Origin of the sequence: Streptomyces abyssomicinicus (genome assembly GCF_008974245.1) — a bacterium.
GTDB lineage: Bacteria > Actinomycetota > Actinomycetes > Streptomycetales > Streptomycetaceae > Streptomyces > Streptomyces abyssomicinicus.
On sequence record NZ_BBZI01000008.1, the window covers coordinates 420,741 to 476,297 of the forward strand.

Consider the following 55,557-nt stretch of genomic DNA (forward strand, 5'->3'; position numbering starts at 1 on the left):
GGTGACGATCCGGCCGGGCACCCGGGGGGTCGACGGGTCGGGCGAGAACAGTTCGGTGTCGGCGCCGATGTGCACGACGTGCACCCGCTCGGGGCGGACGCCGAGGTGGTCGACGATCTCCTGCCGGGAGGTGCCGGAGACGGTGAGCACGGAGGGCAGGCGGCGGGCGACCCGCTTCTGCATCCGGGTGAAGGCGTACCAGCGGCGCACCGACAGGCGGCGTTTCCAGTCGTCGGCGGCGTCGAGCTCGAGCTGCCGGTCGACGGTGATGGGGTGGTGGACGGTGGTCACCAGGGGCGCGCCGAGGTCGCCGAGCTGGCCGTAGCCGAGGGTCTGGTTGTCGTGGACGACGTCGAAGTCGCCGCGGCGGGCGCGCAGCAGGCGGCGGGCGCGCAGCGAGAAGGTGAGCGGCTCGGGGAAGCCGCCGGTCCACATGGTGGAGACCTCGAGGGTGTCGATCCAGTCCCGGTACTCCTCGCGGCGCGGGGTGCGGAACGGGTCGGGCTGGCGGTACAGGTCGAGGCTGGGCAGCTCGGTCAGGGAGAGCCCGGCGAGGTCCTCGCCCTCGTCGAGGACCGGGTACGGCTGGGAGCCGATCACCTCCACGGTGTGGCCGAGCCGGGCCAGTTCGCGGGACAGGTGGCGCACGTAGACACCCTGTCCGCCGCAGAACGGGTTGCCCTTGTAGGTGAGGAGCGCGATGCGCAGAGCCGGCTGACCGTCGGCGGCCATGGCCTCAGCGGTCACTCTCGGCCCCCTTCTCCTGAACTGTCCCGCGAGGTTACGTCGCGGCGGCTACCAGCAACAAGTCTCGGACGATCACCGGCGATCACTGTTGATCACGCAACGGCGGTCCGAATCTACCCGCTGGTAGCGGCACTGTGGGAAGTCTGCCAGGTGATGCTCGCCACGGCATCGGCGGCCCGACGTCCCTGCTGACGTGGGGAGATGTCCGGATCCCGACGTGCCCGAGCGGCCGCCGGCGGACTCAGGCCGGCTGGAGCCCGGCCACTTCCCGGACGGTGGCCCCGGCCTGGCCGAGGAGGGCGATCTCACGCTCCGTCATGGCCGGGTCGGCCGCCCGCAGCCGGAGCGCCTCGCCGAGCTCCTCCGCGGTCGGACGTGCGGCGGCGGGGTCGCCGAGCAGCGTCGCCAGCACTTCCCGTGCCGGTCCGGCGTGCTGGGTGTTCGCGGCGCCGGCCTGGGCGACGATCACCGCGGTCATCGCCCGGTCGAGTCCGGGGCGCCCCTCGCCGGCGTTCGCCCAGTCGATGACCCGGGGGCCCGCGGAGGTGAGGATGACGTTCTCGGGGTGCAGGTCCAGGTGGAGGATGCGCTCCTCCGGGTCCGCCGACCGCCTGGCCGGCACCGCGTGCAGCCGGGCGAGCAGCAGGGAGAGCATCGCGCCCGCCTCCCGGGGCGTGATCAGTCCGGCGAACAGCGCGCCCGCCATCGTGGGACCGTCGAGCCGTTCCAGGACCAGGTCGGTGCCGCAGGGCGTCTCACCCTCCGCCGCCGGACGGACCAGCGGCACGGGGAAGCCGCACCCGTGGAGGTAGGTCATCAGATTCCGCTCGGCCTCCGTGTCGCCGACGGCGGCGTCGCGGTACCTGCGCAGGACCCACCGCTCGTCGACCACGTACACGTCGGCAGTGCGGCCGACCCCGATCAGCACCATTCGCGAAATCCTGCCGGACCGTCCGGCCCGGGTCGAGGGCCTCTTGGCCCTGTTTGCCCTCGCCATGGCCGGATATGTGCCCCCGTTGCCGCCGCGTCCGCCGCCCGGCCGTGGACGGGCGGCCGAGGCGGTCCCGGCCGCCGCGGTACCGCGCCCCCTCCGGCGTCCGGGCGTGCCGGTAGAGTGGCCCGGTCGTCATCACACCCGTTCGGGGGGAAGCCGGTGCAAATCCGGCGCTGACCCGCAACCGTGAGCCGCCGTCCACCGGTGGCGAGCCGGAATGCCCCGGGCGAACGTGACCGGCTCATGGCCACCGGCTCCCGCCGGGGGCCGGCACCGTCGAGGTATACGGAGCCGAGCCGCCGGGCCCGCACTGTGCGCCCGTCGCCGCCTGGCTCCCCACAGGGAGAGGCACCCCGCCAACCATGAACGTTCGCCGCGCCGCAGCGGTCCTCGCCGCTGCCGCCGTACTCGGCGCCGGATCCGCCCCGGCCGCCCTCGCGGACGACGCGACGCCCGCCGCGTCGCCGTCCGCGCCCCCGGAGATACCCGCCGGCCTCCACGGCGCCGCCGACCCCACCTACGACGGCGTCTGGCGCCAGTCGCTGGCCCTGCTGGCCCAGGACACCGCCGGGGTGACGCCCTCCGGACAGGCCGTGCGGTGGCTGACCGGGCAGCAGTGCGCGGACGGCTCGTTCGCCGCGTTCCGCCCCGACCCGGCGAAGGACTGCGACGCCGGCACCATGGTGGACAGCAACAGCACCGCCGCCGCCGTGCAGGCGCTGGCCGCGCTCGGCGGGCACGACGCGGCCGTCGGCAAGGCCGTCGACTGGCTGGTCTCCGTGCAGAACAAGGACGGCGGCTGGGGCTACAGCCCCGGCACCCCCTCCGACGCCAACTCGACGTCCGTGGTGATCGGCGCGCTGGCCGCCGCGGGCGAGAAGCCGGCCGAGACGGTGAAGGGCGGGAAGTCGCCGCTCGACGCGCTGCTGACCTTCGCCCTGCCCTGCGAGGGCGAGGACGCGGGCGCGTTCGCCTACCAGCCCGACAAGTCGGGCGAGCTGCTCGCCAACGCGGACGCCACCGCCGCGGCCGTGCTGGGCTCCCTGGGCGCCGGTCTCGGCGGCAAGGACGCCGAGGCGGCCGGTTCCCCGGCGGAGTGCGGCACGGCGGACACCCCCGGGCAGGCCGCCCAGAACGGCGCCGCCTACCTGGCCGGCCCGCTGCAGAAGGACGGTCACCTGACCTCCGCGCTGCCCGGCGCCGACCCGAGGCCCGACCTCGGCAACACCGCCGACGCCGTGATCGCGCTGGCCTCCGCCGGCCACGCCGACCAGGCGCGGAAGGCCTTCGGCCACCTCCGTGACAACGGCCTCGCCTGGGCGGAGCAGACCGGCCCGGCCGCCTACGCCCAGCTGGTCCTGGCCGCCGAGGCGCTGGGGACCGACCCGCGCGACTTCGGCGGCGAGGACCTGGTGAAGCTGCTGAACTCAACCGGCCCGGCCCCGGAGGCGGACGCGGCGCACGGAGACGACGCCGCCGAGGGCGGCGAGGAGAAGGCCGACGGGTCCGGGATCTCCCCCGCCGTGTGGTGGGCCGGCGGCGGCGTGCTGGCGCTGATCGTGGTCGTCGCGGTCCTGCTGACCGTCCGGAAGCGCCGGCCGTGAGGGGTCCGCGCGCGTTCACGTCGGCCGTCCTGGCGCTGCTGACCGTGTCCCTGCTGCTGCAGGGCGCGGGCTCGGCCGGGGCGGCCGGGTACCGCTACTGGTCGTACTGGGAGCTCGACGGGCGGACGTGGGTGTACGCCACCCAGGGCCCGGCGTCGCTGCGCCCGGAGGACGGCGCCGTGCACGGCTTCCGGTTCTCGGTGAGCGAGAACTCCGCCGACTCCGCCACCCCGCGGACCGCGGAGCCGTTCGCGGAGATCTGCGACGGCACCCCGGAGCGGGACGGCCGCAAGCGGATCGCGCTCGTCGTCGACTTCGGCACCGCCGGGGACGCGCCGGAGGGCGAGACCCCGCCGGAGGGCCGCACGTTCTGCGCGAGCGTCGCCGAGGACGCCTCCGCGGCGGACGCGCTCGCCGCCGTGGCCGCCCCGCTGCGCTACGACAGCGGGGCGCTGCTGTGCGCCATCGAGGGCTATCCGCGCGCCGGCTGCGGCGAGCAGGTGTCCGCCGCGGACCCGTCCGGCGGCGGCGCCTCGGACGGCGGTTCCTCCGGCGGTGACGCGGGCGGCGACGCTGCGGGTGCGGACGCCGCCGGGAAGGGCTCCGCCGACGCCTCGTCGTCGGGCCCCTCCCTCGGCGTGTGGGCGGGCGCGGGCGCGGTGCTGCTGCTGGGCGGCGCCGCCGTCCTCCAGGCGCGGCGACGCCGGGGATGACGGGACGGCGACCAGGATGACCGTGACCACGCCGGCCGTGACCGCCGGCCGGGACGCCGCCAGGGCGCGCGCCTCGGCGCTGCACCCCGGCGCCTGGTGGGTGTGGGCGCTGGCGCTGGGCGTCGCCGCGTCGCGTACCCGCAACCCGCTGCTGCTGGCGCTGCTGATCGGCGTCAGCGCCTACGTGGTCATGGCCTGCCGTACGAACGCGCCCTGGGCGCGTTCGTACGGCGCCTTCGTCAAGCTGGGCCTGCTGGTGCTGGGGATCCGGCTGGTCTTCTCGCTGGTGTTCGGCACCGCGATCCCCGGCACGCTGCTGCTGTTCCGCCTCCCGGAGGTGCCGCTGCCGGACTGGGCGCGGGGCATCCGCCTGGGCGGCCCGGTGTACCTCGAGGAAGTGCTGTTCTCCCTCTACGACGGCCTGCGCCTGGCCACCCTGCTGGTCTGCGTGGGCGCGGCGAACGCGCTGGCCAACCCGTCGCGGCTGCTGAAGGCGCTGCCGGCCGCGCTGTACGAGGTGGGCGTGGCCGTCGTCGTCGCGATGACCTTCGCGCCCCACCTGATCGCCGACGTGCTGCGGCTGCGCGCGGCCCGGCGGCTGCGCGGGCGGCCGGACCGGGGGGTGCGCGGGCTGCTCCAGGTGGGGCTGCCGGTGCTGGAGGGCGCGCTGGACCGTTCGGTGGCGCTGGCCGCCGCGATGGACGCGCGCGGCTACGGCCGCACCGCCGCCGTCCCCGCCGCCGTGCGGCGCACCACGGCGGCTCTCACGCTGGGCGGGCTGCTCGGCATCGCGGCCGGCTCCTACGGTCTGCTGAGCGCGGTCGGCGGGGTGTACGGGCTGCCGCTGCTGCTGGCCGGGATCGTGGCCGCGCTGGCCGGGATGTGGCTGGGCGGCCGGCGGACCCCACGCACCCGCTACCGGCCCGAGCGGTGGGGGGTCCGCGCCTGGCTGGTGGCCGGCTCCGGTGTCGCGGTGGCCGTGCTGACGGTCGTCGCCGCGGCGTACGACCCGGCGGCGCTGGACCCGCCGGTGACCCCGCCGGCCGCCCCCGTGCTGCCGCTGTGGCCCGCCGCGGCGATGCTGCTCGGGCTGCTGCCGGCCTTCCTCGCCCCCCACGTCCCCGAACCGACCGGCAAGGACCGACGACCGTGATCCGCTTCGAACAGGTCTCCGTGACGTACGACGGCACGGCCGAACCCGCCGTGCGGGGGCTCGACTTCGAGATCCCCGAGGGCGAACTCGCCCTGCTGGTAGGCCCGTCGGGCGTCGGCAAGTCGACGGTGCTGGGCGCGGTGAACGGGTTGGTGCCGCACTTCACCGGTGGCACCCTGCGCGGCCGGGTGACGGTGGCGGGCCGTGACACCCGCACCCACAAGCCGCGTGAACTGGCCGACGTGGTGGGCACGGTGGGCCAGGACCCGACCGCGCACTTCGTCACCGACACGGTGGAGGACGAACTCGCCTACGGCATGGAGTCGCTGGGCCTCGCCCCGGACGTGATGCGCCGCCGCGTCGAGGAGACGCTGGACCTGCTGGGCCTGGCCGACCTGCGGGAGCGGCCCATCGCCACGCTCTCCGGCGGGCAGCGCCAGCGGGTCGCCATCGGGTCCGTGCTCACCCCGCACCCCCGGGTGCTGGTGCTGGACGAGCCGACCTCCGCGCTGGACCCGGCGGCCGCGGAGGAGGTCCTGTCGGTGCTCCAGCGGCTGGTGCACGACCTGGGCACCACGGTGCTGATGGCCGAGCACCGGCTGGAGCGTGTCGTGCACTACGCGGATCGGGTGCTGCTGCTGCCGGGCCCCGGCGAGACGCCGGTCGTGGGCGCCCCGGCGGAGGTGATGGTCTCCTCCCCCGTGTTCCCGCCGGTCGTCGAGCTGGGCCGCCTGGCCGGCTGGTCCCCGCTTCCGCTGACCGTCCGCGACGCCCGCCGCCGCGCCGGCACGCTGCGGGAACGGCTCACCGGCGCCGACGACACGCCGGCCCCGGCCCCGGCCCCGGCCGCCGCCCTGACCGTCCCGGCGCTGCGCGCCCCCGCGGCGGAGCGCCGCCGCTGGTGGCCCGGCCGCCGCCGCGCCTCGGCCGCCGCGACCGGAGGCGCCGGGGCCGGGGGCGAGGGCGGGAGCACCGAGGCCGCCGGCGCCGGGGCCGGGAGCGGGATCGCCGAGGCCGCCGGAGTCACGACGGCCGTTGGGTCCACGGGGACCGCAGGGGCCGCGGCGGCCGGTTCGGCGCCCGCGCCCGCCGTGGTGGACCGGCTGGTGGTGCGCCGGGGCCCGGTCGAGGCACTGCGGTCGGTGTCGCTCACCGTCTCGCCCGGCGAGACCGTCGCCCTGATGGGCCGCAACGGCGCGGGCAAGTCCACCCTGCTGTCCGCGCTGGTCGGCCTGGTGGAGCCCGCCTCCGGCTCGGTGCTCGCCTGCGGCGCCGTCCCGCACCGCACCCGGCCGCGCGACCTGGTCCGCCGGGTCGGGCTGGTCCCGCAGGAGCCCCGCGACCTGCTGTACGCGGAGACGGTGGCCGCCGAGTGCGCCGCCGCCGACCGCGACGCGGGGGCCGGGCCCGGCACCTGCCGCGCCCTGGTGACGGAGCTGCTGCCCGGCATCGCGGACTCCACCCATCCCCGCGACCTCTCCGAGGGCCAGCGCCTCACCCTCGCCCTGGCGGTGGTGCTGACCGCGCGCCCGCCGCTGCTGCTGCTCGACGAGCCGACCCGCGGCCTGGACTACGCGGCCAAGACGCGCCTGGTCGGCCACCTGCGCCGGCTGGCCGAGGAGGGTCACGCCGTCGTCCTCGCCACCCACGACGTGGAACTGGCGGCCGAGCTGACCCACCGGGTGGTGATGCTCGCCGACGGCGAGGTGGTCGCCGACGGCCCGACCGCCGAGGTGGTGCTGGCGCTGCCCGCCTACGCGCCGCAGGTGACCAAGGTGCTCGCCCCGCAGCGCTGGCTGACCGTGCGGCAGGTCCGGGAGGCCCTGGCATGACCCCGACCCCCGCGCCCCCGTCCGGGGCCCGCGCCGTCCGGCTCGGCGCCCGCTCCACGCTGACGCTGCTGCTGGTCGGCGTGGTCGGCCTGGCGGGCTTCGTGTGGCCGCTGCTGGCGCCGCCGGAGTCCTCGGTGGCCGCCCACCAGGAGGACGCTCCCTGGCTGTTCGCCGGGCTGCTGCTGCTCCTGGTCGCGGTCACCGCGGCCACCATCGCCGAGTCCGGGCTCGGGGCCAAGGCCGTCGCCATGCTGGGCGTGCTCGCCGCGGCGGGCGCCGCGCTGCGGCCGATCGGGGCGGGCACGGCGGGACTGGAGCCGACGTTCTTCCTGATGGTGCTCGCCGGCCGCGTCCTCGGCCCGGGCTTCGGCTTCGTCCTGGGCTCGGTGACCCTGTTCGCGTCCGCCCTGCTGACCGGCGGGGTGGGCCCCTGGCTGCCCTTCCAGATGCTTGCCCTGGGCTGGTTCACCCTGGGCGCGGGACTCCTCCCCCGCCGCCCCGCCGGCCGTGCGGAGATCTGGATGCTCGCCGGGTACGGGTTCGTGGCGGCCTTCGGTTACGGAACCCTGATGAACCTCCAGGGGTGGCCCTTCCTGACCGGTTCGATCGCCTCGGCCATCGCCCCCGACCCCGGCGCGCCCCTCGCGGACAACCTGGCCCGTTTCGTCGCCTACTGCCTGACCACGTCCATGGGCTGGGACCTCGGCCGCGCCCTGCTCACCACGGTCCTCACCCTGTCCGTCGGCCCGGCCGTCCTGCGCGCCCTGCGCCGGGCCACCCGGCAGGCGGCGTTCGAGGCCCCGGTCTCCTTCGAGGCCCCGGTCTCCTTCGAGGCCCCGGTCTCCTTCGAGGCTCCGGCCCCGTCCGGGACCCCGGCGCCACCCGGGACCTCGGCACCGTCCGGCACCTCGGCCGCTCCGGCACCGCCCGGAAACCCGGCACCGCCCGGGAAGCCCTGACCCCCGCGCACCGGCAGGGCCCGGCCCCCTCGACCGGGGAGCCGGGCCCTTCGCGTGCCGCCGCGCGTCAGGCGACGAAGTCCGCGATGTCGCCGAGCACGCCCGTGTCGGCGAGGAACCCGATGTGCGTGGTGCACAGCACCGCGTTGTTGTCGGCGCCGTCCAGCCGGGTGCTGGTGTAGGGAAGGATGATCCCGTCGCAGGCCGAGTACCAGGTGGCGTACTCGGTGGTGCCCGGCGTCTCGTCGCCCGAGGTGATCTGGGAGATGAACGAGGAGCCGGGGTACATCTGCTGGCAGGTCACGTAGACCAGACAGGCCCCGGCGTAGGTGGTGCCGTGGTTGGCGCCGGCGATCGAGGCCAGGTGGCTGACGTTGCTGTGGCCGCCGAGCACCTTCAGGTAGTACTGGCTGACCAGGCCCCCCATCGAGTGGTTGACGATGGCGACCTTGCTCGCGCCGGTCCGCGACTTGACGTTCTGGACGAACGACGCGAGGCCCTGGGCGTTCTGGACGTTGTTCCCGTACGAGTTGTACTCGTAGGCGAACAGCCGGTCGGCGGACCAGCCCTTGGCGCGGAAGACCGACATGGCGGTGGTCCAGTTGGACGCGCTGCCGGTGTAGCCGTGCACGAAGACCACCGGGGTGCTGGTGCTCATCGGCGCGGCCTCGGCCGCCGTGCCCGCCGTGCTCGCGGGGGTCGCCGCGGTGGCGGGGCCGGAGACGGTGAGGGCGATGGCGCAGGCGGCGAGGACGCCGAGAAGACGGCGCAGGGGGCGACGCATGGGTTCCTCCGAGGGTGAGGCGGGGGGCGGACGCCGTCAGGGTCCCGTCGCCCGCCGGGCGCCCGCATCGGCGAAACGACCGGTGCCCGCGGGAGCCCCTGCCCCGGCCGTCGGCCTCACAGGTCCTTGGCGAACCAGTGCTCGGCGTACACGCCGTCGTTGTGCGGGGGTGTCTCCCGGTACCCGAGGCGCGCGTACAGCGCCCTGGCCTCGACCAGATCGCTCCGGGTGTCCAGGATCATCCGCCGGGCGCCGAGCTCCCGCGCCGCCTCCTCGGCCGCCGCGACCAGCAGCGCGGCGCCGCCCCTGCCCCGGTGGGCGGGCAGCAGGAACACCCGGGTGAGTTCGGCGGCCCCGTCCCCCGCGAGGCGCACCCCCGCCGTCCCGGCCGGCGCGCCGTCGTACCGTGCGACCAGCAGCGCGCCGCCGGGCGGCCGCAGTCCGTGCCCGCTCCCGGCGGCGGCGATCTCCCGCTCCAGTTCCTCCGGGTCGGTCCGCCGCCCTTCGTGGAGCAGGTACCAGCGGTCGCTGACCTCGGTGTAGTACTCCCGCCACAGCGCCACGGCGTCGGCGGAGGTCACCTCCTCGGGCGCGACCGACCATGCGGCGGCGGGGCGAAGCGTCATGCCGGGGATTCTCACCGCGCGGCACCGGCCCGCCAAACCGTTTTCCTCCTGTAACAGTCGGGTCCGTTCGGGCCCCCGGACCGCCGGCCGCTTCGTAGCATTCCGGTCATGCGACGAATTCCCCGTGTTTTCCTGGGTGTTGCCGCCGCCGCGCTGCTGGTCGCCGGCTGTGGACCCGACGACGGGGCGGCCACCGGCCCCGGTCCGGAGGGCGGCGCGGGCTCCGCCTCCGGCGCCGCGCCAAAGTCCTCGGCGGCGAAGGCCGCTCCGCTGGCCGTGGCCGTCACCGGCCCTCAGAAGGGGGTCGCCGAGAGCGGCGCGGACATGGAGGAGCCCCCCGGAAAGCCGGACGGCGGGGCGGACTTCACCACCCAGGTCGAGTACGCGCTCCAGGGGGACCTGCTGAGCGACGCCAGGGTGGCGGGCAGGACCACCGCGGTCTGCCCCCACGGCGTCACCCGGGAGGCGAAGGCGACCAGCGCGTGCACGGTGACGTACGAGGGGGTCGAGATCCCCTACACCGTCACCATCGGCGAGACCTACGAGCCGGACGACATCCTCACCCCGTACCGCGCCGAGCCGCGGAAGCGGCTGCTGGTCGCCCGGCGCGTCCACCACGAGTTCTGGGAGCGGTTCGGCGGCGACGCCGGCACCGAGCTGTCCTGCGACGAGATCCCCGTCGCCGCCGCGGTCGACGGGTCCGCGCCCACCGGGTACACCTGCCAGACCGTCCGGGACGGCGGCGCCGCCACCCGGTACACGGTGGCCGCGGATTCCGACGGACCCCTGTTCGACCGCGTCCAGGACTGACCGGCACGGCGGCGGCGCGTGCTCACGGTGACGGACACGGGCGGCGGGCCGGGGTCATAATCCCCGGGGAAGGGGACCCGCGGGTTCCCTCCGCCCCGTCCGGCCGGCCCCAGGGAAAGGACCAGTCCGATGAGCGAACCCTCAGGCGGGAATCCCGCGGTCTGGAACGACGTCGACGACTATCTGTCCGCCCTGCTCGCCCCGGAGGACGAGGCGCTGACGGCGGCCCTGCGCGACGCGGAGGAGGCTGGCCTGCCGCCGATCGGCGTGTCGGCGACCGCGGGCAAGCTGCTGCGCCTGCTGGCCGAGACGCGGGGCGCCCGGAACATCCTGGAGATCGGCACGCTGGCCGGGTACAGCACCATCTGGCTGGCCCGCGCCCTGCCCGCGGACGGCCGCCTGGTCACTCTGGAGTACGAGGAGCGGCACGCCGCGATCGCCCGCCGCAACCTCGCCCGGGCGGGGCTGGACCGGATCGTGGAGGTGCGGGTGGGCCCGGCGCTGGAGTCGCTGCCGAAGCTGGCCGACGAGCACCCGCCCCCCTTCGACCTGGTGTTCATCGACGCCGACAAGGCCAACAACGCGCACTACGTGGAGTGGGCGCTGCGGCTGACTTCGGCGGGCAGCCTGATCGTCGTGGACAACGTGGTGCGCGGCGGCCGGGTCACCGACGCCGGCAGCGACGCCCCGGACGTCCGCGGCACCCGTGCCGCGCTGGAACTGATCGCCTCGCACCCGAGGCTCGCCGGCACCGCGCTGCAGACGGTGGGGGTCAAGGGGCACGACGGGTTCGCGCTGGCACGGGTGCTGGCGTAACGGCGCCCCGCCGGCCCCGGGGGGGGTCAGGCCTCGTGGTAGAAGCCCACGTTGACGCTGCGGGGCGAGGTGCGGTCCTGGACGACGATCTCGCCGGAGCCGCCGGGCGGCAGGGTGACCGTGCCGCCGTAGGCCAGCGGGTGGGTGGCGCCGCCCATCAGGATGCGGACCTCGGAGGAGGGGTCCGGCTGGGAGCCGCGCAGCCAGGTCAGGTGCCAGACGCCGTCCGAGCCGTACTGGAACTCCAGGTGGACCCGGGAGACGAACAGCCAGTCCGACGGCGTGCCGAGCCGGCACACCGCCTTGTCGCGGCCGACCCGCAGCACCGAGCCGGGGGCGCTGGGCGCGTCGGCCATCTGCATGCCGGCCGTGGCGCCCTCGTCCGTGCCGGAGACGGCGGCCATGGTCAGTTCGAGCACTGCGCTCAGCTCCTCGTGGTGCGTACCGGGCGGACCGGTGCCGATGATAGATCGGCCTGATGCCGCTCGTCCGCCGGACCTCCGGTCCGGGACAATGGACGCATGACCGAACGGAAGCCTCCGGGCGTGCGCTTCGAGTCCTGGGTGGACCGCCAGATCCGTGAGGCGGAGGCCCGGGGCGAGTTCGCCGATCTGCCGGGCGCGGGCAAGCCCCTGCCGGACCTCGGCGCCGCGCACGACGACCTGTGGTGGGTGAAGCGCAAGATGGCCCGCGAGGGCCTGTCCGTGCTGCCTCCGGCGCTTGCCCTGCGCAAAGAGGCCGAGGACGCCCACGAGGCGGCACTGGCCGCCCCGACGGAACGGGCCGCGCGCAAGATCCTCGAGGACGTGAACGTCAAGATCCGCGACATGATGTACAAGCCGCCGCCGGGCCCGCCGCTGGGCCGCAAGCCCTTCGACGTGGAGGGCGTGCTGGCCGAGCGGCGGGCCCGGCGGGACTGAGCTTCTCCGTTCCTCTGTTCCGGAACTCTCTGGGCGTGTCAGAGCCGCAGCAGCCGCTCGGTGAGCTCGCGGTAGTCGCGCAGGATCAGCCGGAGCTGCTCGGTGTCGGCGGACGGGTCGGCGGTCTCGTCGCCGAGGGACTGCCAGGCGGTGCGCAGCGTGCGGCGCCGGGCGGTCAGGCAGGAGCTGAGGCGTTCGGACACCTCGTCCAGGATCTTCTCGGCCTCGGCCACCGAACCGCGGGGCTCGTCGACGAAGCCGCCCATGGCGTGGTGCAGGCGCTGGGCCTGCTTCTCGGTGTCCTCGTGCGGCAGCAGCCGGTGCAGCGTCTCGCCGGGGCCGTCGTCGGCGTGGCGGGCGCCGGTGTGGTGCGTCCCGGTGCCGTGGGTGCCGGTGCCGTGGGTGCCGGTGCCGTGGGTGCCGGTGCCGTTGGTGCCGGTGCCGTAGGTGTCGCGGCCGTGGGTGCCGTGGTCGTCCCCCGTGCCGGTGACGCCTCCGAACGGGCCGCCTGTCACGTTGCCCACGCCGGTCGTGCTCTGCGTGGCCTGCGGGCCGGGCGTGGCCCGCGGGCTGTGCGCGCCCGTGTCCTCCGGTGCGCCGGCGGCACCGTCGTACGGCGTGGAGTGCGCGGGGACGCCGTCGTGGGCGCCGCCGCCCTGGAGGCCCGTGCCCTGCGTGCCGGAGGTGCCGTGGCCGTCCGCGGAGCCGTGGGTGTCCTGGAACACCTGGCCGTCCCGGATCCCCTGGCCGGCGGACCGGTCGCGCTGGTCCTGGAGGTCGTGGCTGTCCGCGCCCGGCGGGACGCCGGGGTCGCTCAGCGGGCGGACCGGGGTGACGGCGGCGTCCGGCGAACCGCCGGGGCCCCACCCTCCGGTGCCCGTGCCGTCGTCGGTGTGCCCGACCGGCGCGTGGTCCGCGTGCCCCACGTGTCCGACGTGGTCCGGGTGACCGGTGTGGTCCGTGTGTCCGGTGTGGTCCGGGTGGCCCGTGTGGCCGGTGCGGTCCGTTCCCCGGTCGGTGGTGTGGTCGGTCAGGCGGTCCTTGATGCGGTCTGTCATGCGGTCGCTCATGCGTCAGCTCCCCTTCGCGTGGTTCCGGGTGAGGGCGCCCGGCAGGTGGGACCGGGTCAGGTCGCCGGTGGCGCCGTGGCCGCCGTGCCGCTCGCCGTGCCCGCGGGCGTCGTGGGCGCCCTGCGTGGCGGGGCCCGTGCGGTGGGTGCGGTTCTCGTGGATCAGTGCGTCGAAGAGCGCGCGGCCCTCCACCAAGGCCTCGCGCAGTTCCTCGGTGGCCGAGCTGCTCTCCGCGGCCCCTCCGGCGGCGGCCAGCGCCGCACGGTGGATCCGCCGGTAGCCGTTCACGTGGTGCGGGTGGTGGACGGAGAGCGCGGAGACCTGCTCCTCGTACTCGTTGCCGGCCGGGAAGCCCCGGGACGCGGCGAGTTCGGCGAGGAGGCGGTCGGCCTCGGCCACCGACTCCCGCGGCGACTCGACGAAACGCTCCTGGGCGGCCGCCCAGCTCGTCTCGTACCGCTGCCGCTCGGCGGGCTCCAGCGGTCGCGTGCTCAGCCGGCCGTGGCGCTCGACCCGGGCGGAGAGTTCCCGCTCGGCGGCACCGGTGTCACCGTCGTACCGGGCGACGGTTCGTTCGTACTCCGGCCCGAAGCGCTTGCGCAGGTTGCGGCCGCCGTTGGCGCCTCGGGACTTGGCGATGAAGGCCGCGATCAGGACGACGGCGGCCACGATGACGATCAGAGCGATGATCACGCCTTGGGACATGGAAGCCTTCCGGGTTCGCTCCCGGCCCGCTCTCGTCGCGGACCGCTTCGTCCCGTTCGTCTTGCCTCGGCCGCATCGCTCAAACGGCGCATTCACGGCAGGGGAGGCGGGACGCACCGCCTCCGGAGCGCCCGCACGCCTCTCAGGCGGCCCGCCAGTACCGGTGGGAGGTGGAACCGCCGGCCTGCCGGGGCCGCTCGGCGTCCGAACCGGACAGTTCGTCGTTCAGCTCCTTGACCAGCTGGATCAGGTCGCGGGGCCGGTCGGGGCCCCACCAGTCGCCGAGCAGTTCGCCGAGCGATTCGTCACGCGCCTGGGAGAGCCGTTCGGCGACCTCGTGGCCGGCGGGGGTGAGTTCCAGGTCCAGCCCGCGACGCACCGCGAGCCCCCGCTCCTCCACCTGACGTCCCGCCTCCATGATCTTTTCCAGCGGCACCCTGCTGTACTCGGCCAGCACCGCCGGCTCGGTCCAGCCGTACCGGCGGGTCCGCAGCAGCAGCCAGCCGGCCGCGGGCAGCAGGTCGTAACCGGCCCGTTCGGTGATCCGCCGGTAGACCTCGCGCCGCCCCTCCCGGCTGGCGAGCACCGAGAGCGCCCGCGCCGCCTCGTCGTGCGAGGAGCGCTCCACGGGGTTGCTGGCCAATGTCTGCGTGCCGTCCGGGGTGGTCACCGATCCGCGCAGGGTGTCCTCGCGCAGCGCCAGGGCGAGCAGGAAGGCCAGGGCGGCCACGGGGGCGGCGTAGAGGAACACGTCGGTGATGGCGTCGGAGTACGCGCCCAGGGCGCGGGCCCGCAGGGCGGCGGGCAGCGCGGTGATGACGCGGGAGTCGGACTGCAGGCCGTCCACCGTCACCCCGGGCGGCAGCCGGACGCCGCTGAAGGCGTCGGCCAGCTTGTCGCCCAGGCGCCCCGCGAAGACCGTGCCGAAGACCGCCACGCCGAACGAGGCGCCGATGGAGCGGAAGAAGGTGGCGCCGGAGGTGGCGACGCCGAGGTCCTGGTAGGAGACCGCGTTCTGCACGATCAGCACCAGCACCTGGATGACCAGCCCGAGGCCGGTTCCGAAGACGAAGAAGTACACGCCCATCACCCAGGTGGGACTGGTCGCGTCCAGCTGGTGCAGCAGCACCAGGCCGATCGCGGTGATCAGGGTGCCAGCGACCGGGAACACCTTCCACCGCCCGGTGCGGCTGACCACCTGCCCGGAGGCCGTGGAGGCGAGCAGCAGACCCGCCACCATGGGCAGCATGTACACGCCCGACATGGTCGGCGAGACGCCGTGCACCACCTGAAGGAAGGTCGGCAGGTAGGTCATCGCGCCGAACATCGCGAAGCCGACGATGAAACTGATCACGGCGGTGAGGCTGAAGGTGCGGACGGCGAACAGCTTCATCGGCAGCACCGGCTCGGCGGCACGCCGCTCGACCGCCACGAACGCCACCGCCAGCACCACTCCGAGCACCGCCAGGGACACGACCTGCCAGGACCCCCAGGCCCAGGTGGTGCCGCCGAGCGAGGTCACCAGGACCAGGCAGGTGGCGACCGAGGCGATCAGCAGGGTTCCCAGGTAGTCGATGCGGTGCTTCTCGCGCCGGCGCGGGATGTGCATCACGGCGGCGATCACGGCCAGCGCGACGACACCCAGCGGCAGGTTCACGTAGAAGACCCAGCGCCAGCTCAGGTGCTGGGTGAACAGTCCGCCGAGCAGCGGGCCGAGCACGCTGGTGGCACCGAAGACGGCGCCGAACAGGCCCTGGTAGCGGCCCCGGTCGCGGGGCGGCACCAGGTCACCGACGATCGCCATCGTCAGCACCATCAGCCCGCCGCCGCCCAGGCCCTGGAGGGCCCGGAAGGCGATCAGCTGCGGCATGTTCTGCGCCATGCCGCAGAGCGCCGAGCCGATCAGGAAGATCACGATGGCGGTCTCGAAGAGCCGCTTGCGCCCGTACTGGTCGCCGAGCTTGCCCCAGAGCGGGGTGGCCGCGGTGGCGGCGAGCATGTAGGCGGTGACCACCCAGGACAGGTGCTCCAGGCCGCCGAGTTCGCTGACGATGGTGGGCAGCGCGGTCGAGACGATGGTCTGGTCGAGGGCGGCCAGCAGCATCCCCAGCAGCAGCGCGCCGATCGAGACCAGCACGTTGGGTGCCACGTGGGTGGGTTCGTCGGCCACGCCGCCCCGGGCGCCGGGACCGTGACCGCCGTGCCCGCCGTGCCCTCCGTGGCCGCCGTGGCCGCCGCCGTGCGGGGTTCGGGCGTCCGCCGGCCGGGCCTGGGTGCGCGCCGTGGCGTGGGCGGCGGCCGGGGCCTGCTGCCCGTGCGGTGGTCCGGCGCCCGCGCGCGGCCCCGGGGAACGGACGCCGTCCGTCCGGCCCTGTGCGTCGTCGGCCATGGGTCCTCCCGGCTCTCGACCTACACCTTCCATCGTTGCCGGAGTGACCCGTTATGGCCTGTTGAGTCCTCCGTGGCGGCCGTCAATCGGGGTGCCCCGTACGCGACGAGACCGAAAATCTGCATAATCACGGGGGATTCAAGGGGAGGGACCCGACGCGTGAACGAGAACCAGGGGAACGAGTGCCCCGGGTGCGGTGCGCCGCGCCAGGTGGACCACACCCCGTCGTGCGCCTGCGCACTGCTGGCCGCCGACGCGCTGCGTGACGCGCGCGAGCGGGAGGCCGCCGAGGCGGAGGACTTCGACCCGCTGCGGGTCCGGCCCTACGTGGGGCTGGCCGCTCCCGGGGACGCGGCGGGGGCCGGCGGGCAGCAGCCCCGGGTGATCGTGGGCGAGGTCGTCGCCGCGCGGGACGCGGAGGTGGCCCTCGCGGGCCCGCTGCCCCCCGAGCAGCCGGCGCCCGCGGCGCGGCACGCGCACCACGGGAACGGGTCGCCGGACGTCCGGGACGGCGCGGCGGGCGCGCACGGTGCGGACGGCCGGCACGGTGCGGACGGCCGGCACGGTGCGCATGGTGCGGACGGCTCGAGCGGCGCACCGTACGCGCACGGCGCGGCGTTCGCGGACCGGGCGCCCGGCGCGTTCGCCGGGGCGTACGCCTCCGGGGCCGAGGACGGCGGCGGGGCCGGTGGCCCCGTGGACGGCGTCGTGGACGGCGTCGAGGACACCGAGAGCCCTGGCGCCCCGGACGCCGGGTCGCGCGGGGCGCACCGCCGCCGCCGGACGCCCAAGCGCCGGGCCGCGCTGGTGACCGCCGGGTCGGTGGTCGGCGTGGGAGCGGTGATCGCGGGCGTGACCAGCGGACTGTTCGCGTACCAGACGCCGTCCCGGACGACCTCGATGCCGCAGCGGGCGAGCATCCCGGACGTGGACCCGGAGGTCGCCGCCAACGCCTCGACGAAGTCGTCGGCCGCCTCCTCCGCACCGTCGGAGAAGTCCGCGTCCCCGACGCCGAGCGCCTCGGCCGCCGCCTCCGCGTCGGCGTCCGCCGAGGCGTCGCGCACCGCGGCCCCTGAGCCGGAACGTTCCAGCACCTCGGCCGCCCAGCCTCCGGGCGGCGACGAGAGCGGCACCGGCCTGGCCGGCGGTTCCCTGGGCCCGGGGGCCACCGGTCCCGAGGTGGCGGAGCTCCAGCGCCGCCTGGCGGAGCTGTGGCTCTACAGCGGCGCCGCGGACGGCCGGTACGACGACCAGGTCCGCAACGGCGTCAGCGCCTTCCAGTACATCAACGGCATCGACGAGGACGAGTACGGCACCTACGGCCCGGCGACCCGGGCCGTCCTGGAGAACATCACCACCGGTGACGGAGAGCCCGGCGGCGATCGCGACGACCGGCGGGACGGGCAGGGCGACGGCCGGCACGGCCGGCGCTGACGCGTTGACCGGGCCCGGCCGGCGGGCGGAGAAGGCCGGACCCGGTTGCACAGGGCGCGGGACCCGCGGGTCGCGCGCCGTGGACGGACGGCGGCCGCACCCGGCGGCCGTCCGGTGTGGCGGGGCTCAGTCCCGCCGGGCCCGCACCAGCACCGAGCCGTCGGCGCCGGGTTCCACCCGGATCTGACGCAGGTCGCTCACCACCACGTCCGGTGCGTGCGCGTGGGCCCGCAGGCCCACACCGACCACCCGCATCCCGGCGGCCTTGCCGGCGGTGATCCCGGCCTCGGAGTCCTCGAACACGAGACAGTCCTCCGGGGCGATCCCCAGCTCGGCGGCCGCCTTCAGGAAGCCCTCCGGGTCCGGCTTGGAGTGGGCGACGTCCTCCGCGGTGACCCGCGTCTCCGGCACCGCCAGCCCGGCGGCGGCCATCCGCGCCGTGCACAGCTTCACGTCCGCGGAAGTGACCAGGGCGTGCGGGACCCCGCGCAGCGAGGCCAGGAACTCGGGCGCGCCGGGCACGGGCACCACGCCCTCGGTGTCGGCGGTCTCCTCCGCCAGCAACCACGCGTTGTCGGCGTGGTTCTCCGCCACGGGGCGGTCGGGCAGCAGCAGCGCCATCGTGGAGTGGCCCTGGCGGCCGTGGGCCACCTTGACCACGTGGTCGCCGTCGAGCCCCTGGGACGCGGCCCAGCGACGCCAGACGCGCTCCACGGCGGCATCGGAGTTGACGAGGGTTCCGTCCATGTCGAGCAACAGGGCGCGGACGGAGAATTCGACGGCGGCACCCATGGCCATACGGCACGGCTCCAGACGCAAGAGAAAGCAGACCAAGGTGGCCCCGCCCGCCGGTCAGGGGGTGACGAGCGGGAACCACTTTGTTCCTCAACGATACAAAACCCTTCGGCCTGCCGCCACCCGGGGGTCCACGATGTGGACACACAGCCATCCGAGGCGCGGCCCGCCGGGGCGCCACGGGGCGGTGGCGACTCCGCAGAGGCGGCCGGGACCGGGTCGCCGGGGCAGGGCCCGGGCTGGAACCGGGGCCGGGCCGAGCCGGGGCCGATCCCGGGCTGGGCCGGGGCCGATCCCGGGCCGAGCCGGGGCCGGCACTGGGGCCGGACCTGGGGCCGGGCCACGGCCGCCGACGGCACCGGGCGACACCCTCCGGCACCGTCGACACCATCGAGACCGGCCGACACCGGTCGGCACCGGCCGACAGCTATCGACACCGGTCGATTGGACGACACCCGGCCTCGGACGGCGCCCGACGCGTCAGCCGGCGATCGCCTCCCACAGGCTCCACAGGCCCAGCCCCGTCATCAGCACCGCAGCGATCTTGGTGATCAGCTCCAGCGGCACCTTCTTCATCAGCGCCTTGCCGCCCACGATGCCGAGTCCGGCCACCGCCCACAGCGCCAGCACGGCCCCGAGCCCCACCGACAGCGGGTCGTCGTACCGGGCGGCCAGGTTGGCCGTCATGATCTGCGTCAGGTCGCCGAACTCGGCGACCAGGATGAGCATGAAGCCGGCCCCCGAGACCTTCCAGAAGGACTGGTTCTCCGGCTTGCGGATCTCCTCCTCGTCCTCGCCCTTCTTCATCAGCAGCACCGCCGCACCGCCGAGGAAGAGCACACCGGTGATCGCGTGCACGATCTGCTGCGGCAGCAGCGTCAGCACGCTGCCCGCCGCGACGGCGAGCACCACGTGGACCAGGAAGGCCGCCGCGACCCCGGCGAAGACGTAGGAGGCGCGGTAGCGGGTCCCCAGCACCAGGCCGGCCAGCGCGGTCTTGTCGGGGAGCTCGGCGAGAAAGACGACGCCGAAGACGAGCGCCGTCACACCAATGCTGATCACATTTCCTCAATCGGTCGGGCCACCCCACCGAGAGATTGCGCGTCTGCGAACACCTCGGCACGGCAGCACACACGGATGTACACGGGTATGCACTGCTTGCCGAAGGTCTCGCCGGCCGTCCGGTTCACACCGGTACACGGCCTCCGGGCGCCGGCTCAGCGAGCTGAGCAGTATGTCGACGGTCCCGGCGTAGGGCTACTCCCCTTCCGCTTCCCCCATCGTACGTGAACCTCCGGTGCGAACATCCGGGCGAACCCGTCGCAACCTCCCGCGGCCTCTTGTCGTGGCATGTACGCGTCGCTAACTTCTCACCGGCTGCTCACTCGCCGGCAACGTCACGCGACGAGCATGCCGTCCGTCCGCGTTTCGCCTCCCACCATCGAGGGACCTCGCATGCCCAAGTTCTACGCGCGTCACGCCCGCCGGTTCGGCATAGTCTCGGCGCTGGCCGGGATCGTCGCCTCGCTGGGCCTCTTCGCCGCCCCGAGCGCGTCCGCCGCCCTCCCCACTCCGGTCAGCGCCGCCACCGCCCGCAGCTACCTCGCCACCCTGCCGGTCCAGACCGAGGTCCGCACCGGCTACAACCGCGACCTGTTCCCGCACTGGATCACCATCAGCGGCGCCTGCAACACCCGCGAGACCGTCCTCAAGCGCGACGGCTCGGGCGTCGTCACCGACTCGGCCTGCGCCGCCACCAGCGGCAGCTGGTACTCGCCCTTCGACGGCGCCACCTGGTCCGCCGCCTCGGACGTGGACATCGACCACCTGGTGCCGCTGGCCGAGGCCTGGGACTCCGGCGCCCGCAACTGGACCACCGCACAGCGCCAGGCCTTCGCCAACGACCTCACCCGGCCGCAGCTCCTGGCCGTCACCGACAACGTGAACCAGACGAAGGGCGACCAGGACCCCGGCACCTGGATGCCGTCCCGCACCGCTTACCGCTGCACTTACGTGCGTGCCTGGGTGCAGGTGAAGTACTACTACGGCCTCTCGGTGGACTCCGCCGAGAAGAGCGCCCTCACCAGCTACCTGTCGAGCTGCTGAACCGCCGAGCCGTATAGCAGCCGAGCCGTACAGCAGCCGAGCCGTTCGGCCGCCGCGTCCGCGGCGCTGGGCGCGGAGCCGGTCGGCGCGTCCTCCTCCGCCCGAGGTTGACGCGCCGCACCGTCTCCCGTCCGGCCCCGGCATCCCGGTCGTGGCCCCGCCGTCACTCTCCACGGTGACCTGGCGGGGCACGGCCGGGCCGGGGCTCCCGGGCCCGATCACACTGACCTCGATCGGACCCTCCCGAGGAGCCCCCATGCACCGACCCCCGCACGACACGCCGCCCGAGCCAGGCACCGAACCGCCCCTCGTACCGGGCCCCGAGGCAGGCCCCGGTACGTCCACCGAGGCGGGCCCCTGCGCCGCCCCGGGGGCGGCCGCCAAGTCGCCCCCCGAGGCCGGCCGCGGCTCGACTCCGGAGACACCCACCGAGGCGTCCGCCGAGGCGGTAGCACCGCCGGACGCCGCGGCCGCCCCGACGACCACCCCCGCGATCCCCACGACCGCCGCGGCACCCACGACCGCCGCGACCGCCCCGCCGATGGCCTCCGGAGAGCCGCCACCGCCGCACCCTCTGGCGCTCGCGGCCGACCAGGGCGTCGCGGCCGCCCACCGCCACGTCCTCGCCCTCTTCCGCGTCGTGACGGGGCTCCTCTTCGCCTGCCACGGAGCCGCCTCCCTCCTCGGCGCTCTGGGCGGCGCCCATGGCACCGGCGGGACCGTCCCGGCCGGTACCTGGCCCGGCTGGTACGCCGCCCTCATCCAGTTCGCCGGAGGCACCCTCGTCCTCCTCGGGCTCGGCACCCGCACCGCCGCCCTGATCTGCTCCGGCTCGATGGCCTACGCCTACTTCACCGTGCATCAGGCGCGTGACCTGTGGCCGCTGCAGAACGGCGGCGAACCGGCCGCCCTCTTCTGCTGGTCGTTCCTCCTCCTCGCCGTCACCGGTCCGGGCGCCCTCTCCCTGGGCGCCCTTCTCGCCCCTTCCTCCCGGCACCGACGGTCCGTCCGCCCCGGCCGGCCCCGTCGACCCGGCCGGCCCCGTCGGCCGGTTGCGCTCAGCGGGCCGTCGTCCACCCGAACGGAACCGTGAAGCAGCCGACCCGCGCGCCGGAGGAACCCGGCTCGTCGTGGATCACCACGGAAGCCGCCCCGCTCTTGCGGAAGCCCCAGTCGTGGTGGGCGGTCGCCTTCCCGGAGCCCTTCCGGTCGGCCGTGAAGTCCAGCCAGACCTCGTTGCGCGGGTTAACCGCCGCCGGATCGGTGGACGGCTTGTGCTGGTAGTGCCCGCCCGCCGCGGCCGGGTCGGCGGTGCACGGCTTCGTGTGCACGTGGACGCCGTACTCGTGGCCCGCCTTCAGCCCTTTCACCCGGAGCGTCACCGTGGTCGCGCCACCGGGAGCCGTCCGCTGACCGACCTGCACCCAGGAGCCGGCCGGCACCAGTTTCTTGTCGTAGGTGTACGCCGTGGTCGCCGACTTCTTCTTCGCGAACACACCGTCAGTCCTCATGGAGTAGCCGGGACCCTTGTCCTTCCCCTTCCCGTGTCCGCCGTCCTCGCCCGTCGCGGCGGCGACCCCGCCCGCCCCCAGCACGGCCATCGCCACGACACCCGCGCACACGCCTGCCCGAACAGCCATTTCCACCGCTCCTCACTGAGAGATCCCTCGTGGGATGTGCCCTTCCGTTGGTACGGGAGGCGGCCGCGCCTCGCTCGTCCCCACCGGCATATGGAGGAACGCGACTTCACGGACATACGTGCCCCCCTGGGACGCCAATCACCTGATCGGCGTACTCTTGCCAGTTGTCCGTCATTGGCCGCTCCTGCCGCTCCCTGCGACGCCGCGGCCCGGTCACAGCCGGGATAGAAGTCCAGGAGAGAACCGTGTGGGAGAGCGTCGGAGCGCTGGCCGCCAGCCCGTGGATCTACGGACTGATCGCGACCTCGATCCTCCTCGACGTGTTCCTGCCCGTGCTGCCGAGCGGCGTGCTCGTGGCGGCCGCCGCCACCGCCGCCGCCGCGGGCACGGGAGCCGCCGCGGCGGGTGCCGACACGGTGACCGGCACCGCCTCCGCGGCGGACATGTGGGATCTGATCATCCTCACGATCTGCGCCGCGACCGCCTCGGTCCTCGGCGACCTGGCCGCCTTCCGGGTGGGCCTGCGCGGCGGCCCGCGGCTGCACCAGATCATGGCCCGCTCCCGCCGCCTGCGCACCGCCGAGGCGCGACTGGGGGCGGCTCTGGCACACGGCGGCGGCGCGCTTTTCCTGGTCGCCCGGTTCGCCCCGGCCGGACGTTCCGTGGTCAGCCTGGGCGCGGGCGTGGCCCGGCGCCGGGTGCGGGAGTTCCTGCCCTGGTCGGTGCTGGCCGGGATCACCTGGGCCGGTTACAGCGTGGCCCTGGGCTACTTCGGCGGCCAGTGGCTGGGTACGAGCTGGCTCACCACGGCCGTCTCGGTACTCGCCCTGTTCCTCGCCGGCACGGCCGCCGCCCTCCTCCTCCGCCGCCCGGCGGGGGACACGGGCGGCGCCACCGTCTGAGGACGGAGCCCCCAGCACCCCGGTTCATGCCGCCGACGGAGCCCCGGCCCGCCCCCTTTTTCACCCGAGGGCCGGCGGCCTGCGGCGTCGCACCCACCGGGCACGCCGGCGCCAACGCACCGCCCCCGCCGGCAGAGCCGACGGGGGCGGGCATTCATGAGGTCAGCGGACGGGGTCAGCGGCGTCCGTGGTGACGGCCGTGGTCACGGTCACGGCGGTCGCAGCGGTCGTACCGGTCGTACCTGTCGTAACGGTCGTAACGGTCGTGCCGCCCGTGGTGACGGCCGTGGTCACGGTCGCGTCGGTCCCGACGGTCACAGCGGTCGTGCCGGTCGTGCCGGTTGCGACAGCGGTCGTACCGCCCGTGGTGGCGGCCGTGGTCCCGGTACCTGTGGCAGTTCCGGTCCGCGCCGACGCTCTGCGAGGCCGAGACCGAGGTCGAGGCCGAGGCCGCCGATGCGGCCGGTGCGGCCGACGCGGTGCCCGCGGCCATGCTCGCGACGAGCGCGAAGGCGGCGATGGTGGTGGCGGTGATGTGGCGGATACCCATGATCCCCTCCATGTGACGGTCCGTGACGCACGTGCCCCCCAGGCCGCGAAGCCTGGAGGGATACGTTTCCGCGCCCCTTGTCCCGACTGTTCTACTCGCCCCTTAGGTCCGGTTGCCGCGGTACACGAAGAGCGTCCCTCATTCGGCCCAGCGCACGCGTTCCGGCCCCGGCGCGGAAGGCGCGCGGGAAGCCGGGGAACACGCCAACGAGAGGGAAAAGGCACGGTCGCGCCGCGCGGGCGGGCCGCCGCCGTCGTCACGCTCGGTGGCCACACCTCCATGACCCCGACGCCTCGCGGGCGCGAGGATCAGCCCCACCCACGCCGCACCACCGCACGGCCGCCCACCCACCCAGTCACACGGCCGCCCACTCACAGGACCGCCGACCCGGCACCGCAACGCACCGCAACCCAACCCGACGCACCGCAACGCAACGCAACGCAACGCACACGAGCGTGAGCACGGCCCCCGCGGCAGCCACGCACGCCGGCCACCACCTCCGCGCCGGGGCCGCCGGCCCGCCCGGCGTGCGGTCACGCGCGGACGCGCGGACGACCCGCGACCGCCTCAGGCCGTCGCGGCCGGAGCCTTGCTCCCCCTCACCTCCAGACCGGCGAGCAACCCCGCCGTCGCCTCCGCGACGGCGTCCACCGCCGCGTCGAACACCTCGCGGTTGTGCGCCGCGGGCGCCCGGAACCCGGAGACCTTCCGCACGTACTGCAGCGCGGCGGCCCTGATCTCTTCCTCCGTGGCCTCGCCCGGCAGCGCGGGCGGACGGAGCGTCTTGATGCTGCGACACATACGTCCAGTGTGGCTCTCCCCCGGTCAACCGGAGCGAGTTTCCCGGACACCCGTTCGAGCGAAATCACTAGATCGAACTCGCCTCTCTAATTCGAACAGGCGTACCATTGCCGCGTGGCCAAGACCTACGACTTTCCGAGCGACCTGCTCGACGGTCAGACGGAGTTGCATCAGGTCAGGGCCGAGCTCTCGGCCCTCCTGAAGCGTCTTCCCTGGTCCGTCGACCCCCACGACGGCTTCGACGACGACAACGGCTGGCGCAAGGTCGAGCGCCCCGCCTCCCCCGGCTGGACGCCGGACGAACAGGCCTATGTGGAGAAGCTGCGCCGCCGCGAGCACGAGCTGGCGGTGTTCGTGACCACCCACCCGTTCTGGACGCGCCTGCAGGGCCCCGACACCGTCGAGGCCCGCTCGGGGGTCAAGCACGCCAAGGAGCCGCCCGCCGCCACCGCTCCCGTCACCGGTAACCCGTGACGTCCGCCTCCCGTCCGGCGTCCTGGACCTCCACGATGTACCGCCAGGCGTCGGGCCGGCTGCCGTCCCGGTCGGTGAACCCGTACTCCTTGGCCAGCCCGCCGCTCGACAGGGACCGCCCGTTCCAACGGCCCACCTCGGGGTCCGCGGCCAGCGCGGCCACGGCGCGCCCCACGAAGTACGGCGTCTCCGAGATCGCGAAGTGCGGCTCCTTGCCCAGGGCGTCGCGCCAGTTCTCCTCGGTGACCTCGAAGTGGTCCAGCATGATCTCCGACCGCATCCACCCCGGAGTGAGCGCCACCGCGGTCGCCCCACGCGGCCCCAGCTCGTGGGAGAGGGCGAAGGCCATCCGCAGCACGGACGCCTTGGCGAGGTCGTAGAAGAACGAGACCCGGTAGTTGGCCGCGTTGTACTCCTCCGTGCCGTCGGTCATCTCGACGACCAGCCCGCCGGGGTGGCGCAGCAGCAGCGGAAGCGCGTGGTGGCTGGTGACGGCATGGGTCTCCACCGCGAGACGGAGAAGCCGCAGCCCCTTGTCGAGGTCGTGCTCCCAGACGGGGCTCTCCCACGAGAAGAGGTGCTCGCCGCCCCAGATGTCGTTGACCAGCACGTCCAGCCGGCCCTGCTCGGCGTCGATCCGTTCGACGAGGCCGCGGACCTGTTCCGGTACCAGGTGGTCGGTGGGCACGGCGATCCCCCGGCCGCCCGCCTCGGTCACCAGTTCCGCCGTCTCCTCGATCGTCTCCGGCCGCCCGTACTCGGACTCCGCCGCACGGGTCGTCCGCCCGGTAACGTAGACCGTCGCGCCCGCCGCCCCGAGCTCCACCGCGATCCCGCGCCCGGCTCCCCGGGTGGCCCCCGCGACCAGTGCGACCTTGCCGTCCAGTGCCGCTGCCGTCATACCTGACTCCTTCCGCCACGCCCACCGTGGACCACCTCATAGGTAGCAGCCACGCCCCGCCCAGGCCCGTCCTTTTCCCGTCGGGCGGCGGTCCCGTCGCCTCGGGGGACGGGCACCGCGGAGGGCGCCGGCCTCGGTGCACGGCGGCCGAAGGGCCGACGTCCCGGATGCGATCACCCGCCCCCTCGGGTCCACTCTTGCTGTGGCCGGTGACCGACTCCCGCCGCCGGACGTTCCGGGTCCGCCGGCCGGCCACCCGGCCTCAGGAGGCGGACGCGTGGGTCGCTGGAGGATACGCGGGGCCGCGTCGGCCTCGACCGCGGTGGCGCTGGCGGTACTGCTGCTCGACGCGCCGACCGGCACCGCGTCGGCGGTTCGGCCACCCTCCGCGTGGCCGCCCGCGGGCGCGATGCTCACGCCCGGCCCGCCCGCGGGCGGAACGAGCCCGTCCGGCGGCGGCACGGACGCGCTGGTGGTCCGCACCGACACCGGGCTGGTCCGCGGCACCCGGTCGGGCGGCCACCGGCTCTTCCGGGGGATCCCCTACGCCGCCCCGCCCAAGGGCGAGGGGCGTTGGGCACCGCCCCGTCCGGCGCGGCCCTGGCAGGGGGTGCGGGACGCCACCCGCCCCGGTCCGCTGTGCCCTCAGGTGCCGTCCGCGTACACGGACACGGCCAGCACCGAGGAGGACTGCCTGGTCCTCGACGTCACCACCCCGCCGGACCGGCCGGGGCGCCACCGTGCGGCCCGGCCGGAGCCACGCGGTGCGAACCGGCCGGAGCCACGCGGTGCGGACCGTCACGGCGCCCCGGTGCTGGTGTGGATCCACGGGGACGGCTCGGTCGGCGGCGGCTCCCTCTTCGACGGGCGGAGACTGGCCGCGCGAGGGCTGGTGGTGGTCACCGTCAACTACCGCCTCGGGGTGTTCGGCGGCCTCGCCCTGCCCGGGCTGGAGGGCTCCGGCACGTTCGGTCTCCTGGACCAGCAGGCCGCGCTGCGATGGGTACGGCGCAACGCGGCGGCGTTCGGGGGCGATCCCGGCAACGTCACCGTCGCGGGTGTCTCCTTCGGCGCGTCGGCCATCTCGGGACACCTGACCTCGCCGGGTGCGCGGGGGCTCTTCCACCGCGCCGTCATGGCGAGCGGCGAGGGCCTGATGGACATGCCCGCCGGGGCGATGGGTGAGGGAGTACCGGCCTACCCCTGGTACGTCTGGCGCACCCGGCGCGAGGTCGAGGAGATCACCGCCGAGATGACCGCGCCCCTGGGCTGCGCGGAGGGCGGCACGGAGCGCGTCCTGGACTGCCTGCGCGGCCTGCCCGTGCGCCGCGTCCTGGAGGTGCCGCAGATCATGAACGCCTTCCAGGTGTTCGCGTACGGCACCCCCGCCCTGCCCGAACTGCCGCCCGACGCGCTGCGGGCGGGCCGGTTCCTCCACGTCCCGGTCCTGTCCGGCGCCACCCGCGACGAGCACCGCCTGTTCGCCGGCCTCTTCCACGACGCCGTGGGCAACCCCCTGACCCCGGACGGCTACCACCGGGCGCTGCGCACCGCCTTCGGTGAGGACGCCGCCGCCCGGGTCGCGGCGCGGTACCCGGTGTCCGCCTTCCCCTCGCCCTCACTGGCCTGGGCCCAGGTGTTCACCGACCGGATGTGGGCCCGGGGCACCGACGCCCAGCACCGGGTTCTGGGCCGCCGGGTGCCGCTGTACGCGTACGAGTTCGCGGACCGGGACGCCCCCATGTTCCTGCCGCTGCCCGGCGGTTTCGACTTCGGCGCCTTCCACGCGGGCGACACGCCCTACCTCTTCGAGGACGAGGCGGCGGAGCCCCTGTTCAGCCCGGCCCAGCGCCGCCTGTCCTCCACCATGGCCGCGTACTGGGCGACCTTCGCCCGCACCGGCGCCCCCGGCGGCCCGGGCCTGCCGCAGTGGCCCCGCCACCGGCCGGACGACCACCGCCCCTGGACCCAGTCGCTGGCACCCGACCGGATCGGCCCCGTCGACCACCGCTCCGAGCACCGCCTCGGCTTCTGGGAGGAACTGGCACCCCCGCACCGATGATCGGCGTTGATGAGCGGGCCGGCAGGACCCGTACACCTCGGTCCCGCCACCTGCCCATCCGCGCGGGGTGGACCGTCCGCCGACCCTAGGAGCGCCTACCCGCCACACGTTCCACCTCGGCCAGCGCCGCCTGCCAGGGGTACTCATGGCGCTCCCCCGGGGGGTTCGGCCGGAACCCTCCCTCGCCGTACAGGACCGACACACCCATGTCACGCAGCTCGGCGACGCTCCGGTCCAACGCGGGATGCCGGGCATAGGCATCGTTCACGCACGGCATGGCGACGAGCGGAATCCCCTTGCCGGTCCCCTCGGCACAGACCCCCACCACGAAGGTCGAACTGAGTCCCAGCGCCCAGCTGTTCAGACTGTTGAAGGTGACCGGTGCGAAGAGGATCACTTCCGCTCGCGGCCAGACGTCGGCCGCTCCCGGCATCCGGTAGTCGGAGCGCACCGGATGACCGGTCAGCCGCTCCAGCCCGGCGACCTGCGGCTCCAGCCACCGGGCGGCCGTCGGCGTCAGGCCGAGGCACACGTCGAACCCCCGCCGCTGTGCCTCCTCGACGACCGCTGCCACGCCGAGAACGGGAGGAGCGGCGGACCCGAACAAATAGAGCGTCGTCACCCGGCCATCCCACCGCGCACCCGACCGGCCACGCAACTGTCCCCGGGCCGACCCCGATCAGTTCTGTCATGTTTCGGTACCGCGCTCCCGCACACACGAGTACGGTCTGTGATGACTCGCCAGGAACATGGAGAGCGATGTCTTCATTCGACACCCACACGGGCGCCCGTATCCGGCAGCACCGGAAGTTGGCCCGGCTCACCCAGCGCGAGTTGGCGGCCCGCATCCCCTACTCGTACAGCCTGCTCAACCAGGTGGAGTGCGGCGCCAGGGCAGCATCCACCGACCTGGTGGCCGCGGTAGCCGCTGCCTTGAGGATCGACGTCTCCGTACTCACCGGAAGAGCCGTGACGGATTCCCGTCTCGAACGAAGGGCCGCTCTGGTCGGCCCGATCCGGGAAGCACTCGACCTGTACGACATGGCACCGGACGCCGTCCGGCCGTCCCGGCCCGTCACGGTCCTCGCGGGGGAGGCGGACCAGGTCTGCCGGCAGGTCCGCGCCACACATCTGCGGACCGCCGCAGGGGCATTGCCCGACCTGATCACCGACTTGACCCACGTGGTCCTCACCGCCCCGTCGACCGACGCCTGGCGTGCCCTCGCATCGGCATACCGGACCGCACACGACATCTCACTGAAGTGGGCATACCGCGACCTGGCCGCCCTTGCCCTGGACCGGATGGGCTGGGCAGCCGGTCACGCCGCCGACCCTTGCCTGGTCGCGATCCGACACTACAAGCGGGCGTTGAGCCACCAGGACTCTCCGTTGGGCTCCCGCCTCATCAGGGCGGGGCATGAAGTGCTCGAGGGGCGGTTCTCCCGGGAGGCCCTGGCCGTGGCAGGGCAACTGCACCTCGGTGCGTCCGTGGTCGCCGCCAGGGCTGATGACCCGTCCGGTGTGGCCCGGCACATCGAGGCGGCCCGCGAACTCGCCGCCCGGGTCGGAGGCGAAGCCCGCGAGATCCACTGGCTGTCCTTCGGCCACCTCAACGTGGCACTGCACGACATGGGAGCCGCGATCACCATGCGCCGGTACGACGACGCCCTCCGCCAGGCCCGGTGGTTGCGGCTCCCCCCGTCCACCTTGACGTCGCGCCGTGCCCGCTTCCTCGTCGACCGGGCTCTGGTCGAGATGGAAACAGGGCTGGGCGAAGCGTCGCTCCGGCATCTCGCCGAAGCCAGGAGGGTGGCACCCGAACAGACCCGCTACCACCCGAGGACCCACAGGACGGTGAGGGGCCTGCTGCACACCACCCGCCGACCGACGGAGGAGCTGGTCCGCATGGCCTCCTGGGCGGGAGTGTGACGCTCACACATCTGTGAGCGTTCCGGGGATCCGGCCACGTCATTCTGCTGACCTCGACCAGCAGCGACGGAGGGCCCGTCATGACGAAGAACGCGGTGCAGCCTTGTGCCCCCCATGTCCCGTGGACATCGGCCGAGGAGCACGCCTACCTCGCGCTCGCCGCACACTGCCAGGGCACCGGAGCGGAACCGGCCTGCGAGGTGTGCCGGACGCCGGAGCGGCGTGAGTGCGAAACCGGAACACGGTTGCGGCGCGCCCTCCGCGACGCCACTTCGAGCCGACCTCGCCGGGGGCGCTGATGTTCTGTGCACGATGTGACAAGCCGATCCGCGAAGGCGAAGCCTTCATGACGGCAACCGTCGATCAGGCCACGGGGCCGGGGATCACGGTCCACCGTCACCAGGAGCTGTGCCTACGGACGCCCTCACCCACGGGCCCCACCGACGGGCTCGGCACCGGAACCCTGGCCCGCTACATCCGGCGTTACGGCAGCAGCTGAGACCGGTGCCGGCGGTGTCCGTCAGCGGGTGCCGGAGCCGTGTGGTGAGGAGCACCTGCCAAGGAGCCCGCCCATCGGCACCCCGGAGGGGTTACCATTCGGCACCGCCGTCAACCACTGCCGTCAAAGGCCCCCGCGACTGGTACTCGCGGGGGCCTTTTCGCTGGTGCGCGCGGACGGTTTCGAACCGCCGACATCCGCCTTGTAAGGGCGGCGCTCTACCGCTGAGCTACGCGCGCAGGACAATACGGCCGACAGCCTACCTTGCCGCTCGGTCGCTCCCGCAAGCTGTCCGTCCGAGGGGTGAACTGCCGGGCCGTGTGGTGCGTCGACACAGGTGGGAGAATGGCGGGGTCGGCCCGGCGGTGACGGGGAGTGGATGTGTCGGACAAGTCGTGGGCGCACGGGCCGGTCAAGGACGCGGTGGCTCTGATGGCACTGCCGTGGTTGCTGGCGCCGGTGCTGGCCGCGGCGTTCGCCGGGGGTGGGACCCGGCGCTGGTTCGGCGGGCGGACGGACGACCGGCGGGCGCAGGCGCAGGAGGCGAAGGACGCGGCGGCGCAGGCGTTCTACGAGCTGGACACCGCGCAGCGGGACCTGCGGCTGACGGTGGAGACGATAAGGGCGGTGGACGACTCGCCCGAAGCGCGTCGGGCTCTGGCCTCGTTCGAGGAGTTCGGGCGGCGCGTCGACGAGGTCAGTCACCGGTACATCGAGGCGATCGACGCGCACGACCTGGACCGGGACGACCTGGACGCGGCCACGGCCGGCCGGGCGCGGGCCGAGCTGAGCCGGGCGCGGGACGACCTCGACCAGGTGCGGCGGGACCTGGAGCGGTTCGCCGGAGGGCTCGGGCCGCTGCTGGACAAGGCGGAGACGCGGCTGGCCCGGCTGGCGCCCGCGGCAGAGCGGGCGCGGCAGGCGCTGCGGGCGGCGGCCGGGCAACTCGACAGCACCCGTGGCGCGGGGCTGCGCGCCGACGAGCTGGCCGCGCGGCTCGCGGCGCTGGGTCCGGAGCTGACGCTGCTCAACGAAGGGGCCGGCCGGCACGGCGCGGCGGCCACGCTGGAGCGGGCTGACCGGGTGACGCGGGAGGCGGAGGCGGTGCGCGCGGAGGCGGCGCGGCTGCCGGAGCGGGCCACGGAGATCGACCGGCGGCTGGTGTCGCTGCGGACCCGGGCCGAGGCGCTGCGGACGCGGGCGGCGCAGGTCGAGCCGGTGCTGAGCGAACTGCGCCGGGGGTTCACGCTGGCGTGCTGGCAGGACCTCCAGCCGGTGCCGGAGGTGGCCGCGCGGAACGTGGCGCAGGCCGGGGAGCGGCTGGCCGAGGCGCGGGCGGCACGGCAGGAGCAGCGGTGGGCCGACGCGACGGCGCTGCTGGCGACCGTGCGGGCGCTGCTGAACTCGGCCGACGAGGCGGTGTCGGCGGCCGGGGACCGGCTGCGGCGGCTGAAGGCCGTGCGGAAGGACCCGGACGCGGAGGTCGAGCGGGCACGGTTCGCGGTGCGGGACGCGCAACGGCTGGCCATGGCCGGGCGGCACCGGCCCGACCCGCGGCACGCGGGCCCGCTGGACGCGGCGGCGGCCCGGCTGGAGCGGGCCGCGGCGGCGGTGGAGGGTGCGCGGCACCCGGACTGGTGGGGTTTCCTGGAGGAGATGCGAGCGGTGCGGGAGAACGTGGGCCGGGTGGTCGCCGCGATCCGGGAGGAACGGGCCGAGGGCTGACGGCACCACACCAGCCCACCGGGGCCCACAGCATCGGACACCGCACCGCGCCCCGGGCACACCCAGGTACGGCACAGGGCACGGCGCTCAGGGCGGCACCCGGCGCGGGTCCGGGCCGGCCATGCGCGGCAACGTCGCAACGCCGCCCCGCGGCGACGCCGCCGCGATCGACGCGGGGTCAGCCGCAGCAGCCTCCGCCGCAGCAGCCGCCCCCGCCACCGGAGGGCGCGGGCGCCGCGGAGGCGCCGCCGCGGCCGCCGACGGCCACGGTCGACAGGAGCTTGACGGTGTCCTCGTGGCCCGCGGGGCAGGTGGCCGGGGCGGAGGACTCCGCCATGGGTCGGTTGAGTTCGAACGTGTCGCCGCAGCTGCGGCACCGGTACTCGTAGCGAGGCATGGCCTCATTATGCGGGGCGCCGCCGCGCGGTGACCCGGCTCCGCCCGGCCTGCGCGGCGATCGGCGCCGGAGACGGGGTGCGGCCGGTCCGAGTCCGCTCGGCCCGGTGCAGCCGGCCCGGGCCATCGACCCGGGCGGTCCACCCGCGGTCCACCCTGCAGCCGACCCGGGCAGCCGGCTTGCAGCGACCCGGTGCGGGCCGTCGGCCCGGTGCAGCCCAGGCGATCGGCGCGGCCCGGGCGATCGGCACGTGCGGCCGGCCCGGGCCATCGACCCGGGCAGCCGGCTCGAAGCGACCCGGTGCGGGCGGCCGGCCCGGCGCAACCCAGGCGATCGGCGTGACCGGGCGGCCGGCCCGGTACAGCCGGCCCAGGCGATCGACCCGGGCGATCGACCCGGGCGGCCCGCCGGGGGCGGGTCGACCCAGGCAGCGGGCCCGGGCGGTCGGCGCGGCGGGGTGCGGCCCGGCCCAGGCGGTCGGCGCGGCCCGGCAGCGGGCCCGATGCGGCCGCACCGGTGCGGCCCGGGCGGCCGGCGCTGTGCGGCCCGGGCGGCCGGCCCGGTGCCGCCGGCCAGGCCCGGTGTTCCGCCCGGCCGGGGTCGTCCTACGCCCGCGCCGCCGCGAGGAACTCCCGCAGGATCCGCTCCCCGGCGAGCACGCCGCGCTCCACCAGCGGGACCACCGTCGGCGCGCCCCAGCCGCTGTCGGCGAGTTCGCCGTGGTTGGGGCGCCAGCCGCGGTCTGCCGCGAGGAGGAGGTCGGCGTCGAGGAGGGAGTCGCCGGCGCCGAGGACCAGGTGGGTCCCGGTGCGGCGGGCGACCTCGCGGACCGCCGCGCTCTTGGTGAGCGGCTTGGGCACGGCATAGATCTTGCGGCCCTGGAGGGAGACGGTCCAGCCCCGGTTCTCCGCCCATTCCGCGAGATCCTTCACCCACTGCGGGGGCAGCAGGTCCCGCTCGACGACCAGGTAGGCGAAGAGGTCCTCGGCGACCCGGTGCTTGCGCAGCCATTCGGGGGCGGCGGTGCGCCTGAGGTGTTCGGTGACCTCGTCGAGCGGCGCGCACTGCTCGGCGAGCCGGGCGGCCACCGTGCGCTGCCAGTCGGGGTCGGAGACGCCGTCGACCAGCAGGTGGCCGCCGTTGGCGCAGATCGCGTAGCGGGGCGCGGTGCCGGGCAGGCTGATCCGCTCGTACTGCGCGCGGGTGCGGGTGGTGGTGGGCACGAACCAGGCGGCGTCGCCGAGTTCGGCGAGGAGTTCGGCCGCGGTCTCGGTCATGAAGGAGAGCGGTCTGTGCTCGTGGGTCTCGACGCACAGCAGCCGGGGGGCGTTCTGGTCCGGCATGGTGAGCGCGAGGGCGGCCGTGGAGTAGATGAGGGTCCGGTCCAGGTCGCTGGCGACGACGGCGCGAGGGCCGCCGGTATGGGATTCGGCAGCGCGGTGCGCGGGGGAGGCGGTCATCGTGCGGCCACCGTCCGTCCGTCGGTGCCGGTGGCGCCGCGCGTGAAGCGCGGGTGGATGAGTCCGACGCAGCTGTAGGGCAGTTCGTCCACCTCCTCGACCGGCACCCCGCGCTGGGCGGCGAGCAGCCGGACGTGGTCAAGGTCGGCGCCCGCGTCCTTGAGGGCCAGGATCTTCCACGGTACCCGGCGCAGCAGCACCCGGGTGGTCTCGCCCACGCCGGGCTTCACCAGGTTGACGTCGTGGATGCCGTACTCCTCGCTGATCCGCTCCACAGCGGCCCAGCCCTCCCAGGTGGGCGTGCGGTCGGCGGCGAGGAGCTCCTTGGCGCGGGCCTCGGCGGCTTCGGCGACCTCGTCGAAGCGGGCCGAGACGGCGTCCAGGAAGGTGACGGAGACGTCCGAACCGGCGAGCTCACGGTAGAACTTGGCGCCGTGGTAGTCGTGCGGGCCGACCAGGTCGGCGCGCAGCACGGTGCGGGACACCAGACCGGAGACGGTCGAGTTGAGGCACGCCGAGGGGATGAGGAAGTCCTCGCGGGTGCCGTAGGTCCGCACGCAGGAGCCGGGGTCGGCGAGCACCGCGATCTCCGGGTCGAAGCCGGTGATGCCCTCCGACGCCTCGAACTCCTCGACGGCGGCCTTGAGTTCGCGGGTGATGGCGCCCTTGCCGGTCCAGCCGTCGACGAACACGACGTCGCGCGGGTCGTGGTGGGCGGCGAGGTACCGCAGGGCGTTGGCGTCGATGCCGCGGCCACGGACGATGGAGACGGCGTAGTGCGGCAGGTCGAGGCCGTGCCGTTGCCGGGCCCAGCGGCGCATCAGGACGCCCACGGGGGTGCCGGCGCGGGCGAGCGAGACCAGCACGGTCCGGCCGGCGCGCGGTGACCGCTCGGCGAGGACGGTCTCGGTGACCACGCCGACGGCCTCGGCGATCCGGCCGGCGGAGGTGTCCAGGGCGGCCGTGAAGAGCCGCTGGTAGTCCTCGCTGGGCTGGTACTCGACGGGGAGCGACTCGGCGTAGTGGGCGCCGCCGCTCTGGATGGCCTCCTCGCGCTCCTCGGTGGGCGCCTCGAGGGTGACGTCGGAGAGGTCCTGCAGCAGCCAGCCCACTTCGTCGGGGGCGTAGGAGGAGAAGTGCGGTCCGCGGAGGGGCTCCGGCAGCATGGCGGGCCTTTCGGATACGCGCGCGGGCCCGCCCTGGCGGGCGGTCCGCGCGGGGACGTGGCTGGGGACGACGGCGAGCAGCACCTGCGGTGTGTGCGTGGCGAGCTGGGCGAGCAGCCCCTCGGGGGCGTGCAGGGCGGGCGTGTCGGCGGCGGAGTCGACGACGGCGACCACGGCGTCGAAGCCGGCGCCGGCCACGTTGTAGGCGTAGCGGTCGCCGGGGCCGTCGGCCGGCTCGTCGTGGGCGGGGAAGACCAGGCGGCTGCGGATGGCGTAGCCGGGGTGGTCGACGGCGAGGACGGGTGAGCGGGTGGTGGTGGAGAACCGCACCCCGGCCTCGGGGAGGATCCGCTCGAGCTCGGTGGCCAGCCGCAGCGGGGCGTACATCAGCTCCTCGAAGCCGAGGACGAGTACCCGGCCGCGGCGGGCGCCGGCCGGGAGGGCCTCGGCGAGGCGCGCGGTCATGGCGGGCAGGGCTGCGTCGAGGCGGGCCCGGTGGGCGGGGGTGAAGCCGTGCCGGCCTCCGTCGGGAAGGCCCACGGGCCAGCCGAGGCCGACCCGGCGGACGGCGCCCGGCGCGGCCGTGCGCTGCGGGGGGACGGCCAGGGCCTCGTGCTCGGCGACCAGCGCCTGGCCCTTCTCCAGCACGCCCTCGGGCAGCCGGACCCGGCCGGAGGCGGTGGCGACCAGGTCGACGCGGGCGCCGATCTCCGCGGCGAAGGCGGCGAGCCGGCCGCTGTCGGCCGGCGAACGCGTGTCGACCAGCGCGACCACCACGTAGCGCTCCCGGGGATAGCGGGCGTGCAGGGCGCGGATCGTGTTGAGGACGGTGTTGCCGGTGGAGAACTCGTCGTCGACCAGCACCAGCGGACCGTCGCCGGCGAGCAGGGCGGGGTCCTCGGGCAGCAGCAGGTGGCTGGTGGCGTGGGAGTGGGACTCCTCGAAGCCGCCGGCCGGTTCGACGCCGGGGACGGAGCGGCGGGTGGAGTGCAGGCAGGGGGCGTCGCCGAGGCCGTCGGCGACCGAGTGGCCGAGCCCGGTGGCGGTCTCCGCGTAGCCGAGGACGACGGCCCGGCCGGCCTCCTCGGGGCCCAGCAGTTCACGGACCCGGCGGCCCAGCGCCAGGCCGTGCCCGTGGACCACGGCGGGCGACTGCGGGACGTGCTTGCCGAGCACGTTGGAGACGAGCAGGTGGGCGCGCCGGGGGTTGCGGCGCAGGGCGAGCCCGAGCAGGTCGCGCAGGGCCGGGCCGCCCTCCAGGGCGAGGCCCAGCCGTTCGGCGACCCAGGTGCCGGTCCAGGGTCCGGAGCGGTCCGCGGCGGTGTCGGCTGTCTTCATGAGTCCCTTGTGTGTCCGGCCGGCGTCCCGGCGATGTGTGCCACCGCTGTCCGGCGGCTGTCTGCCCGCGCTGTCCGGCGGCTGTCTGCCCGCGCTGTCCGCGGTCCGCCCACGCCTGGGGGCGACGGCCCACACGGGCCCCGCCCACGTGGACACGGCCCGTCCCGGTCACGCCCGTGTGGACACAGCCCATCAGGGTCACACCCATGTGGGCGCGGCCCACGTCGGCGCGGCCCACGTGGGCGCGGCCCGTGTGGTGCGGCCCCACGGCGGCCGCCCCCCGCTCGGCGTCCGTCACGGGCAGGCGTCGGAGGCCGCGGCGAGCAGGTCGACGAAGCCCACGTCCTCGTGGGCGACGCCGAAGACCTCGGCCCGCAGCATGGTCCGCACGGCCCACGCCCGGTGCGGCTTCACCTCGTTCATCTTGTTGGTGTACGCCGACCGCAGCACGCCGCCGCCGCCCCGCTCGGGCCGCAGGATGTCCTGGGCGTCGCTGAACTCCTCGTGGCTGACGACGGAGAGCGCGTGGACCGGCTGGACGTGCGTGGGGTGGATGCAGGTCTTGCCGAGCAGCCCGTTGGCGCGGTCCAGGGCGATCTCCCGGACCAGACCGTCCAGCGCGTGCTCGATCAGCGTCTCGCGCAGTTCCTGGGCGTCGCCGCGGAAGGGGCTCTCCCGCAGCTGAGGCTTGAAGATTCGTTCCTGCAACCGGAAGTACTCCCAGACCGGCCCGGTGACCGTGAACCCGGTGCCGTCCGCCCGTCCCAGCACGTTGACCACGTCCGAGATGACCGAGGCGACGATCCGCACGTCGTAGGCGGTCATGTCGGGGGCCCGGCGCAGGCCGTACGCGGAGCAGAAGTCGGTGACACCGAGCCGCAGTGCCAGCACCCGGTCCCGGTACTTGTCCACCACGTCGAAGATCCCGGCCAGGGTCTCGGTCCGCGTCTCCAGGTACAGCAGTTCCGGGGACTCCAGGACCGGCATCACGAACAGCCGCCGGCCGGAAGCGGCCTCGGCCGCGGCCGCCGCCTCCAGGAAGGGGGTGCCGTGCCGCGCGGTGAACTTGGGCACCACGAAGCCGGAGAGCAGCCGGACGGAGGGCCCGAACCGGCGGACCAGGTCGCCGATCTGACCGGCGTGGCGCACCCGCACGAAGAGCAGCGGCAGCCGTTCCCCGGAGGTCTCGCCGAGCCGGGCGTCCAGCTCGGCGAACTGGCGGACCAGGTTCTCCTCGCCGGCCTCGACGTCGGCGTCGTCGATGGAGTCCTCCAGGCACAGCACCATCGAGACGACGCCGCGGGCGGCCTGCTTGAGGACGTCGTCGGCGAGTCTCGGGCGGGTGGCCGGGCTGTAGAGGGTGGCGCCCAGCGCGGTGGCGAGGACGGGAGCGGATGATTCGGCCGTGAACTCGCAGGGCTCCTGGTGGAAGAGGCGCTCTCGCACCTCCGGGGCTACGTGCCCGAAGTGACGCATGGGGGTCCCCCGTGAAAATCAGCGGCCGAAGAGGGTGGCCGGTAATAGTACGTACAGATCTATTTCTGTAGTTCCCGAGGTCCGTGAAGTTCGGGTGACCGGCATATGTCCGCTACTGGCTGTGACACTCCGGTCCGCGGCCCCGCCCGGTCCGTACCCACCCCCGCATTGTCCTGGCCAGAGCCAGAGGGCAGGATTGCCCGCATGACGCACGCGATGCTGAAAGGGTCGAACGTCCCGCTGGAGGCGGGCACGGTACGCGCCGTGCTCCGGTGGTCGGCCGGGCCGGGCGCTCCGGACGTGGATGCCTCGGCGCTGCTGCTCGGGACGGACGGGCGTGTGCGTTCCGACGCGGACTTCGTCTTCTACAACCAGCCACGGCATCCCTCCGGGAAGGTCTGGCGGCTCGGCAAGAAGCGTGTCACCGAGGGCCTCACGGACACGGTCCAGACGAACGTGAGCGGTGTCGAGGCGGATGTCGGCCGTGTTCTGCTGGTCGCCTCGGCGGACGGCATGCCGTTCTCCCGCGTGGACGACCTGCGCATCCTGCTGTACGACGCGGACGTGCCGGACGGGGATCCGCTGGCGTATTTCGACATCGTGCCGGAGACCGGTGAGGAGACCGCCATGATCTGCGGCGAGCTCTACCGCCGGGGCGCGAGCTGGAAGTTCCGGGCGCTGGGCGAGGGGTACGCCAACGGGCTGGAGGGGCTTGCCTCGGACTTCGGCATCTCGGTGGAGGACCCGCCGGGGGGCGACGCGGAGTCCTCGGGCCCGCGGGAGCAGCAGGGGGCACCGGCCGAGGCGGGGCCGGACTTCTCACGGCCGCTGCCGGCGGAGGAGCCCACGGCGCCGGCGATGCCGGTGCCGCCGACGACGCCGGGGTACGGGTATCCGCCCGCGGCGCCCGCGACGCCGGTGGCGCCCGGGGGGTACGGGTATCCGCAGCCGGCCGCCGCGCAGCGGGTGCCGGCGCACGCCTCGGCGTACGGGTATCCCCAGCCGGTGGGCGAGCAGGAGTTCCGCATGCCGCCGATGGGCCCTCAGTTCCTGTCCCGCTGACCGGCCGGGGCCCGGCCCGCCCGCGCGCCGCCGGGACCGTGCGCACCCGTGACCGCGCTGCGGCGTGCGCCGTGCCCGGCCGGGGGACGGCACTGTCCGTCCCCCGCCCCGCCCCCCTTCCCGGGGGACTGGTTCCGCGGGAAGGCGGCGGACCGTCCCGTGCGCACGGCCGGGCACGGCGCCCGCCCTCCCCCGGCTCTCGGCTGCGCTCGAGCAGGCGGGAATGCTCCCGGACGGAGTCCGGGAAAGGAACCCCCGCCGCCCCGGCGACACAACCGCCCGCAAGCAGGACGGCCCAGTCCGGCGAACGGCCCGGTCCGGCGGAACGGGCCCATCCGCGCACCCTGCTGGGTGCGCCCGGCGGCGGGGTCAGCGGCCGGCGGACTTGTAGCCGCGCCCCCAGTTGAGACCCCAGCCGTAGAGGCGGTCGAGTTCGGCCTGGAAGCCGTACACGTACCGCGCCTCGCGGCGGACGAAGATCTCGCCCTTGACGTTCTCCACCATGAACACCGCGCAGGACCGGGCCTGCGGCTGGCGCTCGTCGAGGTCGATCTCGATCACCGGATCGGCGCCGGCGAAGAGCGTCACCGTGGCCTCCGTGCGGTCGAAGGCCGGCGTCTCGTCGTAGATGTAGGCGAAGACCAGCAGCCGCCGGATGTCGCCGCGGTGGTCGAGGTTGATGTGCATCGTCTCGCCCGACCCGGAGCCCGCCCGGTCGTCGCCGTCGAGCTTCACGTACGGCGGTTCGTTGATGGAGCCGTAGAGGCCGCCGAGCGGCTGCACGACGCCCTTGGAGCCGTCGGTCATCTCGTACAGGCAGCCCAGGTCGAGGTCGACGCGGACCATGGACTGGGTGTGCCCGACGATCTCCGGCGGCTTCAGCGCCCGCAGCGGGTGGCGCAGCAGGCTCTCCCGCATGCCGCCCCCGAGGTCGGAGGTCCGCATCCGCCAGGCCAGCTGCACCCGCAGGTTGCCGGTGTCGACGCCCTGCTTGGTCAGTGAGACGCGGCGCCTGCGGCTGGTCAGCCGGACCGGGCCGCCGCGGGCGCCGCGGGTGTCGAACCCGGCGGCGTGCCAGGGCCGCAGCCCGTCGAAGAAGCCCGAGAACGCCGCGCGGCCCGGCCTGGCCCCCCGCTCCCTGGACCCCTGTTCCGTGGAAGCCATCCCCGTCCACACCCCTCGTACCTCGTCGCCCGCCGCCCCGCGCACACCGCGGGGCGGTCCCGAGGACTTCCGTCCTCGACGACCGCCCCGCCAAGAGCGTTCCCATGCCGACGGGTGCGGTACACGCGGTGAGGGTCACACACGGGGTCGCACGTCGGCACGCAGGGGTCACACGCCGGAGGAGACCTCCGCCTTGCCGTCGGCGCCGCCCTCCGCGGCGAGCCGCTTGTTGCGGCGGACCGAGGACAGGAAGGACCAGCCGATCAGGAAGACGCCGATCAGGCCGGTGATGATCTCGTGGATCTCGTACTGGATGGTGACCAGCAGGATGACGGCCAGGGCACCGATCGCGTAGTGGGCGCCGTGCTCCAGGTAGACGTAGTCGTCCAGGGTGCCCTGGCGGACCAGGTACACGGTGAGCGAACGGACGTACATCGCGCCGATGCCGAGGCCCAGCGCCATCATGATGATGTCGTTGGTGATCGCGAAGGCGCCGATGACGCCGTCGAAGGAGAACGACGCGTCGAGGACCTCGAGGTAGAGGAACATGAAGAAGGCGGCCTTGCCGACCAGCATCACCGCGGACCGCGGCTTGCCCTCCGCGACGGCCTTCTCCTCCGCCTCGTGCTCGCGTTCCTCCTCCTCCTCGAGCTTGTCCTCGAAGAAACCGGACAGACCGCCGACCACCAGGTAGGTGATCAGGCCGGCGATGCCGGAGAGCATCACCGTCCCGGACTTGTCCATGTGGCCGCTGTGCGTGTGGGCGTGCGTCGCGACGGTCATCGCGGCGACCAGCAGGACGATCAGGGCGATGCAGACCGACAGCATGTCGATCTTGCCGAGCTTGGCGAGCGGGCGCTCCAGCCAGGCCAGCCACTTGATGTCCCGGTCCTCGAAGATGAAGTCGAGGAAGATCATCAGCAGGAACATACCGCCGAACGCGGCGATCGCCGGGTGGGCGTCCGTCACGTACTGCTCGTAGAGCTCCTTGTTGTTCAGCGCCAGGTCGACCGCTTCGATCGGGTTGAGCTGGGCGCTGACGGCGACGATGACGACGGGGAAGACCAGCCGCATGCCGAAGACGGCGATCAGGATGCCGATGGTCAGGAAGATGCGCTGCCAGAACGGGCTCATCTTCTTCAGGATTCCGGCGTTGACCACCGCGTTGTCGAACGACAGCGAGATCTCGAGGACCGACAGGATGGCGACGACGCCGAAGGCCGTCCATCCCCCGTAGATGATCGCGACGACCAGGCCGAGCGCGGTGACCGCGAACGACCAGCCGAAGGTTTTGAGTACCACTGGCTACCCCATCATGTGGCGGGGGACCGCCCCGCACCCGGCTTTACTCTTCGTTGACCCGAAGTCTAGGGTCGTGTCGCGTCCCTGTGACGCCCGGGGCTCAGGAGACGTCGACTCCGTGGTCGAGCGCGATGCCGCGCAGACCGGACGCGTACCCCTGGCCGACGGCGCGGAACTTCCACTCGCCCTGGTACCGGTAGAGCTCACCGAAGATCATCGCGGTCTCGGTGGAGGCATCCTCGGAGAGGTCGTAGCGGGCCAGCTCCATGCCGTCGGCGTCGTTGACCACGCGGATGAAGGCGTTGGCGACCTGGCCGAAGCTCTGGCCGCGCAGGTCCGCGTCGTGGATGGAGACCGGGAAGACGATCCGCTCGCACCGCGCGGGCACCTGGGGGAGGTCCACGACGATCGACTCGTCGTCGCCGTCCCCCTCGCCGGTGAGGTTGTCGCCGGTGTGGGTCACCGAGCCGTCGGGGCTGGAGAGCTGGTTGTAGAAGACGAACCAGTCGTCCCCCAGGATGCGGCCGCCGGCCCCGCAGATCAGGGCGCTGGCGTCGAGGTCGAAGGGCGCTCCGGTGGTGGAGCGCGCGTCCCAGCCGAGCCCGACCGTCACCTTGGTGAGGTTGGGGGCGGCCTTGGAGAGGGAGACGTTGCCTCCCTTGGCGAGCGTGACGCCCATGAACGGATCCTCCCCTGAAGTCTGCGGAAGCGACGACGCCCGTCGGGGGCGGCGTCCGCGGAAGCGACGGCGCGCTGTACGACGGCCGGTACTCCGGTGCCGACCGCGCCCCGGGCCCCGGGCCGGCGCGCCGCGGGTGCGGCCGCCGGTCCGGGGTCCGGGGCGGTGTGCCCTGGGCGGGTGGACGTCAGACGTTGACGCCGAAGTCCTGGGCGATGCCGCGCAGGCCGGAGGCGTAGCCCTGGCCCACGGCGCGGAACTTCCACTCCGTGCCGTGGCGGTAGAGCTCGCCGAAGACCATGGCGGTCTCCGTGGAGGCGTCCTCGGAGAGGTCGTAGCGGGCGATCTCGGCGCCGCCGGCCTGGTTCACCACGCGGATGAAGGCGTTGCGGACCTGGCCGAAGGACTGCTGCCGGGCCTCGGCCTCGTAGATCGAGACCGGGAAGACGATCCGGTCCACGTCGGCCGGGACGGTCGCCAGGCTGACGCTGATCGCCTCGTCGTCGCCCTCGCCCTCACCCGTGCGGTTGTCGCCGGTGTGCTCGACGGAGCCGTCCGGGCTCTTGAGGTTGTTGAAGAAGACGAAGTGCGCGTCACTGGCCACCTTGCCGGCCGCGTTGAGCAGCAGGGCGCTGGCGTCCAGGTCGAAGTCGGTGCCGGTGGTCGTGCGGACGTCCCAGCCGAGGCCGACGATGACGGCCGTCAGGCCGGGCGCCTCCTTGCTCAGCGAAACGTTGCCGCCCTTGCTGAGGCTGACTCCCACGAGTCCTCCCTTTACTGTCCGGGGGCGGGGAGCCCCTTGGTACGTCGGTAACAGGTCAACGACCGATCGTAGTGACCGGTTCCCGCCCGGGGGGCGGAGAACCCGGCAGAAACAGCCGGGTCACATGCTCTCGAGCGCCTTCACGTAGTCGTTCAGGTCGCGCGCGTCGGGAAGGGCGTTGACGACGGTCCAGCGGACCACGCCCTCCTTGTCGATGATGAAGGTGCCCCGCACGGCGCAGCCCTTCTCCTCGTCGAAGACGCCGTAGGCGCGCGACACGTTCCCGTGCGGCCAGAAGTCGGAGAGCAGGGGGTACTCGAAGCCCTCCTGCTCGGCGTAGACCCGCAGGGTGTGGATGGAGTCCGCGGACACGGCGAGCACCTGGGTGTCGTCGTTGACGAAGGACGGCAGGTTGTCCCGGATGTCGCAGAGCTCGCCCGTGCAGACGCCGGTGAAGGCGAAGGGGTAGAAGAGGAGGACCACGTTCTTCGCGCCACGGTGGTCGGAGAGCCGCACCGTCCGGCCGTGATTGTCCTTCAGCTCGAAGTCCGGGGCCTGGCTGCCGACCTCGATCGCCATCGTCTCGTGTTCCCTTCGGTGGCTGCACAACTGGGCGAATGACACCCTACGCGGCCTGCGGAAACCGCGGGAAAACGCCGCGGGGGGACGGACGGGCCGCACGGCCCGTCCGTCCCCCCGCAGTCGGGGTCGTCCTCCTCGGGGAGGCACGTCACCGCTTGGTCTTGGCGCCCTTCGGCGTCAGCAGGCGGCTGCCGCTCCAGTCCTTGCCCACGCTGACGCTCTTGGTCGCGGAAAGCCCCGCGGTCGTCGCGGCTTCGGCGATCTCACTCGGCTCCACGTAGCCGTCACGGCCCGTCTTGGGCGTGAGGAGCAGGATCGAGCCGCCTTCCTCGATGTACGTGGTGGCGTCCACCAGCGCATCGGTCAGGTCGCCGTCGTCGTCGCGGAACCACAGCACCACGGCATCGGCCACGTCGTCGTATTCCTCGTCGACCAGCTCGCTGCCGATGACTTCCTCGATGGCCTCGCGAAGCTCCTGATCGACGTCGTCGTCGTAGCCGATCTCCTGGACCACCTGCTCGGGCTGGAACCCCAGCCTGGCGGCAGGGTTCGTCCGCTCCTCCGCGTGGTCCGCGGTCGCGCTCACGGGTTGCCTCCTGATCATGTTGCGAATTGTGTCTCCTCCGGCTCGCCCAGGAGGCTGCCGGGGGAAGGGTTCGAGCCACGCGCGTGCGCGAAGCATTGGCCGTAGTCCACACGGGCGGGACCGATCGCGCAAGTACCCGGCCGTCGAGACCGCCGAAACGGTGACGTTCCCGGCGGCGCGGTGGCAAGTTCCGGGCGCCGATCCCGGCCCCGGGTGACGCAGGCCACACTATTCTGTCCTCTTTGCCGCTTTTGGCGGACACCATGCGTGCGACATGCGAATTGTTTTGCGAAACCTGTCAGGAGTGAGCGTATTCGCTTTCGGTGACCCGCGCGTCACGGGGGTCGGCCGCGGGCCGTCCGCCCGCCCGGGCCCGCGGGAGGTGAGGTTCACGATCAGCGGGTACACCATGGGAGAAACCCACTGAGAACGACAGGACTCCCTGCGAGAGCGAAGGAACGCCGTGGCTTCCGGACCCGGACCAGATCGCGCCCCGATCATCATCGGCGGCCTGCCCAGCCAGGTCCCCGACTTCGACCCCGAGGAGACCCGGGAGTGGCTCGACTCCCTCGACGCCGCGATCGACGAGCGGGGCCGCGACCGGGCGCGCTACCTGATGCTGCGCATGATCGAGCGGGCCCGCGAGAAGCGCGTGGCCGTGCCCGAGATGCGCAGCACGGACTACGTCAACACGATCGCCACCAAGGCCGAGCCGTTCTTCCCGGGCAACGAGGAGATCGAACGCAAGATCCTCAACGCGACCCGCTGGAACGCCGCGGTGATGGTCTCCCGCGCGCAGCGGCCGGGGGTCGGCGTGGGCGGCCACATCGCCACCTTCGCCTCCTCCGCCTCGCTGTACGACGTGGGCTTCAACCACTTCTTCCGGGGCAAGGACGGCGGTGACGGCGGCGACCAGATCTTCTTCCAGGGCCACGCCTCCCCCGGCATCTACGCCCGCGCATTCCTGCTGGACCGGCTCTCCGAGGCGCAGCTGAACGGCTTCCGCCAGGAGAAGTCGAAGGCCCCGGACTGCCTGTCCTCGTACCCGCACCCGCGCTCCATGCCGGACTTCTGGGAGTTCCCGACGGTCTCCATGGGCCTGGGTCCGCTGGGGGCGATCTACCAGGCGCGGATGAACCGCTACATGGAGGCGCGCGGCATCGCGGACACCTCGCGCTCCCACGTCTGGGCGTTCCTCGGCGACGGCGAGATGGACGAGCCGGAGTCGCTGGGCCAGCTCTCCCTGGCCGCCCGTGAGGGGCTGGACAACCTGACCTTCGTGGTCAACTGCAACCTGCAGCGGCTGGACGGGCCGGTACGCGGCAACGGGAAGATCATCCAGGAGCTGGAGTCGGTCTTCCGGGGCGCCGGCTGGAACGTGATCAAGCTGATCTGGGACCGCAGCTGGGACCCGCTGCTGGCCCAGGACCGCGACGGCGTCCTCGTGGACAAGATGAACCGGACGCCCGACGGCCAGTTCCAGACCTACGCCACCGAGTCCGGCGCGTACATCCGCGACCACTTCTTCGGCGGCGACCACCGGCTGCGCGCGATGGTCGAGAACATGACCGACGACCAGATCCTCCACCTGGGCCGCGGCGGCCACGACCACCGGAAGATCTTCGCGGCCTACTCGGCGGCGCTGGCCCACAAGGGGCAGCCGACGGTCGTCCTGGCCAAGACGATCAAGGGCTGGACGCTGGGGCCCAACTTCGAGGGCCGCAACGCCACGCACCAGATGAAGAAGCTGACGGTCGACGACCTCAAGCGCTTCCGCGACCGGCTGCACCTGCCGATCGCCGACAAGCAGCTGGAGGACCCCTACGAGGCCCCGTACTTCCACCCGGGCAAGGACTCCGAGGAGATCCAGTACATGCACGACCGGCGCCGCGCGCTGGACGGCTACGTGCCCACCCGGGTGCTGCGCTCCAAGCCGCTGACGCTGCCGGGCGACCAGGCGTACGCGGCGGTGAAGAAGGGCTCGGGCAAGCAGACCATCGCCACCACCATGGCGTTCGTCCGGCTGCTGAAGGACCTGATGCGGGACAAGGAGATCGGCAGGCGGTTCGTGCTGATCGCGCCGGACGAGTACCGCACGTTCGGCATGGACTCGTTCTTCCCGAGCGCCAAGATCTACAACCCGATGGGCCAGCAGTACGAGTCCGTCGACCGCGACCTGCTGCTCGCCTACAAGGAGTCACCGACCGGCCAGCTCCTGCACGACGGCATCTCCGAGGCCGGCTGCACCGCCTCGCTGATCGCCGCGGGCTCGGCCCACGCCACGCACGGCGAACCGTTGATCCCGGTGTACGTCTTCTACTCGATGTTCGGGTTCCAGCGCACCGGTGACCAGTTCTGGCAGATGGCCGACCAGATGGCGCGCGGTTTCGTGCTGGGCGCGACCGCGGGGCGCACCACGCTGACCGGTGAGGGGCTCCAGCACGCGGACGGCCACTCCCAGCTGCTGGCCTCGACCAACCCGGCGTGCGTGGCCTACGACCCGGCGTTCGGGTTCGAGATCGCGCACATCGTGCGGGACGGGCTGCGCCGGATGTACGGCTCGACGCCGGAGCACCCGCACGGCGAGGACGTCTTCTACTACCTGACCGTCTACAACGAGCCGATCGTGCACCCGGCCGAGCCGGAGGACGTGGACGTCGAGGGCATCCTGAAGGGCATCCACCGGTACGCGCCGGGCACCTCGGGGTCGATCCCCGCCCAGATCATGGCCTCGGGGGTGGGACTGCCCTGGGCGCTGGAGGCGCAGCGGATCCTCGCCGAGGACTGGGACGTGCGGGCCGACGTCTGGTCGGCGACCTCCTGGAACGAGCTGCGGCGCGAGGCGGTCGCGGTGGAGGAGCACAACCTGCTGCATCCGGAGGAGGAGCCGCGGGTGCCGTGGGTGACCCGGAAACTGTCGGGCGCCGAGGGGCCGTTCGTCGCGGTCTCCGACTGGATGCGGTCGGTGCCGGACCAGATCGCGCGCTGGGTGCCGGGGCCGTACACCTCCCTGGGCGCCGACGGCTTCGGCTTCGCCGACACCCGCGGGGCGGCGCGGCGGTTCTTCCACATCGACGCGCAGTCGGTGGTGGTGGCGGTGCTGGCCGAGCTGGCCAAGACGGGGAAGGTGGACCGCGGGGTGCTCAAGCAGGCGATCGACCGCTACCGGATCCTCGACGTCACCGCGGCCGATCCCGGCACGATGGGCGGCGACGCCTGACCCTCGCCGCCTTGACCCTCGACGCCTGACCGTCGCGCGCGACCGTCGACGTCTGCCCCTCCCCCCTCTCGTGGCCCCCGCCGTGCTCCGGACGGCGGGGGCCTTCCCGTGCCGCGGGACCGGCCCGGCCGCCCGCCGGCGCCCAGCGTGGTCCCGGAGCCCGGAGGGCCCGCGCGGGAGCCCGGCGGGAGCCGGGAGCCCGGCGGGAGCCGGGAGCCCGGGCGGGAGCCGGGAGCCCGGGCGGGAGCCGGGAGCCCGGGCGGGAGCCGGGAGCCCGGGCCCGGGGGCCCGGAGGACCCGGAGGACCGGGGACCCGGAGGGCCCGGCGCGGTCGGGGCCCGGCGCGGTCGGGGGCCGGCGCGGTCGAGGGCCCGGCGCGGTCGAGGGCCCGGCGGTCCCGGAGGTCCCCCGGGGGCTCGGCGGTCCCGCAGGCCCGGAGGACCCGAGGACCCGAGGACCCGAGGACCGGGGCCTGGGGGCCGGGGCCCGGGGGCCTGGGGGCCGGCGCGGTCGGGGGCCCGGCGCGGTCGAGGGCCCGGCGCGGTCGAGGGCCCGGCGGTCCCGGAGGTCCCCCGGTGGCTCGGCGGTCCCGCAGGCCCGGAGGACCCGAGGACCCGAGGACCGGAGGACCCGAGGACCGGGGCCTGGGGGCCGGGGCCCGGGGCCCGGCGCGGTCGGGGGCCGGGTTGCGGTGGGGCGGGGCCGGGAGCAGGCTGTTGTTGTACCGCGTGCGCGCCGTCGAGCCGTGGCTCCGGCACCCCGGGCGGGCCCGCGAAGTCCGCGCCCGCCCACGAAGCCAAGACCGAGCAGATCCCCCGAGCGCATCTGGATTCGCCATGCCCAGAACTCCCCGGAGGAAGATTCCCGGCCTCGTCGGCACGTCCTGTCTGGCGGCCGCGCTGGTCGTTCCGGCAGGCGTCACCGCGGGGCTCGCGCAACCCGCGCAGGCCGCTCCGGCCACCGCCCAACAGGCTCAGCCGACCCCGCCTCCGCCCGATCCCGGCACGCAGGAGCCCGCGACGCCCGAGCAGCCGGCGCCGGACACCCAGGAGCCGGGCACCGAGGACCCGGGCACCCAGGAGCCGGGCACCGACGATCCGGGAACCGAGGACCCGGGCACCTCGGATCCCGGGACCTCGACCGAGGAGCCTGGCACCGGGGAGTCGGACCCGGCGGACCTCCCGCCCGGGGAACAGGTCGAGCAGGCCGTGGGGGATATCGAGGCCCTGCCGGTGCCCGAGAAGGTGAAGGCGGACCTGAAGCAGGCGGTGGACAGGCTCGCCGCCCTGATCGACGATCCGGGGACGAGCGCCGCCGACCGGAAGATCTACGCGCAGGTCCTGGAACACGTCACCGAGATGCTCGGCCTGGTCGACGACCCGGAGACTTCCCCGGCGGAGCGGCGCGCCCTGATCGCCGGTCTCCAGGCCGTCGACGAGATGATGAAGAAGGCGCTGGACGACGGCGCGTCCCGGGCGGACCGCGCGTCCTACAAGAAGCTGACACTGGGTCTGACCGGCGCCGTTACACGGATGACGGACCCGGATCACGCCGGGGACGGGTCGACGCCGCCCCCGAAGCCGACTCAGGGGGTGAAGGAGGACACTCCCCCGGTTCAGGCCGATCGGACCTCCCAGGGCATGAACGACGCGCTCGACGAAGGGACGAGGCCGCAGCAGCCGGAGGACCGCAAGAAGATCGAGGGCAAGGCGAAGAGCCAGGTGCAGGCCTTCGTGACGGCCCAGGACCCGTCGGCCACGGACGAGGACCGGGCCGCGGCGGAGAAGGAACTCGACGAGCCCGCCAGGTCGGCCGGGGACCCGAGGTACCGGGAGGTCCTCGAGCAGGTCGAGGAGTACAACGCCTCCGACGCGTGCGTCTCCCTGCTGGAGAAGCGGACCCGCCAGTCCGGCTGGGCGAGCGGATCCCTCTGGGGTCTCTCGGACCCCGTCTGCGACAGGCCGAGGAGCGCGGGGGCCGAGGACACCTCCAGCAAGTGGAACAAGCTGTTCGTCTGCGTGGACCAGGAGTCCTTCTCCACCTGCACGGCCTACATCCCCGAGGACTGAGGTTCTGCCCACGGTGTCCACGAGGTCCACGAGGTCCCCGAGGTCCCCGGCGCCGGCCGGCCACGGACGGAGCAGTTGCTGTTGAGGTGCGCCGCGCCGGGTCCGAGCCTTGCTCCATGGGCATTCAGCCGTGGGTGATCGTCGAGGCACCCGACGGTCGTGGCCTCCGCGAGGTCGTCGTCAACGGCGAGGTCGTCGGCACCGCCTGGTCGTCCGGTGAACTCCGGGCAGTCCTCGCCCGTCTCGGTTACCCGGGAACCCTGGACCTGGAGGACCCGGCGGCGGTGCTGTGGCGCGGCGGCGGCAGCGGGACGTGGCCCGACCGGCCGTGGCGAAGGCGTGCCACCGCGGCCCTGATGATCGCGGGCATGCTCGCGTCCGCCGCCCTGCACATGGTGATCGGCTGGCCGGACGCCCTGCGGGCCCTGACCTTCTCCCAGCGCGTCGTCGGCGCCATCTTCGTGCTGGCGGGCCTGGTGCAGTGCGTGGCGGTGATCGCCGCCTTCGACCACTGCGGCAGGCGGCAGTTCCGGATGTCCGGAGCGCTCGTCCTGCTGGGCTCCTTCATCACGCTGCCGACGACCGCGACCCTCATCTTCATGTGGCTGGAGGAGCGGGAGTACACGCCCTACCTGCTGGCCTTCGGGCCGCTCTTCCTCTGGTCGCTGTGGGCGCTGCTGCACTGCGTCCGCGAGAAGTCCTGGAAGGGGCTGCCCCAGCCGAAGAAGTTCGCCGCCGGGGTGGCGTTCACCGCGGTCCTGACCGCCGTCAGCCTCGCCTACTCGACCATGTACCAGCCCACCGCCGCACCGATCCGCTTCGTGCTCAAGGCGGACTTCGGCACACCGCAGACGGACACCGACCCCCGTCAGGTCGCCGTCCCCCTCACGCTGTACGTGAAGAACGACGGCGGCATCCCCGTGTACGTCATCAACGACGACTACACGGTCTGGGGGGAGACCTTCGCCCCCTCCGCGACCGGCGAGGGGCTGAGGCACTGGAAGGAGGACACCGAGTCCCTCTCCGCCGTGGAGGCCGAACGGTACGCCCGCACGGCCCGGAAGGAGGTGCTGAGATCGGGACACTTCTACGGCCCGGGCGCCTGGCTGGACGCCGGTGAGGAATTCGCTGCGGAGAAGGTGGTCAGACTTCCCAAGGACGCCGACTTCGGCGAACTGGAGGCGACGCTGCGCGTCCACTTCATGCGGAAGGACCGCGGCAGGCTCGACGAGGACTTCGCCCGGCCCCGCTTCTCCTGGGACAAGGACCTGGAGCAGTACTACTGCCCTCCGGCGGAGTGCGGGGAGAACGCCGTCTACCACGGCCGCGTGCGGCACAACAACAACCTGGTGAACGTGACGCGACGGCCGAGGTACGTGACGGCCTTCTGGGGACCGCGCACCGGACTCGACGTCTTCATCTCCTCGTTCGACTTCAGGAAGCGGTCGCTCTACGTGCACCGCGAGGGCGTCGACACGGCGGAGGCGCAGCGGGAGAAGGAGAGATTCGGGGCGGCGGTCGTCAGCGCGAACGCGAAGATCCTCACCGCCGGCTTCCTGCGGCCTCCGGGGAGCCGGCCTCCCGAGGACCGGCCGCCCAGGGACGCGCCTTCCGAGGACCGGCCTCCCGGCGACGAGGAAGGGCGCTGACGCACGGACGCCCGCGGCGGGCCGCCCGGCCCGGGGCGTCCGCACGCGGCGAAGGGCGTCGGAGCGGAGAGGAGTCGCTCCGGCGCCCTGCCGCGGGGTCAGCGGGTCAGAGGAGACCCGCGCCCGTGCCCGTTCCGGCGAGGAAGATCAACGCCAGGACGGTGTCGATCGCACCGAGGACGACCGCGACCAGTGCCGGCCATCCGGCACTCGCGCCCTTCCAGGTGCGTCCCATCGCGAGCCAGCCGCACACCACCGCCACCGGGCCGAGGATGATCCCGGCGACGAAGAGTCCGGCCACCGCGCAAACGACTCCGATGATCGCGAGCGTCGCGCTGTCCGGCCCGCTCCGTGACGGGTTCACGCCACGTGAGCGGGGGTGCCTGCGCGCGCCTTGTCCGAAGCCGGCCATATCAACTCCCTTGCACCCTCTGCCTTGTAGGGGCGCCCATCGGGTTCTCTGGTCGGATTGCCCGCAATCCGCGCTCCACGCATGCCAGTTGCGGATTTCCGGCGAGGGGCCCGCCTCTCCTAGGGTTCCCCCCGATGACGATCACGCGGACCCGCCCCACCGCCCGGCAGCTCAAGCCCGGCCTCCGGCGGGCACTGGCCCACTCGCTCCCCGCCCTGGCGGTGGTCTTCGCACTGTTCACCACCTCCGGCTGGACCGTCGCCCCCGAACGCCCGTCCTCCGGCGCGCTCGCCGCGGACCTCGCCGCCTGGAGACGCGGCCGGGTCGACGGCCGCGCGCTGCCCGACCCGGCCTCCTCCCCGGACCGCCTCGCCGCGTTCTTCGCCTCCCTCACCCCACGCGAGCGGCGCCGCCTGGCCCACAGCCACCCGCTGGCCGTCGGCAACATGAACGGCGCCCCCGTCACCCTCCGGTACTACGCCAACCGGCTGGCGCTGGGCGACGCGCTGCGCGCCGAACGGGCCCGGCCCCGCGATCCCCGGCTCACCGAGGCCGGCCGCCGCGACGCCGGCCGCAGGCTGCACCGGTTCGCCTCCCTGATGGCCGAGGACCGCGACATCCTGGCCTTCGACCCCGACGGCGGCGGCCGGGTGGCGGAGGTGTTCGGCGACCTGGCGCACGCCGACCGCATCGCCGTGGTGGTGCCGGGCGCCGGCACCGACCTGCTGACGTTCCAGCGCACCGCCCGCTCCAGCACCGCGCCGGTCGGCATGGCGCTGGCGCTGCGCCGGGCCGAACGGCAGGCCCGGCCCGAGGTGCGCACCGCGGTGATCGCCTGGGCCGACTACACGGCGCCCGACGGCGTGGGGGTGGACGCGGCCACCGCCTCCCTCGCCGCGTCCGGCGCCGTCCGGCTGTCCGCCCTGGTGGGGGCGCTGCCCGGCGAGGCGCCGGTGGCCCTGTTCTGCCACAGCTACGGCTCGGTGGTGTGCGGGCTGGCCGCACGGTGGCTGCCGGACCGGGTCACCGACATCGCGGTGGCCGGCAGCCCCGGGATGCGCGCCGAGCACGCCTCGCTGCTCGGCACCCGCGCCCGGATCTGGGCGGTCCGTGGCGGCGAGGACTGGATCGCCGACCTCCCCCACGTGGAGGTCGGCGGTCTCGGCCACGGCGCCGACCCCGTCTCCCCGGAGTTCGGCGCCCGGGTGCTCTCCGCGGAGGGCGCCGAGGGGCACGCCGGATACTTCGCCCCGGGCAGCGAAAGTCTGAGGAATTTCGCTCTGATCGCCGCCGGGGCTCCCGCCGCCGTACGCTGCGCACGCGAAGAAGACCCGTGCGGAACCCTTCCCACCGGAGGCTCGACGGTCTGAGGCTCATCCGACCGCAAAAAATCAGGGCTTGTCGGACTCGGGACGTCGAGGGGGAGGCACGCATACGATGACCCGCATGGGTGACGTACTGGCCGGATTTCATGCCGCCTGGGAGTTCGAGTCCGACTCCGTGCTCATCCGCTACGAACGGGGGATCCGCACACCGAGACTGTTCCACGCGCTCGGCGAACGCCGTGTACCGCTCGCCGCCCTCGCCGGGGTCGACCTGACGCCCGGCCGGCGCGGCAGCGTGGTGCTGCGCGCCAGGCCCAGGGCGGGCGCCGACCCGCTGATGGACGCCGCCGACGGCCAGCTGCCCGAGGGCAGCGACCCGTACCGGCTGGTGCTGCCCGGCGACCGGGAGACCCTCGCCGAGTACTACGCCGACGAGCTGCGCGCCCGCATCCCGCGCGATCCGGGGCCCTCGTCGCGGTACCTGGTGGCCCCGCCGGACCCGCCGCGGCAGTTCAAGGCCTACGACGCCAAGGCCTTCTTCGACGGCTCGACGGTGACGTTCCGCTGGTCGTGGACGGGGGCCTCCTCCGCCAAGTGGCGGACGGGCGACCAGTACGTGCAGGTGGCGGACCTGGCGGGGGTGGAGTGGCGCTCCCCCGAGGCGCTGGAGGGGCACCTGCGGCTGGTGCGCCGCGGCGCCCTGGACCACGGGCGGTACCTGCCGGTGGACCAGGACCCGGCGGCCGTGGTCTTCGGCCTCGGCTACGGTCCGGTGCACGAGTCGCTGCCGTTCGCGGCGGCGGTGCTGGCCGCGGCGCGGGCCCTGGGCGGCGGCGCGGGACAGGGCGGCGCGGAGCGGATGACGCCGGTGCCGGTGGTGGTCGCGCGGCGCGACCCGGCGGACATCGCCGACCGGATCCGGCACCTCAGCGAGCTACACCGGGCGGGACTGGTCACCGACGAGGAGTTCGCCGCCAAGAAGGCCGATCTGCTCGCCGAACTCTGAGGACGGCCCGGCCCGCGCCCCACCGCGACCGCGGCGCGGCCCGGACCCGCCGCCCCGCCGCCACCGCGGCCGGGCTCAGTAGGCGTCCCCCGTCGTCGACGAGGTGATGATGCCGTCGTGCGCGAAGTCCCCCGGCGGGATGCCCGGGTGGTGGCCGTCCGGCCGCCGCCGGGGGCCCGACGGACCGAGGGCGAGCCGGGAGACGATGCGGTAGCGGTCGCCCCGGTACACCGAGTGGACGTACTCGACCGGGCGCCCCGAGGTGTCCGTGGTGAGGCGCTCGATGAGCAGGGCCGGCGAGAGCACGGGCACGTCCAGGACGGCGGCCTCGGTCTCGTTGACGACGGTGGGCTCGATGGACTGCACGGCCCCGTGCACGGTCACCCCGTGGTGCTCCCTGAGGTGGTCGTAGAGGTCGCCGGCCTCCAGCTCCTCGGTGCTGAGGGAGGCCGGGACCAGGGTGGCCGGGAAGTGGAGGTGCTCCACGGCCATCGGGGCGCCGTCGACGAGGCGCAGCCGGGCGATGTAGACGAGTTCGGCGGCGGGTGAGATCCGCAGGCGGCGGCCGATGCGGGCGCCGGCCTGGAGGGTGGCCCGCTCCAGGATGCGGCTGGACCAGGAGCCGGAGGCGGAGGGCACGGCGAGCGGGGCCTGGCTCGAGGTCAGCTCCTGGGTGATCTTGGCGGGGGCGACGAAGGTGCCCCTGCCCTGTTCCCTGGAGAGCAGCCCGGTGGCCACCAGGGCGTCGACCACCGCCCGCAACGTGGGCCGGGAGACGCCGAGTTCGGCGCAGAGGGTGCGCTCGGAGGGGATCAGGTCTCCCGGCCTGCTCGCCTCGATCAGGACGAGCAGATGCTGCCGCACGCGCTCCCGCTTGAGCATCGCGCCCGACGGTCCGCTTGCCACCAACGCCCCCCTCCCTCGCCGCGGACGGGCCGCCGAGCGGACCGACCGGTCAACTGGTCACCTACCCAGCTCCTTACCACTCTTACCCAACTACACAGTATTTCCAAGGCAGTTGTGTAATTCCGCAGGGGATTGACGCGACCTCGCGACGGTGCCAACTTCAGGTAGCCAGCCGTGCCGGATGACCAATTGGTCAGGTCTCATCGAGGTGACCGTGAAGATCCGCATCATCGCCGGTCTGTCCGCCCTGGCGGCAGCCGCCGCCCTCACCAGCTGCAGTGCGGAACCGTCGTCGGACAAGGGCGACGGTCCGCGGAAGATCACCGTGTGGATCATGAAGGACAGCGTGACCGAGGACTTCCTCGCCCGCTTCACGAAGGACTTCGAGAAGGGCCGCCCCGACCTGGACCTGGACATCCAGATCCAGGAGTGGAACGGCATCGGGGAGAAGGTCACCGCCGCCCTGGCCAGCAACGACGCCCCGGACGTGATCGAGGTGGGCAACACCCAGGTCGCCCAGTACTCGGCGAGCGGCGGCGTCAAGGACCTCACCGGCAAGGTGGACGACCTGCGGGGCGCCGACTGGCTGCCCGGTCTCGCCGAGCCGGGGAGGATCGACGGCAAGCAGTTCGGCGTCCCCTGGTACGCGGCCAACCGGGTGGTGATCTACCACAAGGACCACTTCGCGGCCGCCGGCGTCAAGGAGCCCCCGAAGACCCGCGACGAGTGGCTCGCGATCACCGAGAAGCTCAACACCGGCAAGGTCCAGGGCATCTACCTGCCGGGCCAGAACTGGTACACGCTGGCCGGCTTCGTCTGGGACGAAGGCGGCGACCTGGCCGTTCGGACCGGCGGCCCGTGGAAGGGCGCGCTGGACTCCCCCGAGGCGCTGCGCGGCATGGAGTTCTACAAGAAGCTCCAGGCGCTCGGCAAGGGACCCAAGGACTCCGACGAGGCCGAACCCCCGCAGGCCGAGGTGTTCGCCAAGGGCGACGTCGCCCAGGTCGTCGCGGTGCCCGGCGGCGCGAAGATCATCGAGGAGGCCAACCCCGAAC

At 73.9% G+C, this 55,557-nt stretch carries 51 protein-coding genes, 1 tRNA gene and 1 riboswitch (2 of these 53 running past the window's edge); of the genes, 24 read left to right on the plus strand and 28 right to left on the minus strand.

The window, feature by feature from the left end; all coding sequences use genetic code 11:
* Nucleotides 1–732 carry the 5' portion of a glycosyltransferase family 4 protein gene (locus GBN72_RS18845; protein WP_151773314.1) on the minus strand. The gene continues 609 nt to the left of window position 1, outside the view, so the window shows 732 of its 1,341 coding nt (coding positions 1–732); the start codon lies at nt 730–732; its stop codon lies beyond the left edge, outside the window.
* A 256-nt stretch (nt 733–988) separates the two neighbouring features.
* Nucleotides 989–1,678 (minus strand): phosphotransferase, encoded by a 690-nt coding sequence (locus GBN72_RS18850; protein WP_151773011.1) that lies wholly within the window; start codon nt 1,676–1,678, stop codon nt 989–991.
* A 212-nt stretch (nt 1,679–1,890) separates the two neighbouring features.
* A riboswitch (cobalamin riboswitch) is annotated at nt 1,891–1,964 on the plus strand.
* 139 nt (nt 1,965–2,103) lie between these two features.
* Here GBN72_RS18850 and GBN72_RS18855 point away from each other — a divergent pair.
* From GBN72_RS18855 to GBN72_RS18880, 5 genes are read left to right on the plus strand one after another with little or no spacing between them, the layout of a single operon-like run.
* Entirely contained in the window at nt 2,104–3,345 is a 1,242-nt protein-coding gene (locus tag GBN72_RS18855; RefSeq protein WP_151773012.1) for an SCO2321 family membrane protein, read from the plus strand.
* The gene (locus GBN72_RS18860) at nt 3,342–4,058 is read left to right on the plus strand and encodes an SCO2322 family protein (RefSeq protein WP_151773013.1); all 717 of its coding nucleotides are present in this window, start codon (nt 3,342–3,344) and stop codon (nt 4,056–4,058) included. Before GBN72_RS18855 ends, GBN72_RS18860 begins: the two co-directional genes overlap by 4 nt.
* Before the next feature lie 16 nt (nt 4,059–4,074).
* Nucleotides 4,075–5,211 carry an energy-coupling factor transporter transmembrane component T gene (locus GBN72_RS18865; RefSeq protein ID WP_151773014.1) on the plus strand — a complete coding sequence of 379 codons (1,137 nt, stop codon included), beginning with the start codon at nt 4,075–4,077 and terminating at the stop codon, nt 5,209–5,211.
* Entirely contained in the window at nt 5,208–7,043 is a 1,836-nt protein-coding gene (locus GBN72_RS34165) for an ABC transporter ATP-binding protein (protein ID WP_164540723.1), read from the plus strand. The genes GBN72_RS18865 and GBN72_RS34165 overlap by 4 nt, the downstream gene beginning before the upstream one ends.
* Complete coding sequence (locus GBN72_RS18880; protein ID WP_151773315.1) at nt 7,040–8,002, plus strand: ECF transporter S component; 963 nt, start codon at nt 7,040–7,042, stop codon at nt 8,000–8,002. The genes GBN72_RS34165 and GBN72_RS18880 overlap by 4 nt, the downstream gene beginning before the upstream one ends.
* A 67-nt stretch (nt 8,003–8,069) precedes the next feature.
* Here the strand turns inward: GBN72_RS18880 and GBN72_RS18885 are convergent, their stop codons facing one another.
* Nucleotides 8,070–8,786: an esterase/lipase family protein gene (locus GBN72_RS18885; protein ID WP_151773015.1), complete on the minus strand. Its 717-nt coding sequence runs from the start codon at nt 8,784–8,786 to the stop codon at nt 8,070–8,072.
* A gap of 116 nt (nt 8,787–8,902) precedes the next feature.
* On the minus strand, nt 8,903–9,412 hold the full coding sequence (locus GBN72_RS18890; RefSeq protein ID WP_151773016.1) for a GNAT family N-acetyltransferase: 510 nt from the start codon (nt 9,410–9,412) through the stop codon (nt 8,903–8,905).
* Between the two features lie 108 nt (nt 9,413–9,520).
* Between GBN72_RS18890 and GBN72_RS18895 the strand changes: the two genes are divergently transcribed.
* Nucleotides 9,521–10,222 (plus strand): hypothetical protein, encoded by a 702-nt coding sequence (locus GBN72_RS18895; protein WP_151773017.1) that lies wholly within the window; start codon nt 9,521–9,523, stop codon nt 10,220–10,222.
* 129 nt (nt 10,223–10,351) lie between these two features.
* Nucleotides 10,352–11,038 carry an O-methyltransferase gene (locus GBN72_RS18900; protein WP_151773018.1) on the plus strand — a complete coding sequence of 229 codons (687 nt, stop codon included), beginning with the start codon at nt 10,352–10,354 and terminating at the stop codon, nt 11,036–11,038.
* A gap of 26 nt (nt 11,039–11,064) precedes the next feature.
* On the opposite strand, the gene GBN72_RS18905 is transcribed toward GBN72_RS18900, so the two are convergent.
* On the minus strand, nt 11,065–11,457 hold the full coding sequence (locus GBN72_RS18905; protein ID WP_151773019.1) for an FHA domain-containing protein: 393 nt from the start codon (nt 11,455–11,457) through the stop codon (nt 11,065–11,067).
* A gap of 102 nt (nt 11,458–11,559) precedes the next feature.
* Between GBN72_RS18905 and GBN72_RS18910 the strand changes: the two genes are divergently transcribed.
* Nucleotides 11,560–11,958: a DnaJ family domain-containing protein gene (locus tag GBN72_RS18910; protein ID WP_151773020.1), complete on the plus strand. Its 399-nt coding sequence runs from the start codon at nt 11,560–11,562 to the stop codon at nt 11,956–11,958.
* Between the two features lie 38 nt (nt 11,959–11,996).
* On the opposite strand, the gene GBN72_RS18915 is transcribed toward GBN72_RS18910, so the two are convergent.
* The 3 genes from GBN72_RS18915 to GBN72_RS18925 all read right to left on the minus strand — a co-directional run bounded on the left by GBN72_RS18915 (nt 11,997) and on the right by GBN72_RS18925 (nt 16,122).
* Nucleotides 11,997–13,028, minus strand: coding sequence for a hypothetical protein (locus tag GBN72_RS18915; protein WP_151773021.1), 1,032 nt, complete (start codon nt 13,026–13,028; stop codon nt 11,997–11,999).
* A gap of 3 nt (nt 13,029–13,031) precedes the next feature.
* Nucleotides 13,032–13,733 (minus strand): hypothetical protein, encoded by a 702-nt coding sequence (locus GBN72_RS18920; protein WP_151773022.1) that lies wholly within the window; start codon nt 13,731–13,733, stop codon nt 13,032–13,034.
* A gap of 142 nt (nt 13,734–13,875) precedes the next feature.
* Nucleotides 13,876–16,122, minus strand: a complete 2,247-nt coding sequence (locus GBN72_RS18925) for an MDR family MFS transporter (protein ID WP_281371844.1) — start codon at nt 16,120–16,122, stop codon at nt 13,876–13,878.
* Nucleotides 16,123–16,281: 159 nt separating this feature from the next.
* Between GBN72_RS18925 and GBN72_RS18930 the strand changes: the two genes are divergently transcribed.
* On the plus strand, nt 16,282–17,556 hold the full coding sequence (locus GBN72_RS18930) for a peptidoglycan-binding domain-containing protein (protein ID WP_151773023.1): 1,275 nt from the start codon (nt 16,282–16,284) through the stop codon (nt 17,554–17,556).
* 126 nt (nt 17,557–17,682) lie between these two features.
* Here GBN72_RS18930 and GBN72_RS18935 read toward each other — a convergent pair whose 3' ends face one another.
* Together GBN72_RS18935 and GBN72_RS18940 are read right to left on the minus strand one after the other, a co-directional pair.
* Nucleotides 17,683–18,354: an HAD-IA family hydrolase gene (locus GBN72_RS18935; RefSeq protein WP_151773024.1), complete on the minus strand. Its 672-nt coding sequence runs from the start codon at nt 18,352–18,354 to the stop codon at nt 17,683–17,685.
* Nucleotides 18,355–18,831: 477 nt separating this feature from the next.
* A complete protein-coding gene (locus GBN72_RS18940; RefSeq protein ID WP_151773025.1) occupies nt 18,832–19,413 on the minus strand; it encodes a TMEM165/GDT1 family protein in 582 nt (193 codons plus the stop codon).
* 393 nt (nt 19,414–19,806) lie between these two features.
* Between GBN72_RS18940 and GBN72_RS18945 the strand changes: the two genes are divergently transcribed.
* Together GBN72_RS18945 and GBN72_RS18950 are read left to right on the plus strand one after the other, a co-directional pair.
* The gene (locus GBN72_RS18945) at nt 19,807–20,457 is read left to right on the plus strand and encodes an HNH endonuclease family protein (RefSeq protein ID WP_151773026.1); all 651 of its coding nucleotides are present in this window, start codon (nt 19,807–19,809) and stop codon (nt 20,455–20,457) included.
* Nucleotides 20,458–20,998: 541 nt separating this feature from the next.
* Entirely contained in the window at nt 20,999–21,550 is a 552-nt protein-coding gene (locus tag GBN72_RS18950; RefSeq protein ID WP_151773317.1) for a DoxX family protein, read from the plus strand.
* On the opposite strand, the gene GBN72_RS18955 is transcribed toward GBN72_RS18950, so the two are convergent.
* On the minus strand, nt 21,516–22,097 hold the full coding sequence (locus GBN72_RS18955; RefSeq protein WP_151773027.1) for a superoxide dismutase family protein: 582 nt from the start codon (nt 22,095–22,097) through the stop codon (nt 21,516–21,518). The genes GBN72_RS18950 and GBN72_RS18955 overlap by 35 nt on opposite strands.
* A 245-nt stretch (nt 22,098–22,342) precedes the next feature.
* Between GBN72_RS18955 and GBN72_RS18960 the strand changes: the two genes are divergently transcribed.
* Nucleotides 22,343–22,999 carry a DedA family protein gene (locus tag GBN72_RS18960; RefSeq protein WP_151773028.1) on the plus strand — a complete coding sequence of 219 codons (657 nt, stop codon included), beginning with the start codon at nt 22,343–22,345 and terminating at the stop codon, nt 22,997–22,999.
* A 175-nt stretch (nt 23,000–23,174) separates the two neighbouring features.
* Here GBN72_RS18960 and GBN72_RS18965 read toward each other — a convergent pair whose 3' ends face one another.
* Nucleotides 23,175–23,549, minus strand: a complete 375-nt coding sequence (locus GBN72_RS18965) for a hypothetical protein (protein WP_176604108.1) — start codon at nt 23,547–23,549, stop codon at nt 23,175–23,177.
* A gap of 567 nt (nt 23,550–24,116) precedes the next feature.
* Nucleotides 24,117–24,350, minus strand: coding sequence for a DUF2277 domain-containing protein (locus GBN72_RS18970; RefSeq protein ID WP_151773030.1), 234 nt, complete (start codon nt 24,348–24,350; stop codon nt 24,117–24,119).
* Nucleotides 24,351–24,464: 114 nt separating this feature from the next.
* On the opposite strand from GBN72_RS18970, the gene GBN72_RS18975 reads away from it, so the two are divergent.
* The gene (locus GBN72_RS18975) at nt 24,465–24,824 is read left to right on the plus strand and encodes a DUF8825 domain-containing protein (protein ID WP_151773031.1); all 360 of its coding nucleotides are present in this window, start codon (nt 24,465–24,467) and stop codon (nt 24,822–24,824) included.
* Here the strand turns inward: GBN72_RS18975 and GBN72_RS18980 are convergent.
* Nucleotides 24,808–25,725, minus strand: coding sequence for an SDR family oxidoreductase (locus GBN72_RS18980; protein ID WP_151773032.1), 918 nt, complete (start codon nt 25,723–25,725; stop codon nt 24,808–24,810). The genes GBN72_RS18975 and GBN72_RS18980 overlap by 17 nt on opposite strands.
* A 277-nt stretch (nt 25,726–26,002) precedes the next feature.
* Between GBN72_RS18980 and GBN72_RS18985 the strand changes: the two genes are divergently transcribed.
* Nucleotides 26,003–27,787 (plus strand): carboxylesterase/lipase family protein, encoded by a 1,785-nt coding sequence (locus GBN72_RS18985; protein ID WP_246212635.1) that lies wholly within the window; start codon nt 26,003–26,005, stop codon nt 27,785–27,787.
* 85 nt (nt 27,788–27,872) lie between these two features.
* Here GBN72_RS18985 and GBN72_RS18990 read toward each other — a convergent pair whose 3' ends face one another.
* The gene (locus GBN72_RS18990) at nt 27,873–28,409 is read right to left on the minus strand and encodes a flavoprotein (protein WP_151773033.1); all 537 of its coding nucleotides are present in this window, start codon (nt 28,407–28,409) and stop codon (nt 27,873–27,875) included.
* 137 nt (nt 28,410–28,546) lie between these two features.
* Here GBN72_RS18990 and GBN72_RS18995 point away from each other — a divergent pair, with 137 nt between their 5' ends.
* Together GBN72_RS18995 and GBN72_RS34170 are read left to right on the plus strand one after the other, a co-directional pair.
* Entirely contained in the window at nt 28,547–29,716 is a 1,170-nt protein-coding gene (locus GBN72_RS18995; protein ID WP_151773034.1) for a helix-turn-helix domain-containing protein, read from the plus strand.
* Nucleotides 29,717–30,062: 346 nt separating this feature from the next.
* Nucleotides 30,063–30,215 carry a hypothetical protein gene (locus tag GBN72_RS34170; RefSeq protein WP_164540725.1) on the plus strand — a complete coding sequence of 51 codons (153 nt, stop codon included), beginning with the start codon at nt 30,063–30,065 and terminating at the stop codon, nt 30,213–30,215.
* 164 nt (nt 30,216–30,379) lie between these two features.
* Here the strand turns inward: GBN72_RS34170 and GBN72_RS19000 are convergent.
* Nucleotides 30,380–30,454: transfer RNA gene (locus tag GBN72_RS19000), tRNA-Val, on the minus strand.
* 193 nt (nt 30,455–30,647) lie between these two features.
* On the opposite strand from GBN72_RS19000, the gene GBN72_RS19005 reads away from it, so the two are divergent.
* Nucleotides 30,648–31,940, plus strand: coding sequence for a hypothetical protein (locus GBN72_RS19005; RefSeq protein WP_151773319.1), 1,293 nt, complete (start codon nt 30,648–30,650; stop codon nt 31,938–31,940).
* Between the two features lie 178 nt (nt 31,941–32,118).
* Here the strand turns inward: GBN72_RS19005 and GBN72_RS19010 are convergent, their stop codons facing one another.
* The 4 genes from GBN72_RS19010 to GBN72_RS19025 form a co-directional block, all read right to left on the minus strand.
* Entirely contained in the window at nt 32,119–32,337 is a 219-nt protein-coding gene (locus GBN72_RS19010) for an FmdB family zinc ribbon protein (protein ID WP_151773035.1), read from the minus strand.
* Nucleotides 32,338–32,942: 605 nt separating this feature from the next.
* Entirely contained in the window at nt 32,943–33,797 is an 855-nt protein-coding gene (locus tag GBN72_RS19015; protein WP_151773036.1) for an HAD family hydrolase, read from the minus strand.
* Entirely contained in the window at nt 33,794–36,301 is a 2,508-nt protein-coding gene (locus GBN72_RS19020) for a phosphoribosyltransferase (protein ID WP_151773037.1), read from the minus strand. The genes GBN72_RS19015 and GBN72_RS19020 overlap by 4 nt, the downstream gene beginning before the upstream one ends.
* Before the next feature lie 294 nt (nt 36,302–36,595).
* The gene (locus GBN72_RS19025; RefSeq protein WP_151773038.1) at nt 36,596–37,777 is read right to left on the minus strand and encodes an HpcH/HpaI aldolase/citrate lyase family protein; all 1,182 of its coding nucleotides are present in this window, start codon (nt 37,775–37,777) and stop codon (nt 36,596–36,598) included.
* A gap of 204 nt (nt 37,778–37,981) precedes the next feature.
* Here GBN72_RS19025 and GBN72_RS19030 point away from each other — a divergent pair, with 204 nt between their 5' ends.
* Nucleotides 37,982–38,839: a TerD family protein gene (locus GBN72_RS19030; RefSeq protein WP_151773039.1), complete on the plus strand. Its 858-nt coding sequence runs from the start codon at nt 37,982–37,984 to the stop codon at nt 38,837–38,839.
* Between the two features lie 369 nt (nt 38,840–39,208).
* Here GBN72_RS19030 and GBN72_RS19035 read toward each other — a convergent pair whose 3' ends face one another.
* From GBN72_RS19035 to GBN72_RS19060, 6 genes are all read right to left on the minus strand, one after another.
* On the minus strand, nt 39,209–40,003 hold the full coding sequence (locus tag GBN72_RS19035) for a Tellurium resistance (protein ID WP_246212637.1): 795 nt from the start codon (nt 40,001–40,003) through the stop codon (nt 39,209–39,211).
* A 168-nt stretch (nt 40,004–40,171) separates the two neighbouring features.
* Nucleotides 40,172–41,305, minus strand: coding sequence for a DUF475 domain-containing protein (locus GBN72_RS19040; RefSeq protein ID WP_151773040.1), 1,134 nt, complete (start codon nt 41,303–41,305; stop codon nt 40,172–40,174).
* Nucleotides 41,306–41,405: 100 nt separating this feature from the next.
* A complete protein-coding gene (locus GBN72_RS19045) occupies nt 41,406–41,984 on the minus strand; it encodes a TerD family protein (protein WP_151773041.1) in 579 nt (192 codons plus the stop codon).
* A 187-nt stretch (nt 41,985–42,171) separates the two neighbouring features.
* Nucleotides 42,172–42,747 carry a TerD family protein gene (locus tag GBN72_RS19050; protein ID WP_151773042.1) on the minus strand — a complete coding sequence of 192 codons (576 nt, stop codon included), beginning with the start codon at nt 42,745–42,747 and terminating at the stop codon, nt 42,172–42,174.
* Nucleotides 42,748–42,867: 120 nt separating this feature from the next.
* Nucleotides 42,868–43,326, minus strand: a complete 459-nt coding sequence (locus GBN72_RS19055; protein WP_151773043.1) for a peroxiredoxin — start codon at nt 43,324–43,326, stop codon at nt 42,868–42,870.
* 151 nt (nt 43,327–43,477) lie between these two features.
* Nucleotides 43,478–43,915, minus strand: coding sequence for a DUF3052 domain-containing protein (locus GBN72_RS19060; protein ID WP_218042065.1), 438 nt, complete (start codon nt 43,913–43,915; stop codon nt 43,478–43,480).
* Between the two features lie 463 nt (nt 43,916–44,378).
* Here GBN72_RS19060 and aceE point away from each other — a divergent pair, with 463 nt between their 5' ends.
* The 3 genes from aceE to GBN72_RS19075 all read left to right on the plus strand — a co-directional run bounded on the left by aceE (nt 44,379) and on the right by GBN72_RS19075 (nt 50,853).
* The gene (gene aceE, locus GBN72_RS19065; protein WP_151773045.1) at nt 44,379–47,135 is read left to right on the plus strand and encodes a pyruvate dehydrogenase (acetyl-transferring), homodimeric type; all 2,757 of its coding nucleotides are present in this window, start codon (nt 44,379–44,381) and stop codon (nt 47,133–47,135) included.
* An 836-nt stretch (nt 47,136–47,971) separates the two neighbouring features.
* Entirely contained in the window at nt 47,972–49,204 is a 1,233-nt protein-coding gene (locus GBN72_RS19070; RefSeq protein ID WP_151773046.1) for a hypothetical protein, read from the plus strand.
* A 116-nt stretch (nt 49,205–49,320) separates the two neighbouring features.
* A complete protein-coding gene (locus tag GBN72_RS19075) occupies nt 49,321–50,853 on the plus strand; it encodes a hypothetical protein (protein WP_151773047.1) in 1,533 nt (510 codons plus the stop codon).
* A 106-nt stretch (nt 50,854–50,959) separates the two neighbouring features.
* Here the strand turns inward: GBN72_RS19075 and GBN72_RS19080 are convergent, their stop codons facing one another.
* Nucleotides 50,960–51,265, minus strand: a complete 306-nt coding sequence (locus tag GBN72_RS19080) for a small hydrophobic protein (protein ID WP_151773048.1) — start codon at nt 51,263–51,265, stop codon at nt 50,960–50,962.
* A 134-nt stretch (nt 51,266–51,399) separates the two neighbouring features.
* Here GBN72_RS19080 and GBN72_RS19085 point away from each other — a divergent pair, with 134 nt between their 5' ends.
* Nucleotides 51,400–52,635, plus strand: coding sequence for an alpha/beta hydrolase (locus GBN72_RS19085; protein WP_151773049.1), 1,236 nt, complete (start codon nt 51,400–51,402; stop codon nt 52,633–52,635).
* Nucleotides 52,636–52,702: 67 nt separating this feature from the next.
* The gene (locus GBN72_RS19090; RefSeq protein WP_151773050.1) at nt 52,703–53,596 is read left to right on the plus strand and encodes a DUF4429 domain-containing protein; all 894 of its coding nucleotides are present in this window, start codon (nt 52,703–52,705) and stop codon (nt 53,594–53,596) included.
* A 75-nt stretch (nt 53,597–53,671) separates the two neighbouring features.
* Here GBN72_RS19090 and GBN72_RS19095 read toward each other — a convergent pair whose 3' ends face one another.
* Nucleotides 53,672–54,478, minus strand: coding sequence for a GntR family transcriptional regulator (locus GBN72_RS19095; RefSeq protein ID WP_151773321.1), 807 nt, complete (start codon nt 54,476–54,478; stop codon nt 53,672–53,674).
* A gap of 205 nt (nt 54,479–54,683) precedes the next feature.
* Between GBN72_RS19095 and GBN72_RS19100 the strand changes: the two genes are divergently transcribed.
* A protein-coding gene (locus tag GBN72_RS19100; RefSeq protein ID WP_151773051.1) for an extracellular solute-binding protein crosses the window boundary here: on the plus strand, nt 54,684–55,557 show its 5' portion. Its footprint extends 413 nt past the window's final position; 874 of the gene's 1,287 nt are visible here — the first part of the coding sequence; it begins with the start codon at nt 54,684–54,686; its stop codon lies off the right edge, out of view.

Excerpts from the sequence above, each read along its gene's own strand:
- GBN72_RS18950 (WP_151773317.1), top strand. The coding sequence starts at position 20,999 with ATGGCCTCCGGAGAGCCGCCACCGCCGCACCCTCTGGCGCTCGCGGCC.
- GBN72_RS19025 (WP_151773038.1), bottom strand. The coding sequence starts at position 37,777 with ATGCGTCACTTCGGGCACGTAGCCCCGGAGGTGCGAGAGCGCCTCTTC.
- GBN72_RS18890 (WP_151773016.1), bottom strand. The coding sequence starts at position 9,412 with ATGACGCTTCGCCCCGCCGCCGCATGGTCGGTCGCGCCCGAGGAGGTG.
- GBN72_RS18900 (WP_151773018.1), top strand. The coding sequence starts at position 10,352 with ATGAGCGAACCCTCAGGCGGGAATCCCGCGGTCTGGAACGACGTCGAC.
- GBN72_RS18980 (WP_151773032.1), bottom strand. The coding sequence starts at position 25,725 with ATGACGGCAGCGGCACTGGACGGCAAGGTCGCACTGGTCGCGGGGGCC.
- GBN72_RS18915 (WP_151773021.1), bottom strand. The coding sequence starts at position 13,028 with ATGAGCGACCGCATGACAGACCGCATCAAGGACCGCCTGACCGACCAC.
- GBN72_RS18970 (WP_151773030.1), bottom strand. The coding sequence starts at position 24,350 with ATGTGTCGCAGCATCAAGACGCTCCGTCCGCCCGCGCTGCCGGGCGAG.
- GBN72_RS18920 (WP_151773022.1), bottom strand. The coding sequence starts at position 13,733 with ATGTCCCAAGGCGTGATCATCGCTCTGATCGTCATCGTGGCCGCCGTC.
- GBN72_RS18910 (WP_151773020.1), top strand. The coding sequence starts at position 11,560 with ATGACCGAACGGAAGCCTCCGGGCGTGCGCTTCGAGTCCTGGGTGGAC.
- GBN72_RS18855 (WP_151773012.1), top strand. The coding sequence starts at position 2,104 with ATGAACGTTCGCCGCGCCGCAGCGGTCCTCGCCGCTGCCGCCGTACTC.
- GBN72_RS19075 (WP_151773047.1), top strand. The coding sequence starts at position 49,321 with ATGGGCATTCAGCCGTGGGTGATCGTCGAGGCACCCGACGGTCGTGGC.
- GBN72_RS19035 (WP_246212637.1), bottom strand. The coding sequence starts at position 40,003 with ATGGCTTCCACGGAACAGGGGTCCAGGGAGCGGGGGGCCAGGCCGGGC.
- GBN72_RS19020 (WP_151773037.1), bottom strand. The coding sequence starts at position 36,301 with ATGAAGACAGCCGACACCGCCGCGGACCGCTCCGGACCCTGGACCGGC.
- GBN72_RS19015 (WP_151773036.1), bottom strand. The coding sequence starts at position 33,797 with ATGACCGCCTCCCCCGCGCACCGCGCTGCCGAATCCCATACCGGCGGC.
- GBN72_RS18955 (WP_151773027.1), bottom strand. The coding sequence starts at position 22,097 with ATGGCTGTTCGGGCAGGCGTGTGCGCGGGTGTCGTGGCGATGGCCGTG.
- GBN72_RS18885 (WP_151773015.1), bottom strand. The coding sequence starts at position 8,786 with ATGCGTCGCCCCCTGCGCCGTCTTCTCGGCGTCCTCGCCGCCTGCGCC.
- GBN72_RS19085 (WP_151773049.1), top strand. The coding sequence starts at position 51,400 with ATGACGATCACGCGGACCCGCCCCACCGCCCGGCAGCTCAAGCCCGGC.
- GBN72_RS18880 (WP_151773315.1), top strand. The coding sequence starts at position 7,040 with ATGACCCCGACCCCCGCGCCCCCGTCCGGGGCCCGCGCCGTCCGGCTC.
- GBN72_RS19010 (WP_151773035.1), bottom strand. The coding sequence starts at position 32,337 with ATGCCTCGCTACGAGTACCGGTGCCGCAGCTGCGGCGACACGTTCGAA.
- GBN72_RS18895 (WP_151773017.1), top strand. The coding sequence starts at position 9,521 with ATGCGACGAATTCCCCGTGTTTTCCTGGGTGTTGCCGCCGCCGCGCTG.
- GBN72_RS19080 (WP_151773048.1), bottom strand. The coding sequence starts at position 51,265 with ATGGCCGGCTTCGGACAAGGCGCGCGCAGGCACCCCCGCTCACGTGGC.
- GBN72_RS19070 (WP_151773046.1), top strand. The coding sequence starts at position 47,972 with ATGCCCAGAACTCCCCGGAGGAAGATTCCCGGCCTCGTCGGCACGTCC.
- GBN72_RS19055 (WP_151773043.1), bottom strand. The coding sequence starts at position 43,326 with ATGGCGATCGAGGTCGGCAGCCAGGCCCCGGACTTCGAGCTGAAGGAC.
- GBN72_RS18865 (WP_151773014.1), top strand. The coding sequence starts at position 4,075 with ATGACCGTGACCACGCCGGCCGTGACCGCCGGCCGGGACGCCGCCAGG.
- GBN72_RS19090 (WP_151773050.1), top strand. The coding sequence starts at position 52,703 with ATGACCCGCATGGGTGACGTACTGGCCGGATTTCATGCCGCCTGGGAG.
- GBN72_RS19030 (WP_151773039.1), top strand. The coding sequence starts at position 37,982 with ATGACGCACGCGATGCTGAAAGGGTCGAACGTCCCGCTGGAGGCGGGC.
- GBN72_RS18945 (WP_151773026.1), top strand. The coding sequence starts at position 19,807 with ATGCCCAAGTTCTACGCGCGTCACGCCCGCCGGTTCGGCATAGTCTCG.
- GBN72_RS34170 (WP_164540725.1), top strand. The coding sequence starts at position 30,063 with ATGACGGCAACCGTCGATCAGGCCACGGGGCCGGGGATCACGGTCCAC.
- GBN72_RS19045 (WP_151773041.1), bottom strand. The coding sequence starts at position 41,984 with ATGGGCGTCACGCTCGCCAAGGGAGGCAACGTCTCCCTCTCCAAGGCC.
- GBN72_RS18995 (WP_151773034.1), top strand. The coding sequence starts at position 28,547 with ATGTCTTCATTCGACACCCACACGGGCGCCCGTATCCGGCAGCACCGG.
- GBN72_RS18935 (WP_151773024.1), bottom strand. The coding sequence starts at position 18,354 with ATGGCCATGGGTGCCGCCGTCGAATTCTCCGTCCGCGCCCTGTTGCTC.
- GBN72_RS19095 (WP_151773321.1), bottom strand. The coding sequence starts at position 54,478 with ATGCTCAAGCGGGAGCGCGTGCGGCAGCATCTGCTCGTCCTGATCGAG.
- GBN72_RS18965 (WP_176604108.1), bottom strand. The coding sequence starts at position 23,549 with ATGGGTATCCGCCACATCACCGCCACCACCATCGCCGCCTTCGCGCTC.
- GBN72_RS18925 (WP_281371844.1), bottom strand. The coding sequence starts at position 16,122 with ATGGCCGACGACGCACAGGGCCGGACGGACGGCGTCCGTTCCCCGGGG.
- GBN72_RS19005 (WP_151773319.1), top strand. The coding sequence starts at position 30,648 with ATGGCACTGCCGTGGTTGCTGGCGCCGGTGCTGGCCGCGGCGTTCGCC.
- GBN72_RS18850 (WP_151773011.1), bottom strand. The coding sequence starts at position 1,678 with ATGGTGCTGATCGGGGTCGGCCGCACTGCCGACGTGTACGTGGTCGAC.